Source organism: Bacillus sp. FSL R12-0074, assembly GCF_038005725.1.
Classification (GTDB): Bacteria; Bacillota; Bacilli; order Bacillales; family Bacillaceae_G; genus Bacillus_A; species Bacillus_A mycoides.
The window spans coordinates 3,347,782-3,405,452 of record NZ_JBBOTR010000001.1; the positions used below are offsets into that span (position 1 = coordinate 3,347,782).

The 57,671-nt window shown below is 35.7% G+C and carries 54 protein-coding genes and 5 pseudogenes; 13 read left to right on the plus strand and 46 right to left on the minus strand.

The features are described 5' to 3' along the window. Positions 1-1,021: 1,021 nt before the first annotated feature. A complete protein-coding gene (locus tag NSS97_RS17405; protein WP_107887980.1) occupies positions 1,022-2,278 on the plus strand; it encodes an ATP-binding protein in 1,257 nt (418 codons plus the stop codon). A 168-nt stretch (positions 2,279-2,446) separates the two neighbouring features. Here the strand turns inward: NSS97_RS17405 and NSS97_RS17410 are convergent, their stop codons facing one another. Then, on the minus strand, positions 2,447-2,641 hold the full coding sequence (locus NSS97_RS17410) for a hypothetical protein (protein ID WP_033732005.1): 195 nt from the start codon (positions 2,639-2,641) through the stop codon (positions 2,447-2,449). 1,440 nt (positions 2,642-4,081) lie between these two features. Here NSS97_RS17410 and NSS97_RS17415 point away from each other — a divergent pair. After that, a complete protein-coding gene (locus NSS97_RS17415) occupies positions 4,082-4,714 on the plus strand; it encodes a lysozyme family protein (RefSeq protein ID WP_044438774.1) in 633 nt (210 codons plus the stop codon). A gap of 778 nt (positions 4,715-5,492) precedes the next feature. Here NSS97_RS17415 and NSS97_RS17420 read toward each other — a convergent pair. The 10 genes and pseudogenes from NSS97_RS17420 to NSS97_RS17465 form a co-directional block, all read right to left on the minus strand. After that, positions 5,493-5,930, minus strand: a complete 438-nt coding sequence (locus NSS97_RS17420; protein ID WP_002190239.1) for an NUDIX hydrolase — start codon at positions 5,928-5,930, stop codon at positions 5,493-5,495. An 800-nt stretch (positions 5,931-6,730) separates the two neighbouring features. Then, a complete protein-coding gene (locus tag NSS97_RS17425) occupies positions 6,731-7,708 on the minus strand; it encodes a DUF4179 domain-containing protein (RefSeq protein ID WP_044438778.1) in 978 nt (325 codons plus the stop codon). A 3-nt stretch (positions 7,709-7,711) separates the two neighbouring features. Next, positions 7,712-8,242, minus strand: coding sequence for an RNA polymerase sigma factor SigX (locus NSS97_RS17430; protein ID WP_002016748.1), 531 nt, complete (start codon positions 8,240-8,242; stop codon positions 7,712-7,714). A gap of 405 nt (positions 8,243-8,647) precedes the next feature. Then, a pseudogene (locus NSS97_RS17435) lies at positions 8,648-9,097 on the minus strand (CPBP family intramembrane glutamic endopeptidase); the annotation flags it as partial. A 510-nt stretch (positions 9,098-9,607) separates the two neighbouring features. Next, the gene (locus NSS97_RS17440) at positions 9,608-9,715 is read right to left on the minus strand and encodes a YjcZ family sporulation protein (RefSeq protein ID WP_107888022.1); all 108 of its coding nucleotides are present in this window, start codon (positions 9,713-9,715) and stop codon (positions 9,608-9,610) included. A 272-nt stretch (positions 9,716-9,987) separates the two neighbouring features. Then, positions 9,988-10,968, minus strand: coding sequence for an alpha/beta fold hydrolase (locus NSS97_RS17445; RefSeq protein WP_107887979.1), 981 nt, complete (start codon positions 10,966-10,968; stop codon positions 9,988-9,990). 182 nt (positions 10,969-11,150) lie between these two features. Beyond that, on the minus strand, positions 11,151-12,518 hold the full coding sequence (locus tag NSS97_RS17450; protein ID WP_044438784.1) for a sensor histidine kinase: 1,368 nt from the start codon (positions 12,516-12,518) through the stop codon (positions 11,151-11,153). Then, the gene (locus tag NSS97_RS17455) at positions 12,515-13,189 is read right to left on the minus strand and encodes a response regulator transcription factor (RefSeq protein WP_002084315.1); all 675 of its coding nucleotides are present in this window, start codon (positions 13,187-13,189) and stop codon (positions 12,515-12,517) included. Before NSS97_RS17455 ends, NSS97_RS17450 begins: the two co-directional genes overlap by 4 nt. A gap of 502 nt (positions 13,190-13,691) precedes the next feature. Further along, complete coding sequence (gene ltrA / locus NSS97_RS17460) at positions 13,692-14,996, minus strand: group II intron reverse transcriptase/maturase (RefSeq protein ID WP_061674703.1); 1,305 nt, start codon at positions 14,994-14,996, stop codon at positions 13,692-13,694. A gap of 513 nt (positions 14,997-15,509) precedes the next feature. Further along, a pseudogene (locus NSS97_RS17465) lies at positions 15,510-16,559 on the minus strand (IS4 family transposase); the annotation flags it as partial. A 376-nt stretch (positions 16,560-16,935) separates the two neighbouring features. On the opposite strand from NSS97_RS17465, the gene NSS97_RS17470 reads away from it, so the two are divergent. Next, positions 16,936-17,160, plus strand: coding sequence for a hypothetical protein (locus tag NSS97_RS17470; protein WP_044438791.1), 225 nt, complete (start codon positions 16,936-16,938; stop codon positions 17,158-17,160). 98 nt (positions 17,161-17,258) lie between these two features. Here the strand turns inward: NSS97_RS17470 and NSS97_RS17475 are convergent, their stop codons facing one another. From NSS97_RS17475 to NSS97_RS17485, 3 genes are all read right to left on the minus strand, one after another. Further along, the gene (locus tag NSS97_RS17475; RefSeq protein ID WP_002128363.1) at positions 17,259-17,516 is read right to left on the minus strand and encodes a DUF3963 domain-containing protein; all 258 of its coding nucleotides are present in this window, start codon (positions 17,514-17,516) and stop codon (positions 17,259-17,261) included. Between the two features lie 166 nt (positions 17,517-17,682). Continuing rightward, positions 17,683-18,192, minus strand: coding sequence for a hypothetical protein (locus NSS97_RS17480; protein ID WP_044438796.1), 510 nt, complete (start codon positions 18,190-18,192; stop codon positions 17,683-17,685). Then, complete coding sequence (locus NSS97_RS17485; protein WP_044438798.1) at positions 18,179-18,658, minus strand: GyrI-like domain-containing protein; 480 nt, start codon at positions 18,656-18,658, stop codon at positions 18,179-18,181. Before NSS97_RS17485 ends, NSS97_RS17480 begins: the two co-directional genes overlap by 14 nt. Before the next feature lie 110 nt (positions 18,659-18,768). Between NSS97_RS17485 and NSS97_RS17490 the strand changes: the two genes are divergently transcribed. Then, a complete protein-coding gene (locus tag NSS97_RS17490) occupies positions 18,769-19,731 on the plus strand; it encodes a helix-turn-helix transcriptional regulator (protein WP_016105538.1) in 963 nt (320 codons plus the stop codon). 293 nt (positions 19,732-20,024) lie between these two features. Here the strand turns inward: NSS97_RS17490 and NSS97_RS17495 are convergent, their stop codons facing one another. From NSS97_RS17495 to NSS97_RS17535, 8 genes are all read right to left on the minus strand, one after another. Next, positions 20,025-21,344, minus strand: a complete 1,320-nt coding sequence (locus NSS97_RS17495; protein WP_107887977.1) for an aromatic amino acid transport family protein — start codon at positions 21,342-21,344, stop codon at positions 20,025-20,027. A 1,156-nt stretch (positions 21,345-22,500) separates the two neighbouring features. Further along, positions 22,501-23,250 (minus strand): ABC transporter permease, encoded by a 750-nt coding sequence (locus NSS97_RS17505; RefSeq protein WP_002014105.1) that lies wholly within the window; start codon positions 23,248-23,250, stop codon positions 22,501-22,503. Further along, positions 23,251-24,012, minus strand: a complete 762-nt coding sequence (locus NSS97_RS17510) for an ABC transporter ATP-binding protein (protein WP_002128370.1) — start codon at positions 24,010-24,012, stop codon at positions 23,251-23,253. A 168-nt stretch (positions 24,013-24,180) separates the two neighbouring features. Beyond that, complete coding sequence (locus NSS97_RS17515) at positions 24,181-24,522, minus strand: DUF1048 domain-containing protein (RefSeq protein ID WP_002014108.1); 342 nt, start codon at positions 24,520-24,522, stop codon at positions 24,181-24,183. Positions 24,523-24,597: 75 nt separating this feature from the next. Continuing rightward, positions 24,598-24,918 (minus strand): PadR family transcriptional regulator, encoded by a 321-nt coding sequence (locus NSS97_RS17520; RefSeq protein ID WP_002128372.1) that lies wholly within the window; start codon positions 24,916-24,918, stop codon positions 24,598-24,600. A gap of 708 nt (positions 24,919-25,626) precedes the next feature. Then, entirely contained in the window at positions 25,627-26,913 is a 1,287-nt protein-coding gene (gene hcp / locus NSS97_RS17525) for a hydroxylamine reductase (RefSeq protein WP_044438812.1), read from the minus strand. A gap of 746 nt (positions 26,914-27,659) precedes the next feature. Next, positions 27,660-28,433 (minus strand): BcII family subclass B1 metallo-beta-lactamase, encoded by a 774-nt coding sequence (bla2, locus tag NSS97_RS17530; RefSeq protein ID WP_044438814.1) that lies wholly within the window; start codon positions 28,431-28,433, stop codon positions 27,660-27,662. Between the two features lie 143 nt (positions 28,434-28,576). Further along, the gene (locus NSS97_RS17535) at positions 28,577-28,858 is read right to left on the minus strand and encodes a MazG nucleotide pyrophosphohydrolase domain-containing protein (RefSeq protein WP_002087598.1); all 282 of its coding nucleotides are present in this window, start codon (positions 28,856-28,858) and stop codon (positions 28,577-28,579) included. Between the two features lie 124 nt (positions 28,859-28,982). Here NSS97_RS17535 and NSS97_RS17540 point away from each other — a divergent pair, with 124 nt between their 5' ends. After that, positions 28,983-29,273 carry a DUF3784 domain-containing protein gene (locus tag NSS97_RS17540; RefSeq protein ID WP_107887976.1) on the plus strand — a complete coding sequence of 97 codons (291 nt, stop codon included), beginning with the start codon at positions 28,983-28,985 and terminating at the stop codon, positions 29,271-29,273. Between the two features lie 29 nt (positions 29,274-29,302). On the opposite strand, the gene NSS97_RS17545 is transcribed toward NSS97_RS17540, so the two are convergent. After that, complete coding sequence (locus NSS97_RS17545) at positions 29,303-29,584, minus strand: hypothetical protein (RefSeq protein ID WP_002128376.1); 282 nt, start codon at positions 29,582-29,584, stop codon at positions 29,303-29,305. Positions 29,585-29,864: 280 nt separating this feature from the next. Here NSS97_RS17545 and NSS97_RS17550 point away from each other — a divergent pair, with 280 nt between their 5' ends. Together NSS97_RS17550 and NSS97_RS17555 are read left to right on the plus strand one after the other, a co-directional pair. Then, positions 29,865-30,059, plus strand: coding sequence for a hypothetical protein (locus NSS97_RS17550; protein ID WP_044438826.1), 195 nt, complete (start codon positions 29,865-29,867; stop codon positions 30,057-30,059). A gap of 110 nt (positions 30,060-30,169) precedes the next feature. Then, entirely contained in the window at positions 30,170-31,207 is a 1,038-nt protein-coding gene (locus tag NSS97_RS17555; protein WP_044438829.1) for a serine hydrolase domain-containing protein, read from the plus strand. Between the two features lie 48 nt (positions 31,208-31,255). Here NSS97_RS17555 and NSS97_RS17560 read toward each other — a convergent pair whose 3' ends face one another. From NSS97_RS17560 to NSS97_RS17585, 6 genes and pseudogenes are all read right to left on the minus strand, one after another. Beyond that, on the minus strand, positions 31,256-31,504 hold the full coding sequence (locus NSS97_RS17560; protein WP_002087603.1) for a hypothetical protein: 249 nt from the start codon (positions 31,502-31,504) through the stop codon (positions 31,256-31,258). 296 nt (positions 31,505-31,800) lie between these two features. Continuing rightward, entirely contained in the window at positions 31,801-32,835 is a 1,035-nt protein-coding gene (locus NSS97_RS17565; protein WP_044438831.1) for a flavin-containing monooxygenase, read from the minus strand. Positions 32,836-32,966: 131 nt separating this feature from the next. After that, a pseudogene (locus tag NSS97_RS17570) lies at positions 32,967-33,144 on the minus strand (metallophosphoesterase family protein); the annotation flags it as partial. A gap of 41 nt (positions 33,145-33,185) precedes the next feature. Beyond that, a pseudogene (locus NSS97_RS17575) lies at positions 33,186-33,389 on the minus strand (glyoxalase superfamily protein); the annotation flags it as partial. 131 nt (positions 33,390-33,520) lie between these two features. Continuing rightward, positions 33,521-33,688 (minus strand): annotated as a pseudogene (locus tag NSS97_RS17580) (glyoxalase superfamily protein); the annotation flags it as partial. A gap of 13 nt (positions 33,689-33,701) precedes the next feature. Beyond that, positions 33,702-34,394 carry a cyclic nucleotide-binding domain-containing protein gene (locus NSS97_RS17585; protein ID WP_044438833.1) on the minus strand — a complete coding sequence of 231 codons (693 nt, stop codon included), beginning with the start codon at positions 34,392-34,394 and terminating at the stop codon, positions 33,702-33,704. Between the two features lie 108 nt (positions 34,395-34,502). On the opposite strand from NSS97_RS17585, the gene NSS97_RS17590 reads away from it, so the two are divergent. The 3 genes from NSS97_RS17590 (at position 34,503) to NSS97_RS17600 (ending at position 36,011) form a co-directional block, all read left to right on the plus strand. Continuing rightward, a complete protein-coding gene (locus NSS97_RS17590; protein WP_044438835.1) occupies positions 34,503-34,949 on the plus strand; it encodes a DMT family transporter in 447 nt (148 codons plus the stop codon). A 13-nt stretch (positions 34,950-34,962) separates the two neighbouring features. Beyond that, on the plus strand, positions 34,963-35,427 hold the full coding sequence (locus NSS97_RS17595) for a DMT family transporter (protein WP_002014128.1): 465 nt from the start codon (positions 34,963-34,965) through the stop codon (positions 35,425-35,427). Positions 35,428-35,531: 104 nt separating this feature from the next. Next, complete coding sequence (locus NSS97_RS17600; RefSeq protein ID WP_002128384.1) at positions 35,532-36,011, plus strand: hypothetical protein; 480 nt, start codon at positions 35,532-35,534, stop codon at positions 36,009-36,011. 41 nt (positions 36,012-36,052) lie between these two features. On the opposite strand, the gene aiiA is transcribed toward NSS97_RS17600, so the two are convergent. Continuing rightward, positions 36,053-36,805, minus strand: a complete 753-nt coding sequence (gene aiiA, locus NSS97_RS17605) for a quorum-quenching N-acyl homoserine lactonase AiiA (RefSeq protein WP_044438838.1) — start codon at positions 36,803-36,805, stop codon at positions 36,053-36,055. 151 nt (positions 36,806-36,956) lie between these two features. Then, a complete protein-coding gene (locus NSS97_RS17610) occupies positions 36,957-37,154 on the minus strand; it encodes a hypothetical protein (protein WP_044438840.1) in 198 nt (65 codons plus the stop codon). 167 nt (positions 37,155-37,321) lie between these two features. On the opposite strand from NSS97_RS17610, the gene NSS97_RS17615 reads away from it, so the two are divergent. Next, the gene (locus NSS97_RS17615) at positions 37,322-38,341 is read left to right on the plus strand and encodes a zinc-binding alcohol dehydrogenase family protein (protein ID WP_044438842.1); all 1,020 of its coding nucleotides are present in this window, start codon (positions 37,322-37,324) and stop codon (positions 38,339-38,341) included. Positions 38,342-38,389: 48 nt separating this feature from the next. Here NSS97_RS17615 and NSS97_RS17620 read toward each other — a convergent pair whose 3' ends face one another. From NSS97_RS17620 to NSS97_RS17665, 10 genes are all read right to left on the minus strand, one after another. Beyond that, complete coding sequence (locus NSS97_RS17620) at positions 38,390-39,781, minus strand: amino acid permease (protein ID WP_341113641.1); 1,392 nt, start codon at positions 39,779-39,781, stop codon at positions 38,390-38,392. A 534-nt stretch (positions 39,782-40,315) separates the two neighbouring features. Beyond that, entirely contained in the window at positions 40,316-40,864 is a 549-nt protein-coding gene (locus NSS97_RS17625; protein WP_341113642.1) for a hypothetical protein, read from the minus strand. 137 nt (positions 40,865-41,001) lie between these two features. Further along, entirely contained in the window at positions 41,002-42,201 is a 1,200-nt protein-coding gene (locus tag NSS97_RS17630; RefSeq protein WP_044438848.1) for a multidrug effflux MFS transporter, read from the minus strand. A gap of 357 nt (positions 42,202-42,558) precedes the next feature. Beyond that, the gene (locus NSS97_RS17635; RefSeq protein ID WP_044438849.1) at positions 42,559-44,178 is read right to left on the minus strand and encodes an amidohydrolase; all 1,620 of its coding nucleotides are present in this window, start codon (positions 44,176-44,178) and stop codon (positions 42,559-42,561) included. A gap of 107 nt (positions 44,179-44,285) precedes the next feature. After that, positions 44,286-45,641, minus strand: a complete 1,356-nt coding sequence (locus NSS97_RS17640; RefSeq protein ID WP_161793966.1) for an aspartate aminotransferase family protein — start codon at positions 45,639-45,641, stop codon at positions 44,286-44,288. A gap of 30 nt (positions 45,642-45,671) precedes the next feature. Continuing rightward, positions 45,672-47,132, minus strand: coding sequence for a CoA-acylating methylmalonate-semialdehyde dehydrogenase (locus tag NSS97_RS17645; RefSeq protein WP_044438851.1), 1,461 nt, complete (start codon positions 47,130-47,132; stop codon positions 45,672-45,674). A gap of 175 nt (positions 47,133-47,307) precedes the next feature. Beyond that, positions 47,308-47,589 (minus strand): cupin domain-containing protein, encoded by a 282-nt coding sequence (locus NSS97_RS17650; RefSeq protein ID WP_033729945.1) that lies wholly within the window; start codon positions 47,587-47,589, stop codon positions 47,308-47,310. 50 nt (positions 47,590-47,639) lie between these two features. Next, a complete protein-coding gene (locus NSS97_RS17655) occupies positions 47,640-49,058 on the minus strand; it encodes an MATE family efflux transporter (RefSeq protein ID WP_002142589.1) in 1,419 nt (472 codons plus the stop codon). Positions 49,059-49,103: 45 nt separating this feature from the next. After that, the gene (locus NSS97_RS17660; protein ID WP_341113645.1) at positions 49,104-50,576 is read right to left on the minus strand and encodes an aldehyde dehydrogenase family protein; all 1,473 of its coding nucleotides are present in this window, start codon (positions 50,574-50,576) and stop codon (positions 49,104-49,106) included. Positions 50,577-50,589: 13 nt separating this feature from the next. Then, on the minus strand, positions 50,590-51,876 hold the full coding sequence (locus tag NSS97_RS17665; RefSeq protein WP_002033464.1) for an NAD(P)/FAD-dependent oxidoreductase: 1,287 nt from the start codon (positions 51,874-51,876) through the stop codon (positions 50,590-50,592). 187 nt (positions 51,877-52,063) lie between these two features. On the opposite strand from NSS97_RS17665, the gene NSS97_RS17670 reads away from it, so the two are divergent. After that, the gene (locus NSS97_RS17670; protein ID WP_044438868.1) at positions 52,064-53,296 is read left to right on the plus strand and encodes a MerR family transcriptional regulator; all 1,233 of its coding nucleotides are present in this window, start codon (positions 52,064-52,066) and stop codon (positions 53,294-53,296) included. Between the two features lie 69 nt (positions 53,297-53,365). Here NSS97_RS17670 and bshB2 read toward each other — a convergent pair whose 3' ends face one another. Next, a complete protein-coding gene (gene bshB2, locus NSS97_RS17675; protein WP_000439465.1) occupies positions 53,366-54,028 on the minus strand; it encodes a bacillithiol biosynthesis deacetylase BshB2 in 663 nt (220 codons plus the stop codon). Between the two features lie 15 nt (positions 54,029-54,043). Next, complete coding sequence (locus NSS97_RS17680) at positions 54,044-54,394, minus strand: YojF family protein (protein WP_000407039.1); 351 nt, start codon at positions 54,392-54,394, stop codon at positions 54,044-54,046. A 416-nt stretch (positions 54,395-54,810) separates the two neighbouring features. On the opposite strand from NSS97_RS17680, the gene NSS97_RS17685 reads away from it, so the two are divergent. Further along, positions 54,811-56,136 carry a sodium:proton antiporter gene (locus tag NSS97_RS17685; RefSeq protein WP_107887967.1) on the plus strand — a complete coding sequence of 442 codons (1,326 nt, stop codon included), beginning with the start codon at positions 54,811-54,813 and terminating at the stop codon, positions 56,134-56,136. Positions 56,137-56,207: 71 nt separating this feature from the next. Here NSS97_RS17685 and NSS97_RS17690 read toward each other — a convergent pair whose 3' ends face one another. From NSS97_RS17690 to NSS97_RS17700, 3 genes are all read right to left on the minus strand, one after another. Next, positions 56,208-56,435, minus strand: a complete 228-nt coding sequence (locus tag NSS97_RS17690; protein WP_002033458.1) for a hypothetical protein — start codon at positions 56,433-56,435, stop codon at positions 56,208-56,210. Between the two features lie 232 nt (positions 56,436-56,667). Then, a complete protein-coding gene (locus NSS97_RS17695; protein ID WP_044438876.1) occupies positions 56,668-57,027 on the minus strand; it encodes a nuclear transport factor 2 family protein in 360 nt (119 codons plus the stop codon). A gap of 79 nt (positions 57,028-57,106) precedes the next feature. Next, entirely contained in the window at positions 57,107-57,658 is a 552-nt protein-coding gene (locus NSS97_RS17700; RefSeq protein ID WP_044438878.1) for a GNAT family N-acetyltransferase, read from the minus strand. Positions 57,659-57,671: the final 13 nt, after the last annotated feature.

Here is a 57,671-nt window from a genome sequence, read left to right on the forward strand (position 1 = left end):
TCCCTAGATAAAATGAACCCGATGTATTATTCAAATATTTAAAATAATCACAACGAAGATTTTTCATATTATAAGACATAAAGTTACAAATATTATATTATTTTTACAAATTATTTATTTTCTCAACAACCACTATAAATTATAATATTAAAACATTCCATTTCACAAAAGTAACAATATTAGGATACCTTAACAAAATAAGAAACTTGGTAAAATACTAGAATAACGGTAGTTGGAGTACGGAAACGATTCTTGGCATGAAGGACCACTACAAAGATATTTTAATATGTAAACAAATATTTTCAGATTGAATATATGTATTAATAATGAAATTTTATTGCATTTACACCTGCAATGTTTATATAAAAGATAGTAAATTATGTTTTTATAGGATTTTTTCTATTAGTTTACTGGAAATTTGCATTATTATGTGACAATAAATATCATTGTATTTAATATAAAATGATATAAAAAAAAGGGGTACGTAAATAATTATTAGAACTTTCAATCAATTAATTATACTAAAATTAGTATTAAGAATATTAGTAAAAAAGTAACAACGTTATTACTAAGTTCGAATATTGGTCTAAGTACCCTAGCATCTCAATGGTAACCTCTTGAATACTTTTACGTTTTTAAATAAATTAAAATAACAAAAAAATAATAATTTTTAATTTTTTCTTTGTAATTTAATAAGTTGCATGTTAATATTGCGAAGGTTATAAAATGGATTTCGCCATACACAATGTTTTTTCGGAATATTCACTCCAGAGAAACGTAACTATTTCAGTAATTTGCTTCATCTTTTACCTATACAAGGGCTACTTTCAATTTTTTTGTTCATAAGTAAAAGTAACTTTTTATTTCTATCTTCCTCATCGATTTTAATATAAATGGTAAAAAAGCACTTTTTCAAGTGCCCTTCCTTTTCTTTTTTAAAGATAGAAAATCTAATAAAATCAAACACCTAGATTAAACACATACATAATCCTACTTACAAACTCTCAGAGAGGTATAAACTATGGGAATTCCTACACTATTATTAAATACATTTATTATTATTATTTGTATCCTTAGTTACCAAGTATTTTGGCTAGAACATAAAGAAAAAATGGCATGTAATAATATATTAATTTCTGTACTTTCCTCCATTGCAATTATTTTTTGTATGACTTTTCCTTTTCATTTACACGCTGGGTTCATTTATGATTTACGTTTTATTCCCATTGTATTAGTTTTTCTATATGGAAATACAAAGAGCATTATTTGTATTGGAGTTTTATATCTTTCTTATAGATTTTACTTAGGTGGAAGCGGAGTCTTCCCATCATTTATTATCTTTACTACTATTTCTGTTATTACAATCATGTTTCGTTACTTGTCACCTACTTATTTCAAGGAAAAGAAGATATTATTAAGTATTCTACTTATTTTGATATGTACAACTTCCCTTTCTATCTGCGGTATTGTAACGCAAATAAATACAGGTGGTAAAATTGACTCTACTCTAATTGAATTTTTATTCAATTATATAATCATAAATATTTTCACAGTATTATTATCAGTTTATTTAATAGAAGGAATGATCGAGAAATATAAAATAAAAGAAAGAATGCAAAGAGCAGAAAAATTTTATATAGCTAGCGAACTAGCTGCATCGATCGCGCATGAAATTCATAATCCACTGACCACGGTACGTGGATTCACTCAATTACTAAATGAAGATGAGAGTGCTAAGATGTCTCAAGATAAGTACTTAGAAATTATGTTACTTGAAATGCAGCAAATACAATCTACTATTAATAACTATTTATCTTTAACCAAACCACAAAACATTATAAAAGAGGAACTAGATATTAATTACATATTAAATCAAGTGAAAGATAATATTTCACCACTCGCTCTTTCATATAATGTTGAAATAAAACAGCATATTACAACAGATTCCCTTTACATAAATGCTAATACTGAAAAATTAAAAATATGTCTAACCAACATCATACAAAATGGAATTGAGGCTATGAAAAATGGTGGCGTATTACAAATAAATATACAAAAAATAAAAGATAATATTGTAATTGATATTATTGATACAGGAATAGGAATGTCTTCCCAACAAATAAAACGTATTGCCTTGCCATTTTATTCAACAACAGAAAAAGGTACTGGGCTTGGTACTATGATTGCGTACAGTATTATTAAAGAATTAAACGGAGATATAGAGATAGAAAGTGAACTAGGAAAAGGAACACACTTTTCTATCACTATCCCCTGCTAATATAATAGAAGATTTATTTAAATGATATTATTTTGTAGCTAATATAACCATATAAAAAGAAGACGTAACTATTCGTCCTCTTTTTATATGGTTCTGGTGCAAAAATGTTAGTTAGAAACATAGAGTAGCAATTTCACAATTTATTCACAAGTACCGTTAAGCGCAAGTTTACGTTAAGTATGCTATTTGCATAATAATGTTTTCAAGAAAAAAGTAGCTGTACTTTTGTGCAGCTACTTTTTTATGCAATAAATCAGTAATAGATATTCGAGCTGCAATAAATGCCCCTTTTATACTTTGAAATGTAATTTGCAAACTACAATTTGACATAATTCTAATAGTATGGGATGTATATTTCTCCATAAAAGCAACTTATTTTTATCTCTTTTAAACAATTTATCATATTATTTTCATCTAATTAGGCACAGAAACGTTTTGCAAAATCTTACTACTTTTAGGAAAAACGTTTTTAGGGTACATTTTAAAATAGCTCTTTTTCTTTGAAATGTTTCTGTGCTTAATATTTAAAATATCTTATGTCAAAATTTCCCGCAACAAATATGTTAAATGATTCATAATTATATATAATTTGGAATATTAAAGTTAAATATTCCGTATTATACTCTATTAAATATAGCGTATTTAATTTATTAGTAATTAATTTATTAGTCTAAGTATGAATTATAAAGTATGTTCGTTTAAAATTGTCACAATATAATTTTATATTCGACGTTTTTAATTACTCGTGAAACATTTGCAAATGTTTTAACCGTTATGTATAAGGTAAATATCCCCTCTAAATATAAGATTTACTTAATTTAGATTCTTTCTCTCATAGTCGTAATGTCGAAAAAAGTCGAATTTTTATATTTTTTCTTTATTTTCTAGTTGTAAACGTTTTATTTTCATGTTACCATCTTAATCAAACATTAGATGATAATAAAACTTAAAGTATTTCTTTCCCTTAGAGACATATAAACGTTCGGTAATACCATGAAAATAAGGCCAAAGAAATATGAGTTACCTGATAAAAGATTTAATAGGATTTTTACCACCTTAATTTTCTGTTAATTCAGAATGTAACACTTTAACATTTTGTCCCTAAACAAAATTTAAATTTTAGTATGGTAAACTCAAAAAGCTAAATCACCCACCCAAATTAATAAATGATATATCCTGTTATATCTAGCGATCAGTCATGAGAAATAGATTTCTTCCTAAGAAAACTTAGCCCATTAATAAAAAGTGTCTAAATTTCTATCTTTATTACCATCTATTGTTGATAACATATTTACCAACTATAAAAAAGAGCCTATTGAAGGTTCTTTTTATTATAATCATTAGCACTTCAATTATTGATAATCATTGGTGTTGAATCTTTATTCCCTCACCTTATATAGCTTTCTTTTATTAACACTTGAAGACTTATTGAGGTACGGTTCTGATTTTAATTTTTTTTTTATTTTTAAGCGACTAATTTCCGAATGATGGGCCATCCACAGTTTTATATCTAATAAAGAAAGAATTATATCTGTTTCAAGTGATATTTTGCTTACCTCCTTCTCTCTTATGGGTTATGTAGATAATATATCTCTTGAATCTGGAGCCTTTAGAACACATAATGGATACCCTAAAAAATGGACTTTATTTTATCTTTATCTTATCTTTAAATTTTTCTATTAAACTTAGCATTTAGAAAAAAATTTTCGAGTCTAAAAAAGCTGGGAAATAGAGAATTATTGAATTTTTTTAATAACCAGCCACCATTGAAAATAGGGTTTCTTGTAAAAGGAGGAGTAATATTTGAAGAATAAGAGAAAAGTACAAACTATTATATTATTCTTTATTAGTATTTTAGGGTTAGGAACAATAATCGGGATACTATATTTTAATGACAAAACCAATACTCAAAAAAATAAAGCGTTTGCTACCGAGGAACGTTTATTGCAATATGAGCCCATCATGAAAAAAGAATTAGAAAAATATAATTTGGGAGAAAAAACAGCAATTTTACTAGGAATTATGTACCACGAGAGTAGGGGTGAGGGCAACGACCCTATGCAATCTTCCGAATCACTTGGATTAAAGCCAAATGAAATCCAAGAGATAAACTTGAGCATTAAACAAGGGGTAAGGCACTTCGTTCAAATGTATAGATATGGAGAAGAAAAAGGTGTTAGCATGGATGCAATTATTCAAAGCTATAATATGGGGCCAGGCTATATTGATTTTATTGCCAATCAAGAAGCTAAACAACACTCGGAAGATACAGCTAAACAGTTTTCTAAATTGAAAGTTGATCAGAATCCAGCTACATACACTTGTGGTGGAAATAAACAAAATTTTAGATATCCATATTGTTACGGTGATTTCACATATACAACAAAAGTGAATGAAAAAGCAAAACTTATTGAAGAGCGCCTCCAAAAAAATTAAAATTGTATATATTTGTTTGAAGGAGTTTTCCATTTACTTTTATATGGTTTTTCATCAACTTTTATCCACTCTTACCATCTAAATGTATATATACAACTATCGTATCATATTTCAATTTAAATACGGCTCTAGTTACATATTTCGCAAAAAATCTATCCAGAATATAAATTAAATCACCATTTTACATGAAATAGTATCCACTTAGCGAATTCATTAGGCATAAAAATAAATGTAGATTCAATAAAAAGAGAGTACCCTCGCTATTGGTGCTCTCAATGTGAATTGGGGTTTATCCTGAGCATTGAATAGGACACGAAGAACTCGTCCTGTTACATAATATTATGCTTGTCCATATCATAATGTGCAATAAAAAAGCACCCTCGCCCAGGCGCCAAGAGATACATATACGTTGAGGTAACTAACACGTTAGAAAAGGCCCTCCATATCATTGTATGATTATCAATTATCTTTATACCTATCAGACTCATTAAATACGTTTAATGTATCATTTCTATTAGTTTAACCATGCCTAATGCCATCCAATTCATGGTTAGTATTCTAAATAGACCAACGATGTATTATAATCCTTTATATATCCAAGGAGGTTTACCATGCTTAATTTTCATAAAACATTCCCCATCTTAGGATTCTTTTGGTTTTTATATAGTTTTATCGGCATCATCTTTTTATTACTATTCCTTAGCGTGTAGTAACAACGCGTATAAATATATGTTTAATGTGTGATTTCTATTATCGGCTTTGTTAACTAACACTTAAATTATTTTAACAGCCTTTTGTTTAATTCCCTCAAAGCTGTTTTGTTACTATCCCATTTTAAAAGCGTTACGGCTTCCTCAAAGCACAACCATTTATACTTGAAGTGTTCTTTAGATAATTTAATATTTTTTGTAGGAACTTTAACTCCAAAAGAAAATTCTTTTATTACATAAACATCTTCTCCCCAAAGAAATTCACCAACTACATCCTCTACTGGTAGTGAAGACACAGAATCTAGTTTTATATATGGACATTCTCTTATAATACCAGCCTCTTCAAACGCTTCCCGTTTTGCTGATTCAATAGGAGTCTCACCATCTTCTCCACCACCAGCTATTCCTTGCCAATAACCATAATCACTTCGATTAAAAATGCCATATTGAATGGAATCATCAGTTTTTATATAAGGAAATATCAATACTTGATACGGCGCTCTCATTGCTTAACCTCCTCTCGAAAAAATATGAACAATTTATTCACTAACTTGCTATTTTAGTAAATAAAGAGCCAACATCAAAATTCTACATTAATAATGCAGGTTTATGGTATCGGCTCTCCATTTTTTAAGGATTTTATTTTTCATAAATAGGTTTACTCTTAACGTGATAAAAACCTGCTTATTTCTTATTTAATTTGCTTAGCGTGTTTTTTTTCGAAATGCTGGCGGTATCACATGTTGACTAACCAGTCCAAATAGTCCCTAAAACGGTCGTTTAAGGAACTTTATTTATATCTATCAAAACTGACTGAAATATGTTTAAAATTCAGTTCAAAAACTCATTACCAAAAACAAAGTTTTATATCAAACATCAAATACCGTTTATGGAACACTCTTAATGTACGGAAAACCAAGTTTTTTAAATAAAAAGTTCCTTAGCGTACGAAATTCGCGTTATGTTGGCGGGACCCCATCGCCATCAAGTTAAGGTTTTGAAGTACCCCCTAAACGAAAAAATTCTTTCTCTATAGGGGCACCATATCAAAAAAGAAAATTGTAAGTTTAGACACATTTTAGATACAAAATAACCGATTCCTTATACGTTAAGGGACCGGTTATTTATTTTCCTACTTTTTTAGGGAGGTTTTTCTTGTAATGATCTTAAATGATTGATTTAAGGTTATAAACTTAAATCATAAATAAAAGATAGAGTAAACACTATATAAGAAATAAATGTAACGAAAACAAGAAAACATATAAACTGAGCATTAGATACATATTGTTCTATTCTTTTTTTCATTTTAATTAGTATTATTTTTCAGATGTGAAGTATCAATTTGAATTTCACCTTTCCAAGATCCAATTACTTTTCCAATTCTATTTATATTTACATCTAAAGTAAGGGGCTGTTTAAAATCGTCTTTTCCCTCAGAAACTATAACAAATGTAGCAACACCTTCGGGTTTATCATTATCACGAATACCTACATCATTTAATTTTTTACCTGCTGCCATAAGTTCAAAAGGAAGACGGTCATCTGAATCATGGATAAATGATAGTCTCCCTTCATGTTTAATCTCAGGGTTTTCCTCTTGTTGCCCATTAATTTTACCATCACTTTCGAGCTCTAATCCTGATGTATCAAATTCAAATGGTACTAAACTTCCGTCAGCTTTTTCCATTCTATAATGAACTGATATACGTGAATCTGCGATATATAATTCTTTGAAATGTACAGTAATACCTTGATCTGTAATTTTTTCATCAATAGGAATATATTTACCATTCTTCATCATATCTTGTGTGACACCATTTTCATCTTGTATTCCTTCATTTACAACTTTATCATTTGTAATTGCATCAGAAAAATATGAGGCAACATTTGTAGCCGCTACTTGTACTTGTGGAATCATTGCTGTTGTGAAAAGTGCTGCTGCAGCTACTGCTGTATACATGAAACGTTTTGATTTTTTACTCATGTTTGTAAAGAGTCCCTTCTTCTGTTGTTTTTTGTGATTTATATTAGAAACATTGTCTAGCTTGGAACGACTTTCAAATTTTTTCCATGCTTGTTCTATATCAATTTTGATTTCTTGTGGTGAATTTGCAGATTCTTCATCTAGCATTACGTTTTCCCATTGATTTAATTTACTGATTTCTACTAATAAATCTTGGCATGCTTCACATGTATCTAGGTGCTTTGTGAATTCCTTTCTTATATCATGAGAAAGTTCTCCATCAATATATGTTTGAATAAATCCGATATCATAACATTTCATTTGTTATGCCTCCTCCATTTGTTTATAAATCTTACGAAATTTCATTTTGGCTCGGACCAATAATGTTCCAATAGAAGATATTTCAATTTGAAGTATTTCTGCAATTTCTTTATATTGAAAACCAGAGAATTTCATTAGTAAAAGGGTTCGTTCTCGATCATTCATTTTATTTAGTATCGTTTGTACCTTTGTAATTTCTTCTTTTCTTATCCAATCATCGTCTAATGATGAAACATTTTGTACTTCATGGTATTGTATTTCTTTATCAATCTTCGCTTGTTGCCTTTTTTCAGATCGCAAATGGTTATAAGCTACATAAGTAGAAGATTTAATCAACCATCCAGGTATGTTTTCAATTACTTTCCAGTCGCTACGATATAATTGTAAAAACACTTCTTGTGCTAACTCTTCAGCGATAGATTGATCTTTAACAATCCATATAATCTGTTTCACAGCATAAGCATAGTACTGCTTAAATAAATCTTCAAAAGGCATATCAGAAGCATGACTTTCTTCATTTTCTATGGTTAACATGTTAGTTTAAACCTCACTTTCAATTTGATGCCTGTATTATAGAGAAACCAGAAAAACGGATTTTGTGACAGTTTTTCTGGTTATTTTTTTATTATGTACTAAAAAAAGCATTCATCTGATTAAAAGATAAATGCCAAAAGGGAAATGAAAACATAAAACTATAACTCTTGCAGTAATTTTCTATTAATGGAGTACCGCCACATCGCTATCAAGCTAATAAAAAGAAATGCCCCCCTAGAATGAAAAAAACGCCATCCTTTCCTATGATTCTACAGAAAGAATAACGTATTTTTTCATTTTAGGGGAACAATTAATCTCTTAAGTTGATGAGCATGCAGCAAGCCCCTTTAAAGGTAATATTGTGGTACCAGGCTGCCCTCTATACTGAAAAGGTAATATCACAACTCAAACTGCTATATTTATTTCCTGTCGAATACACTCTTTTTTATTAGCACGTTTCCATAAATATATGGTGTAGAAGAATAAAATTGCAATAATAATATATACAAAAAGCGACGAGGCTTGAACATTCCCCATAAAATTAAAGAAATTATTAAAAGCGTGGAAAGTAATGGTGATAATAATTGATTGCTTAATTACGATAAGTAAGGACAGAACAAGTCCAACTAAAAATGCATATATGATTTGTAAAATGGTATCTTCAATAGACTGCCCACCAATTAGTTGTAATAAATGGGTGATACCAAACAAAAAACTTGAAATCAAAACTGATTTTTTTATCCCCTTTGAAAACAACATTTTGAGCATAAATCCACGAAAAAAGATTTCCTCAGTAAATGCAACAACAAAAAATTGCATGATAAACATAAAAAATAAGTCAGATACCGATGTGGTGAGACCCCATAAAGAAAAGACACCCTAAGGTGCCTTCCTCCGACTTGAACCACTTTAATTTAATAATATGTATTGGACATTAAGTAAACACGTCCTATAAAACAGAATCATTTATTTTCAACAGATTGTTAGTGTACAAATACAAGAGAATCGAGATCGTTTGTTTGGCTAGATTAAAGCAACGCCACACCACACCTATATGGTTGAGATGTGTTACGCCTTCTAATCGGAGAATCAGCTTTATAGAACGTGTCCACAATTTATATTTTACTACATGTAATATTTATTTTATGTAATTTTTACAAATATGTATAATTACATAAAATTTACGAGAAAAAGAGAGTATACTTTGATATTGTGTAATAAAGATAAGGCCCACCTACGGAAATAGGTGGGTTTTTTGTTGGGCATTACTATCTCATTGCACAAACGGGAATTTGCATTAAAATAATATCATATTCTTAGAGTTCTTATATTGAGAAAAAAGACACTCTTATGAGTGCCCCTTTTTTAGTAACCGAATCCGCCGCCCCAACAACTACATCCTATAATGATTAACAGGATGAATAGAACGATCAGTAAAGCAAATCCGCCACCTAACTGTCTACGCTTAAAGATTAAAGTTACCTTTAGCCCTCCAAGACTCGCTACGAGCGAATGGCTAGTTCTTACTCGACGGGAATCCCACCCGTTATATGATACGACCTAGGCTCGGCCGCACACCTGCCTCGTTAGTTAATATGAAAATGAAACCCAATGTCTTTCAGGCGAAAGTATAATCTTGGTTTGGAAATATACAACTGTTTGGACATAAAAAAGACCATCGAAATGATGGTCTTGCAGACTGTAGACAAATGCATAAAATAACGAATGAACCTTTCTCTGAACACTTACTTTACTTCTTTCATAAATAGTCTAACGTTTTCAGCGATTTCTTTGAATTTGGTATGGTGTAAATAATGTGATCCATCCATGGTTACTACTTTTCCATGTACCGAGTCTTTGATCTGCCCTTCATGCAGAGGTATCCATCCTGCTACATCTTCATTATTCGCTTGTACAAAGAGAAGAAGTGGAAGATATTTAGGGAAGATTAAACCTTGAGCCCCTTTAAAATTAGACGAAATATGATCCATCTCATTCAAGGTTGTGTCATTATACATGTTTTTATTCGAAATCATTTTCATTTGCTCTACGGTTTTTTCATCAAATTCCAGTCCAGCATAGGGGTCAGCACTGATTTTCATAGCCAATCTTAAGAGACCTGATTTTTTGAGATATGCAAACGTTTTTAATGGGAAATTGATATCCATACCCGGTTGTGTTGCAACACTGCTATCGATTCCGACAAATGCAGTCACCTCGTTTGGATATTTGTTCACATAATCAATTCCATAAATGCCTGTAATGGAGTGGCCCATGAGCATGTATCTGTTAATATTAAGCTGCTGTAGAGCTTCATGAACTTCACTTACCATATTCTCCGTGGTTCGCTCTTTTACAGTTTCATCACTTAATCCATAACCGAAAGGCTCTACCGCAACAACTTTGTAAAATGGAGATAATTCATCGATAAGAAGCTTAAAATCAAGCCCTGGAGTAGCTGTTCCATAACCAGGCAGGAGCACGATCGTTTCCTCGCCCTCGCCTTGAATTAACACATTCATGTTTCTCCCGTCTACAGATACGTGCTGCCCGTAGGGCACTATTCGTTTTTGCTCCGAATGACTACTCATCACATTTATGATATAAACAATACCTAAAAAAAGTACAATGGCTAGAACGATTGCTCCTATGATTTTAAGTAAGATGTTTCGCACTTTCTTTATTTTCATTCCCCTCAGCGTTTTCTTCTCCTCTTGTTGTGTCACTTTCATCTTCTCCTGTCCTAATCTGTTTGCCTTCCTTCATGTGCCTGTAATGAAAACTTAACCAATGAAGATGTACTCACCATGACGACAATATGAACTGAATATGAACTGCCAAAAAAAATGCTACGGCTCTATATGCAAGTAAGCTTGCATATGAGTCGTAGCATAGAGAATGAATCTAACTAATCTGTTGGTGTAGTGATTGGCAAGGTGACAATGAAGGTCGTTCCTTGACCAGGTTCACTTTTCACTCGGATGTCACCTTGATGAAGCGACACGATCTGTTTAACGATAGCAAGTCCCATACCACTTCCGTCATACTTACGACTGTGGGAACGATCGGCCTTAAAAAAACGCTCGAATATACGCTTCTGGTCGTCAAGGTGAATACCAATACCAGTGTCGGATATTAGGATTGTTACGTTTTTGATATCTTGTTTGATGCTTACGTTAATCACGCCGGCATCCTCGGAAAATTTGATGCTATTTCTGAGGATATTCGTCCATACCTGATTTAACAGGTCATGATCAGCCGTTACTTTAACTGTCTGTAAATCAAGCTCGAAACGTATATCGCGAGCAGACCATTGTGGCTGGAGCGCCACGATTATCCGTCGGATTTGTTCATCGAGGCTGAACGTGACGAGCCGCAGTTGCTTTGACTGCGATTCAAGAAAACTCAGCTTTAGCAGGTTATCGCTCATTTTGGACATCCTTTTCGCTTCAGCGATGATAATATCAAGATAACGGCTTCGTTCGTATTCTGAAAGGTCAACTTGCTTAAGCACTAGAGCATAACCGGATATCGAAGTGAGCGGAGACTGAACCTCGTGCGACACGTTCGTTACGAATTCCCTGCGCATCTGCTCAAGTTGCTGCAGATCGTGCATCATTTCTTCGAAGCTGCGAGCCAAAGTACCCAGCTCACTCGTTTGCTTAATATTCAACTTGACGTTGAAATCTCCAGATGCTATCCGCTTGGTCGCTTTTGTCAGCTTTTTTATCGGTCTTACCAGGAATACAGAGGCAACTAGAATCAATAAGCTTCCTGCAATCAACGAACATGTTGCAAAGACCAATGCCCACTTTGTGACAAAAGAGGCTGAAGGAGGGGCGAGCGCTTCCAAAAATATCGCTTTCGTTCCCATTTCCGTTTTCAACGGCAACCCTAAGAGGACCGTGGCAATACCATTAGGAGTGTCCTGAACAACACCTCCATCTAATACTTTCTTTAGTTGCTCCATCGTCACAGGCGCAGGTTTGTGTCCGTGAAGTTTACCGTAAGACTTGAACTGACCCGTTGCTTCGTAAATTCGAATATAATAAGAATCGAGCTGCTTCATTTCACTTACGAACAAGTCCGCTTCACGTAACGGAAAGGTCTTGTAAATCCGGACGATGTCTTGGCCAAAGTTACGTGAGTTGATTTGAGCGTTTTCGTTCAATTTATCTTCGAATATCCAAGTTGACACCAAAAAAGAAATGATCGTGCCCCCGATGATGGAGACTAAAAATGTCAGGACAACACGTATATATAAGGATCTGATCATTCATAAACCTCAAGCCGATACCCAAGCCCGCGCACCGTTTCGATCCGAAAATCGGGTGTTGTCGCGAACCGTTCACGCAGCCGTTTAATATGTACGTCTACCGTTCGATCATCTCCGGCGTAATCGATACCCCAAATCTGATCGATCAACTGCACGCGCGTATAGACTTGTCCGGGTGTTCCAGCGAGCTTATACAGCAATTCGAACTCCTTTAGCGGCAACTTAAGCGACTCCGTCCCGTTCATCACCTTATAGGTCTGTCGATCAAGGATGACGTTCCCGAAATGGATCTTCTGCGTGGAGCCAATCTTGTATCGTTTGAGTAGTGCCCTAACACGAACCGTCAACTCTAACGGATCGAATGGTTTGGTTAAATAATCGTCCGTCCCAAGTTCGAAACCTTTCACTTTCTCCCATGTTTCTCCTCTCGCAGTCAGCATAAGTAAAGGTAAATCAGGATTGGCTCTTCGGAGCTCCTTGCTTAACGTCCAACCATCCATAATCGGCATCATAATGTCAAGTACGACAAGATCGACATTCGTTGAGATGTAGACGGCCAGTGCTTCCTTGCCGTCCGCTGCTTCAGCTGTTGCGAATCCGTCGTTGCGTAGAAATAAACAGACGAGTTCGCGAATGTTCGCATCGTCGTCAGCAACTAGTATAGTAGGCATCGGTTCCCTCTTTTCCCTGTTTTCCACCGCATTATTTCGAGCAATCATTATACTATAAATTAACACGTATGTTGATTAACCAAAGTAATACAGTTTCTTGATTTATCGACCTGTAGAATTCAAGTGTTTCTTTCAAACTAATTTGCCACTCAATTGACAAGGCTTCACAAAGAAACAGGCATGTGAAACCTGCAAATGACAAGCGTTTATTTTGTCTTTTGGCCTTGTGCACGAAGAAATTTCAGCAAAGCATAGGCAATTATAGCTGTGAATAACTGACTGAACAACGCATTGGATGTTGTGCCAAACAATACAGGAACGTTCAAATTCAGCTAAATCCAGCGGAAAAATGATTGTCGGGTAAAGAACTGGCGCGGTATCAGTTATGACCCGTCTCCAGCCCCTCCCCATAAGAACTGCTCGTGAAGTTTTCCCTCAAGCAGCTCACCCCATAAACTTCATCAAAAGGGTTATGAGACCTATCAGATGGCAGACACTTTTATCAATATCTTCCCGAGCTTTCGAGAGGACGAACTTTCCAGTTCCAGTAGAGTCCTAGTACACCATAGAGATATTCATTACTCCATCTCTGCCATCCAATGCTACGCTTTTGTCGCCGTTTCCTTCTCGTCAATAACGTACGGACTTTCATCTCTGTATAGTCTCGTACTTTACTAAAAGCTCGACTAGAATTCCCAACCCGGAAGTAATTCACCCATCCAATCAGTACAGTATTGATTTGTTTTACTAAATCTTGTGCAGGCTTGGCGCCTGCGTTTCTGATTAATTCTCGGATTTTTGCTTTCACTTTCGTACAGGCTTTCTTCTTCGGGGTAATAAGAACAAAGTATCTACTCTTATTTCGATTAAGTACTCGCCTCAAATCAAATCCTAGGAATCCGAAGGATTCTCCTTTTAAAACATTAACCACTCGGGTCTTCTCCAGATTCAGTTCAACTCCCAAAGGCTTTAATTGTTCCCACAGTCGTCGCAATGCCAATTCAGCCCATCCACGTTTACTAGAGTGTCCGCTTACAGTGATAACTATATCATCAGCAAAACGGTGATAGTTTACAGCCTCGTAATGGTTTTCTGTTGTCTTACGTCGAATGGCATCAAATGTCCAATCTACTTCATTGAGGTAGATGTTTGCGGCTAGGGGAGAAAATGGTCCCCCTTGCGGGACACCAATCTTTCCTGTCACCTTGATTACCTGTTTTACAAGGTGCATAACTTGCGAATCTTGGACACGCTTTGCAATTTTCTCCAAAAGTATGTGGTGTCGAATTGTATCAAAGTAGCGTGACAGGTCAACATCGATTACTACAGTCATCCGGCGCAATATGCTACGTCGCACTTCTGCCAGTGCTTGATGTGGAGAGCGTTTTGGTCGGAATCCGTAGGAATTTGAACAGAAATCAGCTTCAAAGATGGCTTCCAATATGAGTTTTAGCGCTCCTTGGACCACGCGGTCCCGTATACACGGGATTTGTAGTGTCCGCATTTTTCCGTTTTCTTTTGGGATTTCTACTTTACGATTAGCTTGTGGTTGATATGTTCCAGCCTGTAGTTCTGCTTGGATATTCTTTAAAAACGGCATAACTCCCTCTAGCTCTATATCAGCGAAACTTTTCCCGTCGATGCCTGGGGCACCGTTGTTTTTCCTCGCTTGCTGATATGCTTCATGAAGGGTTGTTATTTTGGTAATGTGGGAAAATATTCCCCAAAACCGATGCGTAGGTTCAGACTTCGCCTTTTGATAGATTCGTCGCCTTAGTTCCTGCAAAGTAATAGGTGTTTTTATCATGGCACCCTTGCCTCCTTTGGTCGTACGAAATATTTACAGGTTCGGACCCTTCCCTCCCCGCGCGTTTTGCTGCACGCAGATCTCTGGTACTACGATCCGTTCCGCCACCCTGACACCTACCGTTCTCACTTCCCGATCGCGGTTATAGAGACGGTCTCCTCGATGAGGTTTCTTCATCGGGTGTCGAGGGCTTCTCCAGTTTCCACATTATCTTTCTCTCCATGTCGCCGCTGATACCCCGCCGGTGAGAACTGCCGTTCCAGACTCGTTTCGGTCAGTTCTTGCTGCTTTCGCACGTTATCGACCGTCTCAGCCACCGGAATTGCGTGTAACGAGGCTACGTCTACGTTCACTGTACGTTACAACCTGGAGATTTGCCCACATGCCTTTTGCATGTGATGTCAGAGGGCTTCGCCGTGTCGCTTTCACTTCATGGCGCCTCTCAGGCTACGGGAGTGGAGTCTATTCTCCCGATTGGACTTTCACCAACTAGATAATGTGTCCTTATCTGGACACGCCGATTTGCCAACGCAAAGAATACCAGTCATGTACCTGTCCCATCGGGACAATATCTGTAGGGGTGTTTGTCATATATACATTGATACCACTGAGTCGTTTACTACGAGGAGAATACTTCATTCCTTTCTTTTTTTCTCTTACAGCTTGATCTTGTAATCGTTTTTGTTGCTGTTGTTTTGTTAATCGATGAACAATTACACGAGCTGGCACTTTATCAATCATTCCTACATAAGCATCAGCTATTTCACATGTTTGTCCTGGTTGAAGGGAGTTCATTAACGTCTCCATATCTATCTGTATATACTCTGTACCTTTCTTAATTCTTCCATCTTGAAAATAATCAGGGTTAGGATTTTTTTGATAAATACGTGTATTTGACTTGATACGAGAGATATAGTAGGCCTCGTTATCTTGTATATATTGAAGGTCTTTTAAATGAAAATAACCTAAATCTCGGATACATAAATCATTCGCTGTCACAGTTGGGGCACACAGAGAGCCGTAAGTGCGATCATGTTGTTTACCTGGACCTGTATGAATATGTAGGAACTGTCCACTTAACAAATCATACTCAAGTTGAATTTTTATCCCAGCTGTATGGCTGCATCCTCCTGCACCTGGATAAACCGATGAAAATACATCCGGGAGTTGAAATGCAGTTGAATCTAAAATACGAATACGCTTGAAAACAGAAGTATATGGAGAAGAAATCGGCATAGATGAGATCAGTTTTTGGTTTAGTAGTTCAGCTAGTATGTGTTGTAAAAGTTGGACGGCCGCCTTATTAAATCGTTGATTCAGTCCTTCAGGACTGATAAGCACTGCTGTTGATGCTTCTAAACAGCTAGATAACTGAGTTAAAGAAGTCATAGCTACATTTTGGCTCACCCATACACATAAAGCGACTAAATCTTTTGCTTGGTACTTACTGGTTCGTTGTACAAAACCAACATCTCTAGCAAGATCCCGTAAGGTATTTGGAGATAAAAAACTTTGAATCTCTTGAGCAAATAGTTGTAATTCGTCAGACACAGAAACAGACATAAAAAACGCCATCCTTTCCTATGATTCTACAGAAAGAATAGCGTATTTTTTCATTCTAGGGGGCATTTCTTTTTATTAGCTTGATAGCGATGGGGTAGCACCACATGGCTATCAACCTAAAATTTTATAGTATCCCCAAAACGAGAAAATTGGCATCTCCAGATGAAAATATACATTTTTTGTTTTTGGGATACTAGTTTCATTAGCTTGATGGGCATATTGGTGAAACCTCGAAATGGACATTTTGGTAGGCAATTCTTCTTCTCTTAAAATAACCTTAAATATATTATAGATTTAAGGTTATTAGAAAAATAAATGGTATAATTTTCTAAAACATCCTGGATAAAGTTGATTTTAGAAAAGGAGTAGAGAGGAAATGTTTCAGAAGCTCAAATTTTATTTACTCAGTCTTGTAATTAGTTCAATGTTAGGTGGGATTATCATAGGTGCTAATTTCTTTGTCCATAACATCTACTATTTAGTTGTAGGTAAAGAATTTCATTTTAATATGTGGTCTTCCATTATTATATTTAGTATCGTATTTATTTCGGGTTTCTCGTATATGTTGAAAAAGGGTCCAGATATACTTGTTAATGATTAAACCAATAGTACTTATCGTAGGCGCTACCATGATCTGGTTGGCGTCTTGTTTGTTGTTAAGGAAAGATAACAAAACAAAATTTCCTTAATCACAAGGCTTTAAAAGTAACCTATCCATAGTGATATTAAAGTTACTACTAACAAGGCAAGAAGAAATGTGATATTTCGAATCCACTTTTGTATATCATCAAAATACCGTTCTATAAATGCAACGTTGATATAAAACATGAGAAATACAACAAAGAAGGTAAAGTTACCAAATTTATCATTCAATTTTTCATTAGTAAATGTGCTTACATGAAGGAATAGTAAAGCAAAAGTTACTAAGAATAACTCAAATAGCCTTTTTTTGCTCACGCCACCACCACTCTACAGTAATTTCCTTTCGTTTTATTTTATCTGAACGTAGTGTGTAGCAGACTATGAATATTATACTTATGTAAAAAAAGGCTAACAATTTAAGATTGTTAGCCTTAATCGCACCTTTTAAAAGAATAACTCAATACAACAAATGACTGATTCTTCAACTTGCAATATATTCTCCTTTAATTACAAAAAACGAACCTCGAATTGTTCCAGCAAGTTTAGACTTCTGTCTAGCAAACTTAAACTTCTCTACTAACTCCGTTGGTATCTCCATTCCCTCAGAAAGCTTAAATCCAACAGCCCGCTTCTTTGGGTTATCCAGCGTATACATGACGTTGACTGCAAGACCATCCTCATAGAAGACATAGGCAAATTTAATATTTCCCACTTGAAAACACGATGTTTCTAAAGGTTTTGCCGCAAACTCAATATCACGTTCTTCTTTCAAAATGCGGTTCACATAATCAAGAGTCTTCTCGCTTTCACTAGCTGGTACAACCGTAAATTCATGCTTGTATTTATTCATAAAGTAACGTGCTTCATGAGCACGTAAACCAGCAAGTGCTTCTGCTACAGGTGAAGACTCCATGCCAGCTGTAGTTACGTTTTTAAAATCAACGATATCGGACAATTCCATCTCTCCTTTTAATACTTTACTTCCTAACAACTGGAATCCATATTTCACCAAATACTGAGCCGTTTCGCTGCCCCATCTCAACTGTTGTATTTGGCCCACCAACATAGGCAAAATCTTTTACTTCTGCTAATGCTTGACCAAATGCAATACCAGTAAGCTTATTACTTAGCTCCTCAGCTGTATTGCCTTCACCTTTAACTACTAGGTATTCTCCCCTCGGAAACTGGATAACTCTAGATTCTTCTTGTATCGTTGCCTCTGTCATGACACCAGCGTAATACATCATCTTGTTATTCACCGCTTCACTCACAGAAAAAATGTAATCATTTGTAGCTAAAGCTTTTAAAGTGTCCAACCTTCCATCTTGTTCGACGGCCAGCCAAAAGTCTGCCTTTTCCTTGTTTATGCCCGCAAAGTCTGTATAGTGGCTCTTAAGTTCAGTTCCAATACCTAACACGATAAAGCTATCTTTTTCTTCTATTGTATAATTTTTCATATTTAAAACCTTCCTCACTTTTAAATTAATCAAACGATTTATCTTTTCACTTGATGAGTTTATAATATCTTTAAATCATGTCAAAAAATGATACTGTTTAGGAGACCAACATGAAAAAAGTTGAACGGATTAATACGATCATGCGGTACATTAACAACCGCTCCCACTTTACAATTTCTGAAATCATACGAGAATTTAACATCTCACGATCGACAGCTATTAGAGACATTAGAGAAATTGAAGCCATGGGGATGCCGCTCGTCGCTGAAGTTGGCAGGGATGGAGGATATTTTGTCATGCATAACTCTATCCTGCCCGTTGTTCGCTTTACTGATAATGAGGTCAAAGCTCTTTTTATTGCCTTTATGGCCACAAGAAATCAACAACTTCCCTATCTAAAGAGTCGTCAGTCTTTAGCCGAAAAATTACTAGGACTCATCTCAGAAATCCAGCAGGATGACCTTGTTCTTTTAAATCAAATCTTGCTTTTTGAAGGGACTAACCCTCATAATCCTGACCTACTTGAGCTTTCCGACCTCCCCCATCCTATGTTAGAAAAACTCATCCAAATCCTTCTTTTGGATAGCCATTTATTGATTACCGTAAAAGAAGAGGAGGAAACCAAGTCTTATCCAATTTATCTACTACACCTTTATCAAGAAAAAAGCCATTGGATAATTGAAGGCTTTGACATAAAAGAAGAAAAAAAGAAGATGTTTCTTGTCGATCATCTCATTAATGTCGAACCCTATACGACGAAAAATAGATTAAGTAAGAAAAAAATTTCAGAAAAACTAAGTAAGAAGGACGAAGCAATCAACCTTGTACTTGAACTTGGTCCAAAAGCGATTACCCAGTTCAAAAAATACCATCCTATAAAAATTTCTATTTCCTATACAAATCCTTACCAATCCACAGCCATTCTAAAAACTTTTATCAATGTTAATAATCTCGATGAATTGATAGAAATAACAAATTGGCTACTTTTCCTAGGTAAAGATATCAAAATCAGGGAAGTTCCTGAAGAAGTGTTAGAAGGTTTAAAAGAGAGATTATGTTTATACTGCCCATAAGCAGTGGTCAGTTAAACTCAAAATAATATTGAGTTTGACTAGATGCCAGTTACCTCTATTTAAATACCTAGTAAAAACATTTTATTCGCTACCGCTACTTGAAACGCTCTTCTAAGAATAACGCCAACACAAAAAAAGACATGAACTAATCTTTGTTCATGTCTTTTCATATTAGAGTTTAACCCTCATTAAATTACTTGTTCTAAATTCGAATTTGGATTTATCTTCTCCATAATCTCTTTCATTCATTTTTCATATCCCGCTATTTTAGCACTTGAACTAACAATAGCGAATTAGAATAATGACTTAATACTTGCTAGGACAGTAAGTATACCTACAATAATGACAAACACATTGCTCATTTTCCCTCTGTATTTAGCCAGTACTGGTACTTTACGAATCGCATACATTGGTAATAGACATAAGATCGCAGCAACTAATGGACCGCTAAGAGCATCAATGATTCCAAGAATACTTGGATTTGCATAAGCAACATACCAGCATGTTAATACGACAAAAGTAAGAATCATTGTCTGAACTGTTTTTTCTCCTATATCTTTCCCGCGTTTTTTACCGGACTTCATAATCATGTCACGCATTACCTCATACGCTCCTACATAATGGCCAAGGAAAGACTTTGTAATAGCCACAAAAGCAATGATAGGAGCTGCAATAGTGATTACAGGCGAATTAAGCTCATTAGCAAGATATGATAGGATTGACAAGTTCTGTTCTTTTGCCATCTTAAGATCATCTGGAGTCAAACTTAAAGTACTGCTCCAAACAAAGAACATAACAACAGCGAATGTCATGATATAGCAAACTTTTTGTATTTGAGCACACTTGGCATCAGTAGCTTCTATTCCATACGTAGCTCTCTGTTTCATAACGAATGACGAAATCATAGGAGAATGATTGAACGAGAATACGATGATTGGTAGTATCATCAATATCACTCCAAAATACCCTGTTCCTGTTGAAGCAGTAGACGCACTTGAGAAACTAAGCATTGACGTATTCCACTGTGGAATTAAAGATATTGAGATAAACAGTAAAGAAGCTATGAAAGGATATACTAGCATGCTCATTATCTTTACAGTGATATCTTGACCGAAATTTAGTATAGCGATAAGACCGAGTACTAATACAAGTGATAAAATGGCCCTTGGAGGCTCCGGCATGTGCAATTGATGCACGATAAAACTACTTGCAGTATTTGTAAGTGCAACCGAATACATCAGTACGATCGTATAAATTGAGACGAAATATACTATGTTAAAAATTATACTTGCCTTATTGCCAAAATACTCTCTTATTGTGCCTGTAATCCCCTCATCAGCAGAATTGGAAGCGTATATCATTTTAGCAAGTGCCCTATGTGAGTAATACATAACAGGAAATGCAAGTATCGTAATTAACAGTAATGATAATAAACCACCTGAACCGGCATTAATAGGTAAAAAGAGTACTCCTGCTCCAATTGCTGTTCCAAAAAGGCTCAATGCCCAGGTAGTATCTTGTTTATGCCACTTTTTAGGATCTAGATATTTCTCATTTTTCACTGCATTATTTTCAGCTTGAAATTCTATTTTTTTTGCAGTATTCCCATTCATATAATAAATCCCCCTTGTATCCTATTCTTACGTCTCTTTTTAGGCTTAAGAATATAGACCATTCTTAAAAAATGTACCGCTTACTAGATGCGCCATATTGTAAACGATTCCACCTAAAGCTGTCTCTCTTAATGTGCGAGGCATTTATCCTCCAACCCTATACTTACCATTGATGATATTGTTTACACCAGCTAATACGATGTCCGCTGCTGCTAAACTATTTTGAAGAAATTCCCCTTCTGGTCACACACCTTTCTGTAATTAATCGTTTCAGTCTGTCCAATTTTAAAATGTTTGATATTTTCTTCGTAGGTAATCGGTTACCTCTCGACGCCCTCATTATAACGTTTATATTTGCAAGTCTAATATTTTTTTATTTTTAGAAAGACAGAATAAACAGAATTATGAATAGATAATAAATTACAATTGGTATGTAGCAATTGTGTCTATTTTTTGAAGCTGTATTAGTTAATAGAAAAGTAAACATAATACAGAGTTCCTTTCGTTAACACATTGATTATATTAGGAACTCGTTATAAAGATACTTATATTTCCCTTTGCTTTCACATCTTATCTTTGACATGAAGCTGTTGTAATAAATAATACACATTGATGTAAAGGAATAAATTTAGAAAACATAAAATTATCCCTTTGAATTTTTATTACATATAACGAATTAATATTCATTTTTCAGAAAAGAAGAACTTTTCCAAAGGAGCCTACGCACCTTATATAATGGTTATCATGTTAAGCCTGTTAAAAGAATTACACCATAAGTTTCCATTTACTATATGTAATATTTATTAAGTGTAGTTTTTTCTAAATATGCATAATTACATATTTAGAAAAAGAGAGTATACTTTCGAATTGTGTAGTAAAGATATAGCCCACCTACGGAAATAGGTGGGCTTTTCATGTATAAAAATTGCATTTATTATATGGCAATTAGAATTGAGGTCAAAATATTATCTCTTCCCTTTTAACTCTCTCAGTCTGCTTTTTCTCAACGTCTGAGCCTACTTACGTACCAACTGCATAACCAGTAAGAATACTAACAATTATAGCAATAACTAAGATTAATGTGATTTAAATCCATTTTCCCATATATATATTATTCCAGAAGGTTTAGTTGCCATTGTGCACCAAACTGGTGGTGTTACCCTAACTGACGTTTAAATGCTTTGCCGGCGAAGAAGTAAGCGATAACCATAATGCCCACACACCAAGCAAGTGCAATCCAAATATCGTTGCCAACAGTCCCTTCATATAAGAGGGCACGAATCGCATTCACGATTGAAGTCACAGGCTGGTTTTCAGCGAACGCACGAACAATTTTTGGCATAGTTTCGGTAGGAACAAAGGCCGAACTAATAAAGGGCAGAAAAATTAGTGGGTACGAGTAGGCTGTCGCCCCTTCCATAGACTTCGCTGTCAACCCAGGAATGATAGCCAACCATGTCAGCGCCAGCGTAAACATCCCGAGTATTCCAGCTACCGCGAGCCAATCCAGAATATTAGCACTGGAACGGAAGCCCATTAAGAGCGCAACAAGAATAACCACCACGATAGTAAGCACATTAGCAACAAGTGATGTTAATACGTGAGCCCATAATACCGACGAACGCTTGATAGGCATAGTAATGAAACGTGCCATCAGCCCGCTCTTTACATCCGTAAACAACCGTACGGAAGTGTAAGCGACACCGGATGCGATAGCCATCAGCAAGATTCCCGGCAATAAATAATTGACGTAGTTATCCGTTCCTGTCTTTATGGCGCCGCCAAATACGTAGACAAACAACAGCATCATCATAATCGGCGTAATCGCTACCGTAATAATTGTATCCGGACTGCGCATAATGTTGCGCATTAAACGCCCTAATAATACCCCTGTTTTGCTCTTCATTTACATCTCCTCCTTTTTGCCAATGATCGCAAGGAAAATTTCTTCCAATGTCGGCTGCTTCTCGATATACTCCACTTTTGTTGGCGGGAACATCTCTTTAAGTTCTGTAAGAGTACCAGTCGTAATAATTTTTCCGCCATGCAAGATAGCGATACGGTCCGCCAGTTGTTCGGCTTCCTCGAGGTACTGGGTCGTGAGCAAGATAGTTGTGCCGCCGCCGGCAAGTTCCTTGACGGTATCCCACACTTCAATCCGCGCTTCGGGGTCAAGCCCTGTCGTCGGTTCATCGAGAAAAATGACTGCTGGCGCCCCAATCAAACTCATCGCGATGTCAAGCCGGCGCTTCATCCCACCTGAATACTGGTCTGCCCTCTGGTTGGCTGCATCAGTCAGGCTAAATCTTGCAAGCAAATTATCAGCGACTTGAGCAGGACTAGAAACTCCACGCAAATTGGCAATCATTATCAAGTTTTCTCTCCCCGTGAGCATTCCGTCTAAAGCTGCAAACTGCCCTGTCAGACTAATACTTTGACGAACATGATCCGGTTGACGCTGAACGTCAAAACCACAAATACCTACTTCGCCGCCATCTTGCTTCATCAGCGTCGAGAGGATATTGACTATCGTCGTCTTGCCCGCTCCATTTGAGCCCAGCAGTGCGAAAATGGAGCCACGCTGCACTTCAAAATCTACCCCTTTTAACACTTCCTTATCTTTAAAGGATTTTTTTAATCCTTTTACAGAAATCGCTGTATTGGTCATGCTTTTTTCCTCCTTAAAAAATGTTTTGTAAAGATAGACTGCCTACACCCTCTATTTAGTATTACTGATAATCTGTATTACTTAGTACTGATTTAAAAATATAACTGAATAGCAATGGCGTCAATTCACATTTGTAACCAGCTAATCAGTCGGTATTACCTGTTGCATTTATTTTTTTCTCAATTGTTTCATGATACTTTCATTCAAATCTTCACGATACTTGGAAACATAAGTTTTAGCATTTGCCACTAGTTCGTCAGCAAAGGATGCCACGTCCTCCCCAGTGATTTCAAGCACTTGTCTGCCTTCCGCCGCACCGGCTTCAAACAAATCGATTAATTCATACTGTATGTGTAGCATATCCATCCCGTTACCAGCTGAGAAATTCCACATGTAGTTTTGAATTTTCTTAAACACAAACTGATAGTCCTCTGGCAGAGCTCCAACCCGTGCCATCATCATTTTGTACTCTTTTTTATCACCAATTAATTTTTTGAACATTTCCAACATATTATTTTTCCTCCTTTTTTATAAAGCAGAACAAGAAACTCCCAAAATATCGGCCGAATATTTAATCTTATGAGGCTAGTTTGACTTCAAGACGTTAATTTTTGATGATACAAAATCCCATTTTCTCCAAAACAATTCAAGCTCCTGACGGCCATCCTCATTTAGTGAATAAAACTTGCGAGGCGGCCCCATGTCTGACGGTTTCTTTTCAATATTCACAAGTTTTTTCTTCTCTAATCGCACAAGGATGGTATAGACCGTTCCTTCCACGACTTCAGTAAACCCAAGCTCATTAAGGTGGCGGGTAATCTCATAGCCATAAGTTTCACGGCGGCTAATGATTTCCAGAACACATCCTTCCAGCGAACCTTTCAGCATTTCAGTTAAATTTTCCATATTCTGATCCTCCTTTACCCCCTATTCTGTCTGACTTATATTCAGTATCACAGAGTACTAAGGCTAATTTTTACTGAATAGCTTTTGAGAAACCTCACTATTCAGTATTACTTATTACAACTACATTGTATGACTAAGTAGATGGAATGTCAACTCGATTTTTAAATTTTTTCTTAAATCCGCTTTTACCTCTTGGATACTGAATATATTTTTAAAAACTACGCTATTCAGTATTACTCATTACCACTACATTGTATGACTAAGTAGATGGGATGTCAACTCGATTTTTAAATTTTTTCTTAAATCCGCTTTTACCTCTTGGATACTGAATATATTTTTAAAAACTACGCTATTCAGTATTACTCATTACCACTACATTGTATGACTATGTAGATAGAATGTCAACTCGATTTTTAAATTTTTTCTTAAATCCGCTATTATCTATTGGATACTGCCTATTTTCTTCTTAAGAAATCTCACCACATACCTATCCAGCTAAGAAAAGGAAATACCCAAAACAAAAATTCCGCATTTTTATTTTGGGCGTTATAATATTCCGAAGTTAATGAATGTGGATAGCTCTCCTTATTAAAAAGACGGATCATTTTTTTGTTCTTCTACTAATGCACCTGTGCATCTAATACATGAGCTTGCGAATACATACAAACTCTTTATAAAGTCAACTCTACATATAGGACATCCTTTTTGTTACGATAACATCATATTCATGTCTTCTGCTGCGGTTGTAATTAGTTTTAAACCGAATGTCTCTTGTAATACATCAAGCACGCCAGGTGAAATAAATTCAGGCGCCTTTGGACCAATGCGAATATCTTGAATTCCAAGACTAAATAGCCCAAGTAAAATAGCAACCGCTTTTTGTTCAAACCATGATAAGACAATACTTACTGGCAATTCATTCACTTCACATTGGAAAGCATCTGCTAAAGCGCCCGCTATTTTCACTGTAGAAATTGAATTATTGCATTGTCCTAAATCAATGTAACGCGGAATCTCCGTACCAGGTACAACACCATAACTCACATCATTAAAACGGAATTTCCCGCAAGAAGTTGTTAAAATAACCGTTTCTGGCGGAAGCGACGTTGCTAATTCACGATAATATTCTCCGCCTTTTCCCGGAGCATCACAACCTGCGATGACAAAGAAACGCTTAATCTTTCCTTCTTTTACTGCATTAATAATTTCTGGAGCTAATGATAATACTGTATTATGATGAAACCCTGTTACTAACTGTTCATCCGACTCCATATGTACTTCTGGAAGTTCTAGCGCTTTTTGAATCACTGGTGTAAAATCGTCATTTTCAATTTTTTGTACGCCCTCTAAGCCTGCAATATCATATGAAAAGAATCGATTAGAGTATGATCCTTTAATTGGCATAACACAGTTCGTTGTAGCTAATATGGCACCAGTGAATTTTTCGAAAAGTCGTCGTTGATCGTACCATGCCTTACCAATGTTTCCTTTTAAATGTTTATATTTTTTCAGTTGTGGATATCCGTGTGCTGGTAGCATTTCAGAATGCGTATAAATATTAATTTCTTTTCCTTCTGTTTGCTTTAATAACTCTTCTAATGCAAATAAATTATGACCAGTAACTACAATTGCCTTACCTTCTACATGGTTCTGCGTAATTTGAACAGGCTCCGGAACACCAAAGTGATTCGTATGTGCCTCATCTAATAACTCCATTACTCGTAAAGCCGATTTCCCTACTTTCATAGCCATATGAATATGTTCTTGTTCATTAAAGTTAGAATTTGTTAATGTCATATATAGCGCTTCTTGAGTTGTAGCATCTACAAATGCATCTGTATACCCTAGCTGCGCAGCATGCGTACGATAAGCCGCTATTCCTTTTAATCCAAACACAATCGTATCTTGTAAACTTGCAATTGTTTCATTCTTACCACAAACACCCATCACTTTACATCCGCCTGTTGGCGTTTGTTCACATTGATAACAAAACATATCATCCCACCCTCTCCCAATCATTCATTACAAATTAAGCATAATACCCATTGAGGAAAAGGGATGTGATATCAATCACAATAATATATATAAATTTGTGACAGTTCATATTGTCGACATAATATTTTTATTGACATCAAAAAAACATACAGAAAAATGGACAACTTTGTTGATGCTTTCAAATAGCTAAATCATTGATTTAGAGAACTATTAGTGATATTAGCAACTAATAAGCATACAAAAACACTATTCTTTCTATCATTCAACAGAAAGAATAGCGTTTTTTCATTTTGAAGAACTATCAATTTTTTGATTAAAGATTTTATAGGAAACCTCTTTATTTACAATACATTTACACCATCTTAACATTTTTTACATTATTTATATGATATATTTTTATAGAAACTACTTAAGAAATTTCATGTACATTGTTATCTTTATGATCTCTTATTTAATTGATAAGAGGTCATGTTATATTTTTATAACAGGGGTGAATTAGGATGACTGAAACATTAAAGACACTTATAATGCTTGATGTTACTTACGTTATTATAGCAATTATGACGGTACTAGTATTTGTATATTTAGAATTAAAATCTCAGTAACATATTTAGGCGTAATCAATAGCTTCGGCATTTCAATATAGTTAAAAGAAAAAGAGGAGGAAATAGTTTTCTCCTCTCTTTTGTATTCCAAAAATTTCTTAAATCTACAATTCGCTTCATTATTACTTTATTTCTTGTTTCTTATTTCAACAAATCCAATGTATGTAAAAGTAATCCTCTGTCCCCTACTTCTCCATGACCAGGCACTACTAAGTTCGTATTTCCATATCGCTTCAATACATTCTCAACCGATATCGACCATTCATTTACATATGCATCAGCAACGTTTCCTAAATCTTTAGCTTCCGCAGATTTCACTAAACAGCCTCCAGCTAAAATGTTGTATTGCGGTAACCATACGACAATATTATCTTCTGTATGCCCTTTCCCTGGATAGAACGTTTCTACTTTTATATTTCCAAACTTCATATTCGTAATTGTTTGTAAGTCTCCAAGTGGCTCTTCATATCCATTTTTCTTTGCTAGTTCCGCAGTTAGTACTGTACTATGCGCTTTAATGCCTCTTTCTTTCAACGTTTTAATTCCGCCAATTCGATCAGCGTGCGCATGTGTAATAATAACATCCGTTACGCGCTTCTTAAATTTCTTTTCTACCATCTCTATTAGTTCCTTCGTTAACTTATCATCCCAAGAAGAATCGACAAGCACTAACCCTTTAGAAGTGTTAAGAACTAGACCGTTCGAAGGAACTGCTACTCCATTAAAATAACCTAACTCAGTATGAACCCATACATTTTTGTTTAACTGAGAAATTGAAATAGTTCCTGTCTCATTCTTTATTACTTTTTGCTCTAGCTTTTGTTCCGCTTTCACAGAAGAAATTGTGCTAACAAATTGAATTGTTCCTAGTAAACTAACACATACCCCTACTTTTAATAATGTATTCTTTTTCATTTTCTCCACCCTTTCTTTCAAACTAAATAGTTATTACCTATATTAGACAATTCGTCTCAAATGTTTGTTCCATCTTTTTTTACATATTTTTCATACCATTAATAAAAAGCGCACAAAATTTTGTGCGCTTTTTAACTTTTCTTTTACCATTCACGTTTTTTATTAATCATCATTTTTTCTTCAAACGCCTTCTCTAAATCAATTTCTAACTTGTTTGCTAAATCACATACATTCCAAATTACATCAAACATTTCTAAACCAATCTCTCTTTTCGAATCTTGTATTTTATCACGCTTTAATATAACTTCCGCTAATTCACCTAATTCCGCCATCACATACATCGTACGCTCTTCAATTGTTGTATCTTGAAATCCTTTTTCTTTACTGAAATTTAATACATATCTCTGGAATTCCACAATATTCATACTTAATCTCCCCTCATCACAAATACTCCATTTTTCTATTACACTTAAAATCAAAAATGTATTTTGTTAAATTATAACATTCATACTATAATTTATTTATAACCCTTTAACGGAGGTGTTCTCAATGACTCTCTTCGCTTCCCCATCATTATTCATACTAGCAATCATTTCATTTGCATTAGCTTATTTCATCGGAGTAAAACAATACACTTGGCTCTTATCAGGATTCAATGAACGCCGTGTGCCTGATAAAGTGAAGTTATCAAAAATAGTTGGTCTTTATAATTTAAGTGCTGGTGTTATCGCCACAATTGGCAGTGTCTTCATTACTCCTAATGTTAAAATTATATTTCCCATCATTATTATTGGACACGTCATAATAGCCGCATATGTAAGTACACGTATGGTTCAGTAAAAAAAGATCATCCAAATGGATGATCTTTTTCATAACTTATCAACATATTGCTTCGCTTCTAACAATGAAAATCCAAAAGCCTCTCTTACTCTCTTAATTGCTGTAACTGTTTTTCCTTCTTCCACAAGCTGGCGTAATTCTTTATTAATTTCAGGTTCTCTATCTACAATTCCCATTTCTTTCGAAATTAATTGTAATCTATCTTCCATCCTCTTTAAACGCGTATCTGTTTTCTTTTCGATTTTATTTAATTTTTCAGCGAGATACATAAATCCAAAGGCCGCTATCGGTATGACAATCCAAAATTCCAAGACTGTTCCTCCTCACTAGCATTGTTTTATTTAAGTAACTTATGTAATTTTTACCACAGGACACATTTAATGTATAATAGTAATATACAACATTGTTGATAAAGTGAAGATTTAATCAGTGGGGGTTTTGTTAGTCCCCCACTGATTATTAGTCTTCACCAATCGGGCGTTTACGGGCAGCCCGACTCCCACCTAACTTCTTTGCCCAGTCGAATTTTGAGGTGGGAGTTTTACTACCCGTTAATGCGAGATAAAACCTTTTATTTTAGGGGGACACCTTATGAAAAGATATTTTAAAACATTACTACAATTTGTAGTTCTTTCAATCGTACTACATTTATTATTTGATATAGTTGGTTGGCTTGTTTTCAATGCGCCAATTAAAAACAAACAAATCTTTATTTCCTTTATAACAGCCTCATGGCTTATGTACATGTACAGAGATAAATTTTTTAAAGCATTTACATCGAATTAACTTAAACTAAGAAAACACTTCATCGATAAAAGATGAAGTGTTTTCCTTTTCTCTCTATTTACTACTGTATAATAAAGTTAATATTCTATCTTTAAAAGAAAGGAGTCACTATGAACTTAAAAAGTAACAATATATATGAGAAAATGAACCAATATTCTGTTGCAGGGTTAAGCTTTGCCGTTATACGTGACGGTAAACTTGATGAAGCTACTGCTTTCGGAACACTTGAATCTGGAGCAACTAGAACTGTCACTACGAATTCCATATTCAATTCTTGTTCTATTAGCAAATTCATCACTTCAATGCTTGTACTAACGTTATCAGATCAAGGAATCGTACATTTAGATGAAGACGTAAATGATAGACTCACATCTTGGAACATCCCTACCAATCTATTTACTTCACAGAAAAAAGTCACGCTGCGAAACTTATTAAGTCACCAATCTGGAATCATTGATCCTCCCAATAGTTTTGAACATTATACACTTGCACAAGGAATACCTAAAATGGATGAGCTCCTTGCTGGTAAAACATTATATTGCCCAGTACCTATAGAAGTAACTTATGCACCAGAAAGCCAATTCCACTACTCTGACGCAAATTTTTGTATTATCGAACAACTACTTGAAGATATTACTGGAAAATCGTTCAACCTTTTACTTGAAGAATTTATTTTTCAGCCACTACAAATGAAAAATAGTACACTCTTCTCTCCCGAAGACATAGATAAAACCGATGCTTTTGCTTGCGGGCATAATAAAGATGGAACTGTAACAAATGAGAAGTATCCATTTTATCCATTCGCAGCTGCTTCAGGCATTTGGACAACACCAACTGACTTATCAACTTTAGTACTCGGACTCATTCATTCCTTAAAAGGAAATAGCAAACTGGAACTTTCTCAACAAACAGTACAAGATATGATTTCTCCTCAAGGATGCACCAAATGGACTGGGTTAGGTGTTTTTCTAGAGTATTCTAATGAAGACTTACAAATTCATTCACTTGGCTGGGGTGTTGGATTTCAATGTATGATGGTATGTAATCCATACCGAGGTAATGGCGCTGTTATTATGACGAACTCGGATTTAGGTGTTCATCAAAAGGATGGGATTATTGGTGAGATTTTAAAAATGTTATCCTTATAATTAACGAAGTAAAACAAAGAAAGAAGCTGATTCTCCCAGCTTCTTTCTTTATATAACATTTTTCACCACAATTTTAATATGTTCTGGTGCGATAATTTCAGTTATACTTTCTTGGAAATCTTCATGCAGCAGTTCTTCAATATGCTCTAGCTGCACTTCGACATGTGTGCATTCTAAATTATGTATGTTTAATAGTGCATAATGATCTTTCTTCTTAATTACTAAATATTGATTTTCTTCTGTTATGAGTACAGAACCTAATCGTATTCCTAGTAGACGTTGATCATCAAACTTCACAATTTTTTCCCCTTTCCAACTGCGAATGTAATTACTATACAAAAAACCTAATTTAAGGAAAAGAATCTTATATAGACTATATCATAATTTACTAAAATATAAATATCATATTTTCTTTCAATAGAAATCCCCGTTTTTTTATATATTTCGATACAAAAAACTTTCTCAACAAAAAATTATAATTTTCAGTTTTTTATTTCATGAAAATCTATTATACTAAAGCTAATAAACGTTTGAAATGTTTGACCTCTCCTAATTCATGTACATATGGATGATCAGTAGCTGTTGCTACTGATCTATTTTTTGATTTCAGAAAGCAAATACACCGCATCCTTTCCTACACCACAAATAAGCGCAGAACCCCTTTGAGATTGCCACGGCAGTCCAATATAATACAATCCTCTTACTGGACTCATTCCCTTTGTATGATTAGGAAATCCATTCATATTCACTGCCTTTTCTATTTCAATCCATTTATAATCTTGAACAAAACCAGTTGACCATATAATACTTTGTGCACTATACGTGCCACCATTCTGAAACATAATATTATTTCCTGATGCACTTACCACTTTTCCCTGTAGTTTTATTGCTCCACTACGAATAAGTTCCTTACCTTCAAAACCAAAAATGGGATCCTTTCGCTTCTGAAACCACCTTCCTCTCTTTGTATGTATTTCGGCATACAATAAACCCATTTTTTCTAACCAATTAAAAATGCTTTTTCTAAAAAGATATAACGGTAAAAAGGTTAACGGATGACTTATAGCCATTGTAACTTCATGAGTTTTTGCAAGTTCTACTGCTATTTGCATGCCTGAATTCCCACCACCTACTACAAGTACTTTTCCCTTTGGAATTTGTAATGGTGATTTATATTGTGATGAATGTATTTGAAAAATATGTGATGAAAGATGTTGTGAAAATGAGGGGATGAATGGTTGCTGAAAACCACCTGATGCGATAATAACTTTTTTCGATTGTAAAATTTCTGTAGGAGTGTGTAATTCAAATATTTCTTTCTCTTTTCTTATTTTTAAAACTTGAGTCTGTAATTGTACCGGCAATTGAAAATACCTTGCATATTCTTCTAAATAAATTGCAATTTCATCTTTACATGGAAATCCATCCCCTTCTCCTTTTAATATCATACCTGGTAAACTACTATATTCCCTTGGTGTGAAGAGCTGCAAAGAATCATAGCGGTCTCTCCAAGAATCGCCAATTCGGTTTCCCGCCTCAAGTAATAAGAAACTATATCCTTCCTGCTTCAAGTAGTATCCCATTGTTAATCCAGCTTGACCAGCTCCAACGATAATTATATCTTTCACTCCAATTCCTCCTTCTCACAAACACATGAATACATGTTCATATGTTCATGCGTTTCCATAATCATAACATTTTATTTTTTTATAATTCAATATCTATCCAAAATAAAAAAGAGCAGTTCACTATAAAGTAAACTCCCCTTAATATGTATCATCTCGTTACTCATTAATATTTCAATTGTCCCCAAAGGATCTAACGGCCCATACACACTATCACCTAAATTTATTATCATTTCGAATATCTTTTAATACCGCCTTTAAAGCGTGACTATTCCCATGAATATCTGAAATCATCGCTATTTTTCTCTTCATTGTACCCCTACTTTGATAAATTATTTATAACACCTCAATTTCTAAACCCTTTCCTCATAAAATGTAATTCTATTTGAGAACGGATCAATCACAGTTAATTCAATTGTACCCCAAGGTGTTCTCTCTATATCAGGTTTTGAATACGCATAATCTTTACTTGATAAAATAGCATAATAACTTTTTAAATCCTCTATTTTCACACGAATTGCACCGCCTGGTGAAGCATCCCCATGATGTTCAGATAAAGTGAAACTTTAATCAGTGGGGGGTGTCCTTCCCCCACTGATTATTAGTTGAACCAATCGGGCATTTACGGGCAGTTATCTCCCACCTAACTTCCTCGCATTCGCCAAATTTTGAGGTGGGAGTCTTACTGCCCGTTAATGCGGGATAGATGTATTACAGTATCATTTAACGAAATTTGCATATATAATGGCATATTTTCCTCATACCGATGTTCCCAATCCAGTTTAAATCCTAAAAAATTAAAGTAAAATAACTGAGCCTTTACAATATCAAAAATTCTAAATATAGGTGTAATCATTTATAATCCCCTCCTATTTATAAACATCCGCCGCCAATTCCCGCAAAACATCTACATTCATCACTTCAAAACAACCATTGCTTTTCTTTATAATTTCTTTATCACAAAAAACATTTAATGTACGTAATAAATGCCGATAACTCGTCCCTAACAATTCAGCTATTTCCGTTAAATTCCCACTAAACACAATTCTATTTCCGTGCTGAACCGCCCGTTCCCCTGCTGCTAACATGTAACTCGCAAGTCGATTTTCAAGTGGATACAGTAAATTAATTGTACTATTTTTTGAAAGTCGGTTTAATTTATGTGCTAACGATCCGCAAATACATCGTAAAAATTTTGCATCATGAAATAGTTGATTTCTCACTTTTCCTAAAGGTAGACCAACACAATACGAATCTGCCATCACTTGTACGTTTGAAGCAGTCTTTTGAGAATGAATTAACTCCACATCTCCTAACAACTGCAAACTGTCATAAAAACATAATAATACAGATTTCCCGTTACTTAATGTGTTAAATGCTTTCGCTTTTCCTTCAACGAAAAAATATAAATAATCTATCTCTTCATTTTCTCTACAAATAAACTCATTCTTTTTAAAAAATAAAAGGTCCATATATGGCTTCATATCATTACTAAAAAATGAGTCAATATTATTTTGTTTCATATACTCTGCTAATTTAATAGAATTACATACTTTCTTCATAGTTCCCCCGCCTTTACAACTATCCCCATTGTAATCAAAATTTTCTTCTTCCACTATGACATATGTCATAGTAATACACAATTTCAGCATGATACAGTCATTACAAATATGAAATATAAAGGGGCTATTACATTGTATAACTTTCTTTCTGTCTTTATTGGTGTGCTCATTGCCGTTATGCTTCCATTGAATGGGATCTTATCTGAGTTAATTGGCAAGTACACAGCGAGCGTTGTCATTCACCTTGTCGGTTTAATTGCAGTTATTTTCGTTTTAATCCTTAACAAAAATAAACTCCATTTTGATAAAGGTATTCCACTTTTTTTATATAGCGCTGGGGCAATTGGAGTATTCACTGTTCTTTTTAATAATATAAGTTTCTCTGCTCTTGGTGCCTCTATTACGATTGCATTAAGCTTACTTGGTCAATCCATCGCTTCCATAGTTATTGATCATTTCGGTTTATTAGGAATGAAAGTTTCGAAGTTTGATAAGAAAAAATTAATTGGATTAGTATTCATCTCTTCTGGAATTATAGTCATGACAATTTACTAATGGAGGTAAGAAAATGTTATATATTTGTATCGCTATTTTAGCTGGTGTTTCTATCGTTGTTGCTAGAATTATTAACGCGAATTTAGCAAAGGAAATTGGAAATTGGGAAGGCACATTTTTCAATTATATTACTGGATTATTTTTCTCCATGTTATTTTTAATTTTCAGTTCAGATTCGTTGTATATTTCTAGTCATACGTTACAATCCATACCTATCGCTGTATACTTAGGCGGATTAGTAGGCGTTATCGTCATCTCATTATCAAACTATATTACTCCTAAAATATCAGCATTTTATTTAACGTTACTCATCTTTATCGGACAATTGTTTACGGGGACTATCATCGATTTCTTCCTGTCACACGAACTATCAACCGGAAAAATTATCGGTGGAATTCTCGTATTAATAGGGCTCACTTACAATTTACTCGTTGATCGCCCTATAAAAACCGTGAAGCATAACCACGTTCAACTATAATACTTTACGCTTACCTATCATATATTAATAGAAAAGCTCTTCACATGAAGCCATAGAGAGGAGAATACCCTATTAAGAAAATCATTTTATTGATAGGTAGCGCATTGATTGTTTTTGGAACCGTATGGTTTTTAAACTCTGGAAAATCTATTCAAGATCTCTATACAGCAAGTAAACCAAAGAAGAAAGCTACTATTATTTCAACTCAAAGAGACCCAAATGCACCTCCTGTTTTTTTAGGAAAACAGGAAATAAAAGATATACATGTAGAGTCGCTTAAGACAAAAAAATCTATCTTCCTTACAAAAACAGATGAATTAAAAACATTCATTAACAGTATGGATACAGCAAAAAAAGGCGATTTAACGCTAGATGAAGAAGGTTCTGATTTAGTAGATTGTAACATGTGGATTACTTTCCAAGATGGAACTTATAAACAATATTTAATTTGGATAGTAGATAACAACAGTAGTGAAGTTATGATTGCCCATCAAAACACTCCTGATGACGTAGACCTTACTTATTATCAATTAAATGAAGGTAATTCAAAAAAAGTATATAACTTATTTAAAAAGGTTATTTAATAGAAAAAGTCATGAGCTACTAGGCCCATGACTTTTTCTATTTATATATATTCAGGGAACACTTTACAACTCTTTTCCTGCTCTATATCATGTCCAAAGAAAACAATTGGGTTCTCTTTCCTAACAACTTCTTTTAAACGTTTAATTGAAGATAAAGCTAATTCCGAATCAAATCCAGCGAACGGCACTTCATCTTCAAAATTTTCTTTCGTATACGATGCATCGATCGTTAATAACACTGGGCCAGAGTTCTCTGTCTCAATGAATAGTGACTGATGCCCCAGAGTATGTCCTGGTGTATACAATAATTGAACTCCTGGTACGACTTCATAATCCCCTTCAATGATTTTGTAGTTTAAATTTGGCAAGATACATTCTTTCATATATTCTTCACTATGTTGTGCCGCCTCGTATTCAGCACGCTGCACAATAATCGGTGTATTTATACAAGCACCATTTCCTCCTGCATGATCAAAATGTAAGTGAGAACTAATAATATACAGAAGGTCTTCTGGCTCATATCCAACGCGTTTTAAAATATTTACGATTCTATCTTCTTCAGTCATTTTCGGTAAAATCTGCCCTTCAACAAATGTACCGTTAAAAAGACCTTCATTATTAATCGCACTTTCTGGCATACCTGTATCTACTAAAATAGGTCCTTCTTCAGTCTCCAAAAGATAACACCAAACCGGTAAGTCTAATAATTTTCCTGGTGTTAATGTACTGTTAACAGACGAATGATCCAACATACAACGACCTGCTGGGACGAAATAAAGCTTCTTTACTGTCATTATGTATCCACCTTTACATTTAGTTTTGAATAAAACAATACAGTAAAAAATTCTTCCTACTAGAAATAAACTCCTTCTCTTCTTCCACTGTTTCAACTATTATTTTTAGGTCGTTCACAATTTCTTCATTACAGCATTACTTATCATTTTTTCATTTCCGAATAGCAAAAAACAATAACCTAGCTGTGATATAACATATAGCAATACCTACAAAACTAATACTAAATCCATTTTGTTGAATAGCCATCACTTTTAAGATATCTAAATTTAATACGTGACCAATTAACGAATACATTATAATAATTGCCATTACGATTACATAATCACTTTTTCTTAGTTTTGCTGGCATTAGTCATTCACCTCGCATTATTTTCTATACTAATTGTATATTATTTGTCAGAATTTTAAAACCAATCCAATGACAGTATAAAAATGAGTGTACTTTTTTTACATAACAACCTTTCTGCATCTATAATAAAAGAGAAAAAGACTCTTACTTTAATGGAGGGAATAAAAATGAAAGCAATTGGTTTACATGAATACTTACCTATTGAAGAAGAAAACAGTTTAATTGATATTGAAGTTGAAAGACCTGTTGCCACAGGAAGAGATATACTTGTAAAGATTAACGCTATTTCCGTTAATCCAGTTGATACAAAAGTTCGATCTCCGAAAGATAAAAAAGAAGATATAGCAAAAATACTTGGCTGGGATGCTAGTGGTATTGTCGTACAAACTGGCGAAGGTTGTACATTATTTAGAGAAGGCGATGAAGTATTTTACGCTGGAAGTATTACGAGACAAGGTACATACAGTGAATACCATTTAGTTGATGAAAGAATTGTTGGTAAAAAACCAAAAACGTTAAGTGATGCTGAATCTGCAGCACTTCCTTTAACAGCCATTACCGCATGGGAAGGTTTGTTTGAACGTTTAGGGATTGATTATAATAAGAAAGATGAAAATTCATTTAAAAACATTTTAATTATCGGCGGAGCTGGTGGTGTTGGCTCGATTGCTATTCAGTTAGCTAAATGGGCTGGACTAAACGTAATCGCAACCGCATCCCGCAACGAAACTATACACTGGGTGGAAAAATTCGGTGCCGATTATATAGTTAATCATCACCAACCTTTAAAAGATCAAATATTAGAATTCGGGCTAAAAGATGTAGATTATATCTTCTGCTTAAACAATACTGATCAGCATTGGCATGCGATGGGTGACATCATTAAACCACAAGGAAAAATTTGCTCTATCGTAGAAAATGAGCACCCTCTTGAGATGGGAATTTTAAAAAATAAAAGTGCCACATTCGTTTGGGAGTTTATGTTTACAAAAGCGATGTATGAAACTGGTGATATGAGTACGCAGCACGAACTATTAAATAAAGTAAGCGAGCTATTAGATGAAGGCATTTTAAAGACTACATTAAATGAAACATTCACACCAATTAACGCTGAAAACATAAAGAAAGCACATGCACAACTTGAAAGTGGGCGTACAATTGGAAAGATCGTTGTAGAGAAATTTTAATAATAAAAAGTCCGATTTCTAAACGAGAAATCGGACTTTTTACTATCTTTATTTACTTGAAATCTCTTGATCATTTTGAACGTCTAACGGAGGTCGTTTCCCTATTCCGAAAGCATAGAAACTAATTGTGACGATAGCTAAGAAAACAATACCTACAACTAATGAAATACGCGTATCATCGTTAAACCACATTCCGATTAATACCATAATTAAAAAGGCAATTGTCAAATAGTTTGTAACAGGAGCAAATGGCATTTTGAACGGATGATCTTTCATCTCTGCTCCCTTTTCTTTTCTAAAACGAATTTGACTAATTAAAATGACAAACCATGGCACCATACCAGGAAGTACACTCGCACTATATACATATACGAATAAGTTTTTTGGTGCAATATAACTTAAAACAACACCAACCGCTAAACCGATAATTACACCAACTGTACCGAATAAAGGTACACCGTTATTAGAGATCTTCGTAAAGTATTTCGGTGCTTGTCCATTTACACCTAGTGTATAAAGCATACGTCCAGCACTATAAATACCACTGTTACAACCAGACATTGCGGCTGTAATAACAACGAAGTTAATAAGTCCCGCAGCTGCCGTAATACCAACTTTCGCAAAAGTTGCTACGAACGGACTACCAATTGAACTTAATTGATCCCAAGGATAAACAGTTACAATAACGAAAATAGCACCAATATAGAAAATTAAAATACGCCAAATTGTACTTTGAATTGCTCTAGTAAGTGTCTTCTTCGGATCTTTCGCTTCACCAGCAGTAATCCCGATTAATTCCACACCTTGATACGCTCCAACTACAAGTGATAATGCAAAGAAGAATCCTGAAAAACCACCTGTAAAGAAACCGCCATTTACCCAGAGGTTAGATATGCCAATCGCTTCTCCGCCGTTACCAATTCCAAAGAAAATAAGTCCAAATCCCGTAATAATCATTAATAGAATCGTAACGATTTTGATCATCGCAAACCAAAATTCAAATTCACCAAATGACTTAACAGAAATTAAGTTAGCCGCACCAAGAATAACCATCGCGATAATACCAGGTATCCAAGCCGGTAAATCTGGGAACCAATATTTCATATACGCTCCAACTGCGATAATCTCTGACATCCCAACAATAACCCACTGGAACCAGTTACTCCACGCTGTCATATAACCAGCTAACGGATGAATATATTTGTGACCAAATGTCGCAAATGAACCTGTGCTTGGCTCCATATACAACATTTCTCCCATGGCACGCATAATGAAGAAGATGAAAACACCTGCGATTGCATATGCAAGCATTACTGACGGACCTGTCCATTTAATCGTGCTGGCTGACCCCATAAACAAACCAACACCAATTGTTCCGCCTAAAGCGATCATTTGAATATGACGTGCTTCTAAGCCCCTTTTCAATTCTTTGTTTGCCACTTCATTTCCCCCTCTTAGATGATTCATAGCCGCATTTTAAAACAAGATACTTTCCCCTAATTCCTTTCGGCTTGAAAATGATGAAGCAAACGTCATTTTACACTAGCTTTAAAGCTATCCTAAAATCGTTTTTTGCCCCTAATAAAATTCTCAAAACCTCTCATCTTCCAATATTCTATAAATCTTAAAATTACTTACCTTATATTAATTCATTTATCTGAAAAGTTCAATTATTTTTTCGGTAAATTATTATATATTAGTTTGATTAATTTTTAACTAAATTAACAATAAAATACATCTATTCAATATGATTCCGGTATAAATATTATTACAATATAAATAACCGAGGAGATCCTATCTACCTCGGTTTCATACTGTATATACTTCACTCTTTATAGTTTGTACTGTAATTGCTTACACATGCGATTAACGTATCACGCAGAAATTTAATATATTAGTAGAACTACAAAGTCACTAACTTCTACTTTTCTTAATTATCCCATTATCACAGCTGAAAATTCTCTTTCCCATCTCCTACTTTAAGAAAAATATAACCGCACTTAAAACAATCAACAATACACCGGAAAGAGGAAAACTCTTCTCCTCAGCTTTTATCTTTTCCTTAATAATACCTTTAATTTTTGTCTTTATATCCTCTCGGCATTTTCTAAATAAAATATTAGTTGTATGTAATGGTCTATTCAATATTCGAATTTTAACAGGAGATCCTGATAAATATATATTATTTTTATCCAATGTAAATTCTATGTTCGCTTCGGTTAACCCGTCTTTCACTAATATATTCACTCGGCTAGAAGGTAAATTAAACACTGTATAATCATTAAAAGCTAGCCCTCTAATCTCGAAATGTGAGTATATAAGAATAAAAGTTATCAGCAACAAACATAGTATCAATATGGTTTTTGTTAATGAAAGTTGCTCTAATACGTAGGAAGATGTTGTCATATAAGCAAAAAAGAATTCCATTAAATTACAAAGATAGTGGTTTACAATGAAAGTTTTTCGTATAACTACTGTAAGTCCGGAAATAATTAGTAGAGCGCATGCTAAATTCATTAACATATTTTCACCCTCCCTAAAGACTATAACTATACAATTTTGTTTTATTTTAACATTAATTACATATTCATACCTATAGTTATTTTCATAAAATATAAAAGAGTCTCATTAAAAAATGAGACTCTTTTACAATTTCATATTCAAATCATTTTTGAAGTTTGTTTACCTAAAATAAACACTTTAGTAAACACCATCATTATAACTACAATAACAAGAAAATAAAGTGGCATCACCATCAACGAGCCCGTATGCAGCTGACTCATTCCCCAAATTGTCATCGTTACAATTACATAGTAGCCTAAGCTAAACAATGCTCCCGCAGTACCAATGACATCTTGAAAATCTACTAATGCTAAACTTAAACAGTTAGGTAATGCTACCCCAATTCCTAATAGCAATATAAACATCGCTACTAAAAATCCAATCATATATATTATGTTTGGATTTGATCCGAATGAATTAATAACAGTTAAGAAGATAGCTCCTCCTGTCATTACAAGACAACCGATATATATAATTTTCTCTGGTTTATAAGTAGCAAGTAACCGCTTTGAAACTTTCGCTCCAATAATAGAAGCGGAAGCAACAACAATTCCTAGAAATCCGTACATACTAGGCGATAACTGAAAGTATTCAATAAAGATAAACGGCGCTTCTGCATAGTAGCTAAATAAAACACCATTTGCTCCTCCAATTAATAATCCATACGTTACTACTTTCGGATTTGTAATCAACCTTTTCGCTACGGAAAACACATTTATTTTATCCGTTACTGATTCCGTTTTTGTTTCCGGAAGAGAAACAAACGTATATAACAAAATCCCAACACTCATAACAACTAAACTTAAAAATACTATTTTAAATCCAAACATTTGATCAAGAAAGCCCCCAATTAGTGGACCTATCGCTGGTGTAAAAGCAATGACTGCCGAAATTTGAGCAAACATAACGTGGCGCTTATGCCCCTCTACACTTTCACGAAGAATCGTTTGTGTCACAACTGAACCAGCACTTGCTCCAAACGCTTGAATAAAACGACTAAACAATAAAAATTCAATAGAATTTGCAATATAGCATAAGAAACTTCCAGCGCCATATACTACAATTCCAAATAACATTGCTGGGCGACGACCAACTATATCTGATAACCATCCAATAAAAAATACACCTAAAGCAAATCCAGCAAAATAAACACTAAGCGTTAACTGTACCTCATTATTACTTACTTGCAACGCCTTTGAAATATCCGGTAAAGACGGTGTGTAAATTGTTTCACTAATTTGCGGAAATGCCACAAGAATAATCATTAACCAAAGTGATGGTACTGAGACTTTTTTCACTTTTAATACCCTCCTATAACTTTGAAAATCTCAGAAATGAATAGACTTTCCTTAGCTATGGAACAGGAGGGGCCATTATAGAAATTCGATCATAAAACAACAAAGAAAACACCTCAATTACGCATGTTAATACTTATAGGAGGGTAATATTAACATTGATTTTAAAATATAGTCTTTCAATTATATGATAGGTTGTGTTCGTTTTCTAGTGTTCATAATCTGAATATTTGTTAGTAGACGAATATCCGTTCAATTCTCTTGGAAAATTAATACGATTTGAAAAGCGCAACTAAACAACTGAAACGCCCCTTCAATTGTTAAAATCATTCTCACAATTGAAGGGGCGTTTTTTTATTGCTACATTTTCACTGATTGTTCTTTTTGATAGATAATTTCACCATCAATAATTGTTGTTTCTACTTTTAAATCTTTAATTTGGTTTGGATTGACACTTAAAATGCTGTCATTTAATATAACTAAATCCGCCAGTTTTCCGACCTCTATGCTTCCTTTTATCTCTTCTTCAAAACTCGCATAAGCACCATTCCATGTGTATAGTTTAATAGCTTCCATTACGCTTATAGATTGATTAGCACCAACCTCTATTCCAGACTTAGTTTTTCTATTGACAGCAACATGAATTCCTAATAAAGGATTATAGTCAGTAACTGGTGCATCCGAACTACCTGCTGCAATGATGCCACGATCAATAAAATCACGAGCAGCGTACATGTGATTAACACGATCACCATAGTGCTCTACATATATCTCTCCGAATTCATATGGAAATGGAGGATTTGGAATAGGAATCATCTCGAGTTTTTTCATTCTCTCTTGTAAATCTGGTGAAGAAATTCCCGCATGCTCGATTCGATGACGGTGATTTTTTCTTGGTGATTCCTCTAGCGCCCTTTCTACACAATTCAAATACATTTCAATAGCTTTATCACCTTGTGCATGTACAGTGATTTGATAGCCTTTTTTATGCGCTTCACCTAAAACCTTATAGATTTCTTCCTCACTATAATAAAGAATGCCGTAATTGTTAGGGTCACTTGAATATGACTTACGGGTTGCAATTGTAGGCCCCGTGCTACTTCCATCTGTAAACAATTTAGCTGGTCCGACTTTGAATCTTTCATCTCCGGTACCAGTTACCACACCAGCTTCGACCATTTTATTAACAAATTCATGAGAGTTATTTATTTGACATATCATTGCATATATTCGGACACGAATATCCCTACTCTTCACAGCTCGTTGTAGTAAACGAAAACTCTCCGGTCCATCTCCACCTGCGTCATGTATACTTGTTATGCCAGCTGCAACGAAATGATCTGATGCAATTTTCACAGCCTTCATCATTTCACTTTCTGTATAACTTGCAACCTCGCTCATACTCATATTTGCTGCTTCAATTAACTTTCCTGTAAGCCTTCCTGCCTGATTCTTTTCAATAACTCCCCCATTCGTATCCGGTGTGTTCTCGTTAATTTGCGCAATTTCTAATGCTTTGCTATTCACCACGCTTATGTGGTGACAAGTACGGGTTATAATAATAGGATGTTCAACTGAAATTTCATCCAGCTCAGTAATTGTTGGATAACGCTTTTCCTCCACAGCGGTTTCATTAAAGCCCCAAGCACGTATCCATTCACCTTTTGGCGTTTCTAAGGCCTTCTTTTTCAGATCATCTAATAAAGCATCGATAGAATCAATATGTTCAGCTTTACAACTGACAGCCAACTGATTTAGTCCATGAGAAATGATGTGAAGATGCGAATCAATGAATCCAGGAAGAAGCGTTTTCCCTTGCAGGTCAATTACATCCGTATTTTCTCCTATAAAACTCTTAACCTCCTGATTTGAGCCAACAACTACGATATGATTATCTTTTATTGCTACAGCTTCGACTACTGTATTCTTTTGGTCTACTGTAATAACTTCTCCATTTATCAATACAACATCAGCTTTCATAAACTCAACCCTTTCGGAATTACTCTTTTCGAGTAATTCATTCAGTATTTAAAGTTACATCTCCTAATAGGCTCATCCGCTTTTTAACAAGATTTATCAATAATTAATTAAAGTTGAGCTAAACATTCTTTCATTGTTTTAACGATAAAAGTAAAGTCTTCCTCTGTGATGCTTAATGGAGGTGCAAGCTGCAAAATATTATTGTAACCTGCGACAGTGTCACCATTTTTACCAATAATTAGACCTTTTTCTTTACAAGCATTGATGACTTTGTTCATCTTTTCAATGGAAGCCGGTTCTTTTGTTTGCTTATCTTCCACTAGTTCAATGCCTAAAAGAAGGCCCTTTCCACGAACATCCCCTACGTTTGGATGCTCTTTTACATCCTCTAGCTCATATAACAGTCGTTCACCCAATTCTTTGGAACGTTCAATGAGTTTCTCATTCTCCATAATTTCTAAATTCTTCAAAGCTAAAGCGCAAGCAGCAGGATTTCCTCCGAACGTATTTACATGGCGGAAGCGATCATAATCATCACTACCTACGAATGCCTCATAAACCTCTCGTCTAACTGCTGTTGCTGACAAAGGAAGATACGCACTTGTAATACCTTTTGCCATTGTTATGATATCTGGTTTGACGCCATAATTCATAAATCCAAACGGCTTCCCTGTTCGTCCAAATCCACATATAACTTCATCACAAATGAGCAACGCACCGTGCTTCTCGCAAATTTCTTTTACTTTTTCCATATATCCATCAGGAGGCATTAAAATTCCGCCCCCGGTAATAATTGGCTCCATAATCACACCGGCTACTGTTTGGCTTAACTCCCATGTCATGACACGATCGATTTCCTCAGCACTTGCCAGTGTATGAACATCCTCTGGATTTCGGTACGTATCAGGCGGTGCTACATGCAGGAATCCTTGCCCGAGTGGTTCATATTTATACTTTCGCTGTGCTTGACCTGTTGCTGCAAGAGCTCCCATTGAGTTACCGTGATAAGCGCGGTAGCGGGAAATAAACTTATAGCGTCCATGATCACCTTTTTGTTGATGATATTGACGAGCAATTTTAAATGCTGTTTCATTCGCTTCCGATCCACTGTTAGAAAAGAAAATGACGTATTCATCATCAAGCCATTCATTCAATTTTTCTGCTAATTTAATAGCAGGAACATGACTTTGAGTCAGAGGGAAATACGGCATTTCTTCAAGCTGTTCAAACGCCGCTCTTGCAAGCTCTTTTCGGCCGTATCCAACATTCACACACCAAAGACCAGACATACCGTCTAAATAACGGTTTCCATCAATATCCGTCACCCATGCCCCTTCTGCTTTTGTGATAATTAAATTCGTTGGACTAGGGGCTGCTCCTCTCATCGCATGCCAAAGGTACTTTTCATCTGTTTTTTTCAAACTTTGTGTTTGCTCCGTCGCTTGCACAATCACCAGCTCCATTCTATCTTTTTATGGTTTTACATCACTCTTTCAATAACGAGCCGTAAGCATTTTCTTGCGAGTATAGAATTCTACGCCATCTTTTCCATTTGCATGTAGATCACCATAGAAAGATTTCTTATAACCTGAGAACGGGAAGAATGCCATTGGAGCAGGAACTCCAAGATTAACCCCAAGCATACCTGCATCAATTTCTTCACGGAATTCACGAATAGCTTTCGCGCTATTTGTGTACAGACATGCACCATTTGCGAATGGCGATGCATTAGCAACATGAATCGCTTCCATCAAGTCTTTTACGCGTACTACAGAAAGAACCGGTGCGAAAATTTCATCTTGCCAGATTTTCATTTCCTGTGTCACGTTATCAAAAATCGTTGGGCCAACAAAATAACCTTGGCTGTTTGCTACATCGTCTTCACGTCCGTCACGAATAAGTGTCGCTCCCTGCTCTACACCGGATTGAATATATCCGAGTGTCCGCTCTTTATGTCCTTCACGAATAACAGGACCAAGGAAAACACCTTCTTCCAGACCATTACCAATCGTAATTGCATTAGCCTCTTGAAGCAGTCTATTAACGAGCTCATCTGCAACGTCTTCTTCCACGACAACAACAGCCGCTGCCATGCATCGTTCACCAGCTGAACCGAAGGCAGCACTTGTAATTTCTTTCACTGTAGAACTAAGGTCCGCATCTTTTAATACAATCGAATGATTTTTTGCCCCTGCAAGAGCTTGTACACGTTTACCGTTAGCTGCTGCTGTTTTATATATATACTCAGCCACAGGTTGAGAACCAACGAAAGATACAGCTTTCACATCCTCATTGTCAAGAATGCCGTTAACGACGTCATGTGCACCATGCACAATATTTAGTACTCCATCTGGAAGACCTGCTTCTTTAAACAGTTCAGCTATGCGATTAGCCAATAGCGGTGTTCTTTCAGATGGTTTTAATACAAATGTATTCCCGCATGCAATCGCGAGTGGAAACATCCAGCATGGCACCATCATCGGAAAGTTAAATGGCGTTATTCCTGCGATTACTCCGATCGGATAACGATACATCCCTGATTCAACACCAGTAGCAATATCGGGAAGTTGCTCTCCCATCATTAAAGTGGGTGCGCCTGCGGCAAATTCAACACATTCAATCCCCCGCTGCACTTCACCGTATGCTTCCTTATAACTTTTTCCGTTTTCCAAGGTTACGAGTTTAGCTAACTCTTCCCAGTTTTCAATCAATAGCTGTTGATAGCGAAATAGAATCCGAGCACGCCGAGGCACAGCGACCTTTCTCCATGTTTTGAATGCTTCTTTCGCAGTTGCTACAGCTCTATCTAAATCTTCTTTAGTCGAAAGAGGCACACGAGCAATAATCTCTCCTGTTGCTGGATTTGGTACATCTTCAACTTGCTTACTTGTGGATTCTATCCATTGTCCGCCAATATAATTTTTCAACGTTTGTACATTTTTCATTACTACCATGGTGAAGCCTCCTATTTTAAGATAACCGTCCTATGTTATCGCCCCTAAAAAGAAAGCGCATTCATTTGACGGTATGTAAACTTATTTACATACATTTCTTCAACATTATTAATCTTATTCATTGAATACGCAGGAGCAGTCATCCGCTTAGCATTTGTCCACTCCCCAGTTCACATTATTTCAGATGGATCTCATGGTTCATCTTATAATTCTTTTTCAAAAATACTGGGCAATCCCATTCACAAACAAGGTCCTTAGCCAAGGAAACGATCCAGTCCTTTGTAATATGATACTTTTCCCCATCAACAGTAATAAACACTTCACCATCTGTCACATAGAAAACTTCCTGCTCTTCTACATGCCACGTTCCTTTATTCGGTTCGCCTACCCACGGTTCCCATGCGTTGGCACCTAGTTGCTCTGCTTCTTCTGCTGTAAGTTTTTTCGCAAAAAACATGACAATCCTCTCTCTTTCTCTTTCTTATTGGTAATTTTGAAGGAATAAGTCTATAAATCTACTGTCTTAACATTTGTATTTTTTAAACGTTTAAACTCTTTTTTCATAAAGTATATGGCAATGAGAACACCTGGAATTTCTGCAGCAGGAGCAGCGTACCATACACCTTCTACACCCCAGTATTTCGGGAAAATAAATAGAAACGGTAACATGAACAACAATATTTTGCTTACACTAATAAACGTTGCGGACCAGTTTCTCTCTTGCGATTCGAAATAACCGGAGATAAGCAGGCTAACTGCACTAAGCGTAAACAAACAATTGAATACAACTGTCGTCCAAATGCCCAGTTTTTGCAATTCAGGATTACCACCGGAAAAAAATGACACAATTGGATCTGCAAAAATGACTAGTATGGCTGTCACGATTACAAAGAAGGAAACTGTAAAAATGAGTCCCATCTTAATTGCTTGTTTCACACGATCAAGGTTGCCCGCACCGTAATTATAACTAATAATCGGTTGAAGCCCTGTCATCCCACCAAGCGCTGCTAAGGCGAGGAGATTTGTAATGTAACCGTTTTGAATCGTGAAAGCTGCAACGTGTAGACCACCACCGTAGCTTTGCAGTAAGTTGTTGGTGAAAATAATTGCAATAAACATCATGAACTGACTCGAGAAAGATGCAAAGCCCGTCCAAACCACTTCACCAATCTTCTTGAGATTAATCATCATATCTTTCATTTTTGGCTTAAGTTTTGTTTTACCAAACCAGAAATAAAAGATTAGGAGAACAGGAATCGATTGCGAAATCGTATTAGCCCATGAAGAACCCATCATCCCCATGTCATACTTCACTACCATAATCCATTCCATAGTCCCAGCAACAACCGCTGCAACTAACCAACTGTTCATTGATAATATAGGCTTTTCATCGATATTAGCTAAAATACTTAATACAACGGCCAATATCGTTAATGGCAACGAAATCCATAGCAGTCGGCTATATTGCACCGCATACGGAAGTGCTTCATCACTTGCTCCGAATAAAATCATAATATCATTTTCAAAGACCAACCCAAGTATAGCTAACAAAGAAGACAGGAAAAGAGTAAACCATAAAGTTTGTCCCATAATACTTCTAGCTTCTTCGATTTTCCCTTTCCCCAGTCGAAGTGAAATGACCGCTCCGGCTCCCACACCTAAAAGAACACCAATCATACGGGTAATAACCATGACCGTAAATCCAATTCCGATCCCTTCGACTTCCAGCTCCTGAAAGCCACTGACGAAATAGCCATCAACAACCGATACAACTCCTAAAATTACGTTAGCCATAATTCCCGCTAAAGCAAACCGTAAATATAGTAACGGAATACTTTTGGTTCCTAGCACTGAATCATCCACCGGCTTATTCATTACTTCTGGTTGCTCTATTTTTGATGACGGACCGTTGTCCACTATTTTCATGAGCATATCCCCTTATAAATAATTTATATAGCACGTTTTGCTCAATTAATTCGCATACCACCCTACCGGATTTGCATGCTGGTGGATATTGATTTGCTTCGTTTCCATAAAGTGCTCCAGTCCAACAGTACCTAACGCTCTGCCGATGCCACTTTGCTTATATCCTCCCCAAGGACCTTCCACATAAGCGAGATGATAACTATTAATCCAAGTAATTCCCGCATGCAATTTACTAATGACACGTTTTGCCAGGTCCATATCTTCCGTAAATACAGCACCGGCTAATCCATAAATAGAATCATTCGCTTTTTGGATGGCATCTTCCTCATCTTTAAATTTCTGTACAACAAGGACTGGACCAAAAATCTCTTCCTTCACAATACACATATTCTCATTTACATCAGCAAAGATTGTTGGTGCAATGAAAAACCCTCGATCAAGCCCATTTTCTGTTAAGCGCTTACCACCACAAACTAATTTTGCACCTTCTTCGATTCCTCTCTGAATATAATGTAAAACTTCATTCATATGAGGCTCGTTTGTGAGCGCTCCCATTTCAATATTCTCACTTTCCCCGTTGCCAACTACAATTTTGTTCGCACGCTCGGCCAACCTTTCAACAAACTTATCATAAATAGTCTCTTGTACAAGTAAACGAGATGCAGCTGAACAAACTTGCCCAGCGTTGTGGAAAATACCAAACATCGCATTATCGACTGCGGTTTCAAAATCCACATCGTCGAACACAATAAGTGGAGATTTACCACCTAGTTCAAGTGTGATTTTTTTCATATTGCCTGCAGCTGCGCGCATAATACTTTGACCTGTCTTTGTTCCACCAGTAAAGGCAATTTTGTCGACATCATGGCTCTCTGCAAGCTCATTCCCAACCTTTGAACCAGGTCCCAATACTAAGTTTGCTACTCCATCCGGAAGTCCAACCTCTTCGATAATTTCAAATAATTTGAATACGCTTACAGGAGTGACGTCAGCAGGCTTAATTACAATTGTATTCCCTGCGGCAAGTGCAGGAGCAATTTGCCAAACAGCTAACATAAGCGGGAAATTCCAAGGTACAATAAGTCCACAAACACCAATCGGTTCATGAATAATAATCGTTTCTGAAGCATCATCACGAGTGTAAGATTCCTTTTTCATACCTTTAATCAAGTCAGCATAATAGCGGAAGCATTGAATCGATACAGGAATATCTAGATAGGTTGTTGCACGGATAACCTTACCGTTATTTGCAGTTTCCAAACGGGCAATTTCAGCTGTATTCTCTTCAAGACGGTCTGCAATCTTATATAGATAGTCAGCTCTTTCATCAGCCGATAAATCCGACCAGATCCCGCTATCAAACGCTTTACGAGCCGCCTTAATTGCTATCTTCGCATCATCTGCTGATCCATGAGCAGACGTTGCGATAACCGCTCCGGTTGCAGGATTGATAATGTTTCGTCTAGCACCCGATAATGCTTCTACCCATTTCCCGTCAATGAACATGTTAATTTTCATAAACACCTCTCCTTTACGCGATAATATCTACCAGTTTGAAACCAATATGTGCTATATTGACCAGCATCGTTTTCTGATTATAGAATGGGAATGATTTAAGGCGTTCTTTTTCAAATCGATATCCACCTGCACTCCCCGTAACGATCCATTGTGCCAATAACTTACCAAACAATGTCGAGAGAGACGCGCCATGCCCCGTATAACCCGTTGCAAAATATGCGCCTTCTTTGGATCTACCGATAACGGGGAACGTATCAATTGTAACCCCGATAAATCCACCCCACCTGTAATCAATCTTGCTTCCTTCTAGTTTTGGCATTATTTTAACCATGGCATCGTAAACATTTTGATAAACAGCATCACCTAAGTTTGGACGAATATCGCCACCGCCAAATATGATCCGATTATCTGGTGTACGCCTGAAATAGTAAAGGAAACTGCTTGTATCAAAAACCATGCGATCTTTAGGAATGACGCTATTCACCAATGATTCTGGAAGCTGTTCAGTACCAATAATACGTGCCGAAATTGGCAGTACGCCTTTATTCAATTCAGCCATAATTTTTCCGGAGTAACCATCTGTAGCCACAATAATGTCTTTCGCTGTAACAGTACCTTTTTCTGTAATAACTTTCACACTATTTCGGCCGTACTCAATAGATAGTGCTTTCGAATGCTCAAAGATTTTTGCACCGATCGATTTAGCTGCTTCTCCCAAACCAATTGCATAGTTCAGTGGTTGGAACGAGTAACTCGAGTCGTCGACTAAGCAACCATAATATTGCGGGGAATCAATTTCTTGATGCAACTGACTTCGATTAAGCACGCTACATTCATATCCAAAATTTTTGTTTAAGTATTCACTTTCAAGTTTCAACCCTTCAAAATGCTTGGCTTTGTAAGCCGCCACAATGTGACCTGTCTTTCTGAAGTTACAGTTGATTTGATGCTCGTCAATAATGTTTTTAACTAATTCAACACTAAGCAGAGAAAGATCGTTAAGCTGCCTCGCCTCTTCGGCACCATACTTCTTGGCAAGCTCCTGCATCGTTGACTTATAGCCTGGCAATACCATCCCGCCGTTGCGACCGCTTGCGCCATATCCGATTGTTTCCTGCTCAAGGACAATGACACTCTTCCCTAACTTTTGCAAATGATATGCAGAAGAAAGACCTGTGAAACCTGCGCCAATAATGACAACATCCGCCTCTTCATTTCCTTCAAGAGGTTTTCCTTTGTCATATCTGTTTGCAGTCGCTGTCCATAGTGAGAGTGTATCCATATGATCCATCTTATCCATAGCTAATCCTTCTCCTTTCGTGACATGTATGTTACAATACAGTCAAAAATATTCTTAATATTCAAAATTATTAAGTTAATAATATGACTTGGAGTTCCCTCCAAGTCAATAGCCATTTGAGAGTTTTTTGAATTCATTTTGCGAAAAAAGTGGAGTAACTCCACTTTTTTAATCAGGGGGTACATCTATGAAAATTGGTACATTTGCGAAGCTTTTTCATGTTACGACTGATACCGTTCGTTATTACATTGAACTAGGATTATTAATACCAGACAAAAAAAACACTCAGTATCAAATGAACCAATTGTGTTTCGACGACATGTCTTTTATTACTGAGCTGAAAAAATTTCATTTTTCATTGATAGAAATCCAACGAATTTTATCATATCGGCGTGTCACAAACTTCTCGGACCATGAGGATATCGACTACTACAATAACTCACTCATTGATAAAAAGGACGAGCTAACCAAGAAAAAAGAAGACATATCAAAAGCTATCCAATTGATTGAAAAAGCGGTTCAAACTAGCTCGCCTTCATCCAAAGAAGAAAGTATTACAGGAATCCCGCTTGACTTTGTAAATTTTCTCTATTGTCCGAAATGCCGCATTCCACTTGAAATGAAAGATGTAACGATTAAAAAAGTCTACATTCACACGGGGAGTTTAACTTGTAGCTGTGGATACGAAGCAGCTATCGAGGAGGGTATTATCATTACCGCGAACTTGTATGAGACGTCTCCTTATCCATCTTATTTTTACGATAAAGAAACGATTAAAGAGATCAATCCCAAAATGATTAACTTATTTGAAAAAAGTAATTTTCGATTTCAAAAAGTTCTACAAAATATAGATTTGAAAAACAAATTAATTGTGGAAACAAACGTTGATGCTTTTGTATCACTACCCAAATATATCGATGTTCTTGAACCAAGCGCAAACTATGTATTCAGTGGCTATTCGCTTGCAATGCTCAAGAAGGTGAGAAATAGAATTGAGCGTATGAATCCGAAGCCACGCGTCCTTTATATTTTGAATTCCGATTTAAATCTACCATTGAAACCGCTTAGCATCGATGTTTTTGTGGATAGTTTTACAATAACTGATTTTTCACTGCTCAACCCAGAGTTCCCAAGTCATGTTCTAAAAAACTATTTACATAACAGTTCAACAATTGTCGGTGGATACTCGTATTATGATAACTCAGCCAAATCCTTGAAAAATATTTCAGCCTTATATCCAAATTCCCATGAGCATATTTTACATCCAAAATACTTAGAAGAAAATTTATCAGTTAACGGATTTCAAATCATGCAAAATGAAAATATCGGTTACTGTACAGATCCAGGACCTTATTTCGATTATCATGTAAGAGACGAAAAATTCCATATGCTCATGTATTTGGCTAATACGAAACAATAGCACAAAAAGCGCCATCACAAGTGACGGCGCTTTTTCTATGTAAGAGCTACTAGAAGGTACCCTTCTAGCCTACTCCCATTTATAAGTCCAAAACTGTTCAAGTTGCAGCCATTTTAATGTTGCTGCGTCTTTGTTTTTTATTTTTGCATGCGTTTCTTCTAGCATCGCTTCCGTTTGTGAACGATGCGCGCCTAGTGCAGCTAATTTATGTTCAAATACTTCACTAATATTATTTACAACATCCGGTTCACCGAGTACTGCTTCGCGATTTCTCGTAATCGCAACCGCATGAATGGCTGGACGTTCTTCTTTTGGCATACGTGATACAGCGCGAACTACAGCGCGGCCAAATGCATCATGATCCGGATGTACGCCGTGTTCTGGATAAAATGTAATAATTCGAGATGGATTTACTTCTTGAATAATCGCTTCGATTTTATCGGCAACAAAATCAACATCTTCAAATTCTAACGTTTTATCATGGAAACCGAGCATTCTTAAATCTTGAATCCCCATCGCTTCACATGCATCTTTTAATTCTTTTTCACGTATATTTGGAATCGTTTCACGGTTAGCAAATACGTTTTTCCCCATGTTACGTCCCATTTGTCCAAGAGTACCACATGCGTACGTTACAGGTACTCCTTGATCTGTTAATAAGCGAATTGTTCCTCCCGCAGCAAATGCTTCATCATCTGGATGCGGAAATACAACAAGTACATGTCTCTCCATAAGTTTCCCTCCTTCTTACTTAAATGGCGTTAAGCTTAGCTCAAGCGCTACCGCTAAGCGGCCTTGGTTATCATGCCCTGCTAGTAATAAACGCTCTTTATCGTCTACTTCCCAGTGCGTAATGCCTTCTGCATATACCCAGCCATGATCCATTTTCAAACCAACTCGGTATGGGTTTGTTCCAGTTATTTTCCCACGCTCAAAGCGAATAATTGCATTTCGAATGAATGCTCCTACTGTCATCATCTTTTCATTAAAGTGTGACGCATACGCTCCATTCGTCGTTTCTAAATGAATATATACATCTTTATTTACAAAACGTTCAATTTCATTTTGAATAAGAGAACTATCTTTTACTATTTCCATCGGAATTCACCTCTTTAAACCATTTTACGCAAAAATAATGTAAATTGCTATCTCTATATTAGAGGACAACGCCCACTTTTCCTAATAATTTGCACTGTGTTTTTTATATTTTTTATCCCGCATTAACGGATAGTAAGATTCCCACCCCAAAATCCAGCGAACACACGTCAGCTAGGTGGGAAATCAACTATCCGTAAATGCCCGATTGGTGAAGACTAATAATCAGTGGGGGATGAACAAAAACCCCCACTGATTAAAGTTTCACTTTATATGATATGTAAAAATCACATTTTTTCCTTCACATTGTTAAATAGTTTTCTTTCTTTTTTGAATTTGCTACAATATATTTTATCCCGTATTAATACAGCGAGATACATTTCGACAATTGAATACATACTTTAAAGAAGGTGACATGATTGGAACAATCCGCACATGAAGTAGCAAATTGGCAATATTATTTTACAATTGCCGTATTTTTAGTCACGTACGGTTTTATTATTTCTGAGAAATTGAATCGTGCTGTAATCGCACTATTCGGTGCTGCTATTATGATTATTTTTGGAATTGTAGATTTACATACTGCTTTCACATCGCATATTCAATGGGAAACGATTACCCTTTTAATTGGGATGATGATTCTCGTACATATTACGAGTCAATCAGGCGTATTTGAATTTGTAGCCATAAAAGCAGCAAAAGCAGCTGGCGGAAAACCAATCCGCATTTTATTATTACTATCCCTATTAACTGCTGTCGGTTCTGCATTTTTGGACAACGTAACAACCGTATTATTAATCGTACCTGTTACACTATCCATTACACGTATTTTAAAAGTAAATCCTGTTCCTTATTTAATTTCAGAAGTACTATTTTCAAATATAGGCGGAACAGCAACATTAATTGGTGACCCGCCGAACATTATGATTGGATCAGCTAATAAGCATTTAGACTTTAATGCCTTTTTACTAAACTTAGCTCCAATCGTAATCATTATTTCTATCGTTACACTTGGCATTATTTACTTCATGTATCGCAACAAACTAAAAACAACGCCTGAGCAAATCGAAAAGCTAATGGCATTAAATGAAAAAGATTATATTAAAGATCAGAGCCTCCTTTTAAAATCCATTACGATTTTAGGACTAACTATTTTAGGCTTTGTACTTCATTCTATTATTCATGTAGACGCTGCCGTTATTGCGATGACAGGTGCTACACTTCTTATGTTAATCGGTGTGAAAGAACATGATATTGAAAATGTATTTGCCCACGTTGAATGGGTAACAATTTTCTTCTTCGCTGGACTATTCGTTCTCGTTGGCGGATTAATTGATATCGGACTTATTTCTTCACTCGCAAAAGAAGTACTCGACGTAACAAATGGCGATATCGGTTTCGCTGCTATACTTATCTTATGGGTATCTGGCATCGCATCTGCGACAATTGATAACATCCCATTTGTCGCAACGATGATTCCACTTATTCAAGATTTAGCTACAGGACTCGGACTATCTGTCGATTCTCCGCAAATTGAAGTACTATGGTGGGCGTTATCACTTGGAGCTTGCCTAGGAGGCAACGGAACATTAATTGGAGCATCAGCAAACGTAGTCGTTGCTGGTATTGCAAAACGTGAAGGACATGGGTTCTCTTATATGGACTTCTTAAAAATCGGTTTCCCCTTAACGATCATTGCGCTATTGTTATCACATGCTTACATTTATTTACGTTATTTAATGTAGAAGTTGTATTGCATGAAATTATGTCGTCAAATAAAAAAGGTTTGCAGCACCATGCTACAAACCTTTTTTCATCACCAAAATATACCTATAATTGCTAATCCACCTAAAATCATACCACCAATTTGTCCGATGATTGTTGGTGATAGTTGAACACCTTTTCTCACTTCAACAACTGGTCTTTCGTGCCTTAGTTGCTGCACTTCACTTTGAAGTTGATGTACACTTCCGTGTAGTTCTTTAATTAGTTCTTTTAATTCAGCGACCTCTTCATTTACTGGCTTACTTTTTTCTAAGTTCATCTCGCATAACTCCTTATAAATTCAATCAGTTCACTGTAAAATTTCGCCAATTATCGTTATATCTCCTGCATACTACATATATAATATGGAATGTACCTTTATTAACAAGACCCTTTTAAGAACAAATTTAGATATTTTAGAAAGACAACTTTCATTAGTTCTATATATATAAAGGACTAATATATTCAACAATTCTATTCTTTATAGTTTCTTTTTCATACAAAAAGCTTCACTAAAATTTAGCAGGTGTACCTTGATGAAAATACATTTGCCATCTTCCTTCTCTAAATTTCCATATCGAACTACGTAACGAGTGTTGATTATTCATTTCATTGAATATTTGATAAGTAGTTAATGCTACATCTTTGGATAATGGATGTACTTCAAAATCACTCAAAGTCATTTTTACCACACCAATTCCATTTTTATCGATATCCTCATTTTTATATAAAATTTTACCAGAACTCCCAAACTCAAAAAAATCAGCGGCAAGTATCTTTTTAAGCTCCTTTTGAGATGTGCGAACCCCTGGTTTAAGTAATCGTTCCTCTAGCTGATATAAACACTCTCTTAATGAAGATAAACCTTCCATTAGTACACTCCTCCGCTCATCATTACCAAAATATTACAACTTTTCACTCTACACTACACAATTATTCTGTATGTTTTTGCTAGTTCTGCAACCCTATCCATTCATCCCGCAATATCCCCATAATCAAACGCTCAAAACACTTTCCGTCTCTTTGAACTGCTTCCCTCATACATCCTTCCATCTGAAAACCCATCTTTTTATATAGTGCAATGGCAGATTTATTATACGAAATAACATCGAGACCGATGCGGTGTAAATTCAATTCATAGAACGCATACTTTAAAATAAGATGCACTGCTTCTCTCCCAAACCCTTTTCCTCTATCATTTGCCTCTCCTATACCAATTGCTAATAGACCTGTTCTGTTATTCCACTCTATGCCGTGAATTGCAACAAAACCAATTAAGCGATCATCTTGAACTGTTCTTAACATGAAAGAAACACTATTCGATCTCCGTCCCTTTAATAGCCCATCACTCGCTATTTCATGTAACGATTGCGGGAATGCCAAGTCTGTATCTACATTTCTTAAGTACTCACTATCCTCTTGCCACATAGCCATTACTTCAGCATCTGCTTCTCTAATAGCTGATAATTTAATAGTTTTATTTTGAAAAAGATTCATCGTCATCTAAAACTCCCCC

Coding starts and splice junctions, on each gene's coding strand:
- ltrA (WP_061674703.1), bottom strand. CDS start 14,996: ATGATAAAAACACCTATTACTTTGCAGGAACTAAGGCGACGAATCTAT.
- NSS97_RS17680 (WP_000407039.1), bottom strand. CDS start 54,394: ATGGAAATAGTAAAAGATAGTTCTCTTATTCAAAATGAAATTGAACGT.
- NSS97_RS17645 (WP_044438851.1), bottom strand. CDS start 47,132: ATGGTAGTAATGAAAAATGTACAAACGTTGAAAAATTATATTGGCGGA.
- NSS97_RS17655 (WP_002142589.1), bottom strand. CDS start 49,058: ATGAAAATAGTGGACAACGGTCCGTCATCAAAAATAGAGCAACCAGAA.
- NSS97_RS17595 (WP_002014128.1), top strand. CDS start 34,963: ATGTTATATATTTGTATCGCTATTTTAGCTGGTGTTTCTATCGTTGTT.
- NSS97_RS17690 (WP_002033458.1), bottom strand. CDS start 56,435: ATGAACTTAGAAAAAAGTAAGCCAGTAAATGAAGAGGTCGCTGAATTA.
- NSS97_RS17430 (WP_002016748.1), bottom strand. CDS start 8,242: ATGTTAACCATAGAAAATGAAGAAAGTCATGCTTCTGATATGCCTTTT.
- NSS97_RS17410 (WP_033732005.1), bottom strand. CDS start 2,641: ATGGAGAAATATACATCCCATACTATTAGAATTATGTCAAATTGTAGT.
- NSS97_RS17455 (WP_002084315.1), bottom strand. CDS start 13,189: ATGCCTACTATACTAGTTGCTGACGACGATGCGAACATTCGCGAACTC.
- bla2 (WP_044438814.1), bottom strand. CDS start 28,433: ATGAAAAAGAATACATTATTAAAAGTAGGGGTATGTGTTAGTTTACTA.
- NSS97_RS17695 (WP_044438876.1), bottom strand. CDS start 57,027: ATGGAAGGTTTATCTTCATTAAGAGAGTGTTTATATCAGCTAGAGGAA.
- NSS97_RS17450 (WP_044438784.1), bottom strand. CDS start 12,518: ATGATCAGATCCTTATATATACGTGTTGTCCTGACATTTTTAGTCTCC.
- NSS97_RS17510 (WP_002128370.1), bottom strand. CDS start 24,012: ATGACCAATACAGCGATTTCTGTAAAAGGATTAAAAAAATCCTTTAAA.
- NSS97_RS17425 (WP_044438778.1), bottom strand. CDS start 7,708: ATGAAATGTTATGATATCGGATTTATTCAAACATATATTGATGGAGAA.
- aiiA (WP_044438838.1), bottom strand. CDS start 36,805: ATGACAGTAAAGAAGCTTTATTTCGTCCCAGCAGGTCGTTGTATGTTG.
- NSS97_RS17625 (WP_341113642.1), bottom strand. CDS start 40,864: ATGTTAATGAATTTAGCATGCGCTCTACTAATTATTTCCGGACTTACA.
- NSS97_RS17520 (WP_002128372.1), bottom strand. CDS start 24,918: ATGGAAAATTTAACTGAAATGCTGAAAGGTTCGCTGGAAGGATGTGTT.
- NSS97_RS17550 (WP_044438826.1), top strand. CDS start 29,865: ATGAAAAGATATTTTAAAACATTACTACAATTTGTAGTTCTTTCAATC.
- NSS97_RS17495 (WP_107887977.1), bottom strand. CDS start 21,344: ATGAATGGGAATACTGCAAAAAAAATAGAATTTCAAGCTGAAAATAAT.
- NSS97_RS17590 (WP_044438835.1), top strand. CDS start 34,503: ATGAAATATAAAGGGGCTATTACATTGTATAACTTTCTTTCTGTCTTT.
- NSS97_RS17490 (WP_016105538.1), top strand. CDS start 18,769: ATGAAAAAAGTTGAACGGATTAATACGATCATGCGGTACATTAACAAC.
- NSS97_RS17640 (WP_161793966.1), bottom strand. CDS start 45,641: ATGGAGCTGGTGATTGTGCAAGCGACGGAGCAAACACAAAGTTTGAAA.
- NSS97_RS17540 (WP_107887976.1), top strand. CDS start 28,983: ATGACTCTCTTCGCTTCCCCATCATTATTCATACTAGCAATCATTTCA.
- NSS97_RS17420 (WP_002190239.1), bottom strand. CDS start 5,930: ATGAGAGCGCCGTATCAAGTATTGATATTTCCTTATATAAAAACTGAT.
- NSS97_RS17610 (WP_044438840.1), bottom strand. CDS start 37,154: ATGCCAGCAAAACTAAGAAAAAGTGATTATGTAATCGTAATGGCAATT.
- NSS97_RS17555 (WP_044438829.1), top strand. CDS start 30,170: ATGAACTTAAAAAGTAACAATATATATGAGAAAATGAACCAATATTCT.
- NSS97_RS17535 (WP_002087598.1), bottom strand. CDS start 28,858: ATGAATATTGTGGAATTCCAGAGATATGTATTAAATTTCAGTAAAGAA.
- NSS97_RS17405 (WP_107887980.1), top strand. CDS start 1,022: ATGGGAATTCCTACACTATTATTAAATACATTTATTATTATTATTTGT.
- NSS97_RS17515 (WP_002014108.1), bottom strand. CDS start 24,522: ATGTTGGAAATGTTCAAAAAATTAATTGGTGATAAAAAAGAGTACAAA.
- NSS97_RS17505 (WP_002014105.1), bottom strand. CDS start 23,250: ATGAAGAGCAAAACAGGGGTATTATTAGGGCGTTTAATGCGCAACATT.
- NSS97_RS17670 (WP_044438868.1), top strand. CDS start 52,064: ATGAAAATTGGTACATTTGCGAAGCTTTTTCATGTTACGACTGATACC.
- hcp (WP_044438812.1), bottom strand. CDS start 26,913: ATGTTTTGTTATCAATGTGAACAAACGCCAACAGGCGGATGTAAAGTG.
- NSS97_RS17660 (WP_341113645.1), bottom strand. CDS start 50,576: ATGAAAATTAACATGTTCATTGACGGGAAATGGGTAGAAGCATTATCG.
- bshB2 (WP_000439465.1), bottom strand. CDS start 54,028: ATGGAGAGACATGTACTTGTTGTATTTCCGCATCCAGATGATGAAGCA.
- NSS97_RS17635 (WP_044438849.1), bottom strand. CDS start 44,178: ATGAAAGCTGATGTTGTATTGATAAATGGAGAAGTTATTACAGTAGAC.
- NSS97_RS17650 (WP_033729945.1), bottom strand. CDS start 47,589: ATGTTTTTTGCGAAAAAACTTACAGCAGAAGAAGCAGAGCAACTAGGT.
- NSS97_RS17585 (WP_044438833.1), bottom strand. CDS start 34,394: ATGAAGAAAGTATGTAATTCTATTAAATTAGCAGAGTATATGAAACAA.
- NSS97_RS17665 (WP_002033464.1), bottom strand. CDS start 51,876: ATGGATAAGATGGATCATATGGATACACTCTCACTATGGACAGCGACT.
- NSS97_RS17470 (WP_044438791.1), top strand. CDS start 16,936: ATGTTTCAGAAGCTCAAATTTTATTTACTCAGTCTTGTAATTAGTTCA.
- NSS97_RS17615 (WP_044438842.1), top strand. CDS start 37,322: ATGAAAGCAATTGGTTTACATGAATACTTACCTATTGAAGAAGAAAAC.
- NSS97_RS17700 (WP_044438878.1), bottom strand. CDS start 57,658: ATGACGATGAATCTTTTTCAAAATAAAACTATTAAATTATCAGCTATT.
- NSS97_RS17485 (WP_044438798.1), bottom strand. CDS start 18,658: ATGAAAAATTATACAATAGAAGAAAAAGATAGCTTTATCGTGTTAGGT.